Annotated in this window: 53 protein-coding genes and 1 pseudogene (2 of these 54 only partly in view); 18 read left to right on the top strand and 36 right to left on the bottom strand. The window is 42.4% G+C overall.

Annotation, left to right across the window (positions count from 1 at the left end):
- The 8 genes from ACW689_RS06080 to ccoN all read right to left on the bottom strand — a co-directional run.
- On the bottom strand, positions 1 to 659 hold the 5' portion of the coding sequence (locus ACW689_RS06080; RefSeq protein WP_476289356.1) for a sulfite exporter TauE/SafE family protein. The gene continues 13 nt to the left of window position 1, outside the view; the window shows 659 of its 672 coding nt (coding positions 1–659); the start codon lies at positions 657 to 659; its stop codon lies beyond the left edge, outside the window.
- A complete protein-coding gene (ccoS, locus tag ACW689_RS06075) occupies positions 646 to 819 on the bottom strand; it encodes a cbb3-type cytochrome oxidase assembly protein CcoS (protein ID WP_476289354.1) in 174 nt (57 codons plus the stop codon). Before ccoS ends, ACW689_RS06080 begins: the two co-directional genes overlap by 14 nt.
- The gene (locus tag ACW689_RS06070; protein WP_476289352.1) at positions 816 to 3,191 is read right to left on the bottom strand and encodes a heavy metal translocating P-type ATPase; all 2,376 of its coding nucleotides are present in this window, start codon (positions 3,189 to 3,191) and stop codon (positions 816 to 818) included. Before ACW689_RS06070 ends, ccoS begins: the two co-directional genes overlap by 4 nt.
- A 5-nt stretch (positions 3,192 to 3,196) precedes the next feature.
- Entirely contained in the window at positions 3,197 to 3,688 is a 492-nt protein-coding gene (locus ACW689_RS06065; RefSeq protein ID WP_476289350.1) for a FixH family protein, read from the bottom strand.
- A gap of 115 nt (positions 3,689 to 3,803) precedes the next feature.
- Positions 3,804 to 4,769, bottom strand: a complete 966-nt coding sequence (ccoP, locus tag ACW689_RS06060; protein ID WP_476289348.1) for a cytochrome-c oxidase, cbb3-type subunit III — start codon at positions 4,767 to 4,769, stop codon at positions 3,804 to 3,806.
- The gene (locus ACW689_RS06055; protein ID WP_476289346.1) at positions 4,766 to 4,951 is read right to left on the bottom strand and encodes a cbb3-type cytochrome oxidase subunit 3; all 186 of its coding nucleotides are present in this window, start codon (positions 4,949 to 4,951) and stop codon (positions 4,766 to 4,768) included. The genes ccoP and ACW689_RS06055 overlap by 4 nt, the downstream gene beginning before the upstream one ends.
- A 5-nt stretch (positions 4,952 to 4,956) precedes the next feature.
- Positions 4,957 to 5,580: a cytochrome-c oxidase, cbb3-type subunit II gene (ccoO, locus tag ACW689_RS06050; RefSeq protein ID WP_476289344.1), complete on the bottom strand. Its 624-nt coding sequence runs from the start codon at positions 5,578 to 5,580 to the stop codon at positions 4,957 to 4,959.
- 12 nt (positions 5,581 to 5,592) lie between these two features.
- On the bottom strand, positions 5,593 to 7,026 hold the full coding sequence (gene ccoN, locus ACW689_RS06045; protein ID WP_476289342.1) for a cytochrome-c oxidase, cbb3-type subunit I: 1,434 nt from the start codon (positions 7,024 to 7,026) through the stop codon (positions 5,593 to 5,595).
- A 99-nt stretch (positions 7,027 to 7,125) separates the two neighbouring features.
- Here ccoN and ACW689_RS06040 point away from each other — a divergent pair, with 99 nt between their 5' ends.
- The 4 genes from ACW689_RS06040 (at position 7,126) to ACW689_RS06025 (ending at position 9,918) form a co-directional block, all read left to right on the top strand.
- A complete protein-coding gene (locus tag ACW689_RS06040) occupies positions 7,126 to 7,782 on the top strand; it encodes a hypothetical protein (protein WP_476289340.1) in 657 nt (218 codons plus the stop codon).
- 4 nt (positions 7,783 to 7,786) lie between these two features.
- Positions 7,787 to 8,263, top strand: coding sequence for a GreA/GreB family elongation factor (locus ACW689_RS06035; RefSeq protein WP_476289338.1), 477 nt, complete (start codon positions 7,787 to 7,789; stop codon positions 8,261 to 8,263).
- A 541-nt stretch (positions 8,264 to 8,804) separates the two neighbouring features.
- Complete coding sequence (locus ACW689_RS06030) at positions 8,805 to 9,272, top strand: hypothetical protein (RefSeq protein ID WP_476289336.1); 468 nt, start codon at positions 8,805 to 8,807, stop codon at positions 9,270 to 9,272.
- Positions 9,273 to 9,486: 214 nt separating this feature from the next.
- Positions 9,487 to 9,918, top strand: a complete 432-nt coding sequence (locus tag ACW689_RS06025; RefSeq protein WP_476289334.1) for a GNAT family N-acetyltransferase — start codon at positions 9,487 to 9,489, stop codon at positions 9,916 to 9,918.
- Positions 9,919 to 10,406: 488 nt separating this feature from the next.
- Here the strand turns inward: ACW689_RS06025 and ACW689_RS06020 are convergent, their stop codons facing one another.
- A complete protein-coding gene (locus ACW689_RS06020; RefSeq protein WP_476289332.1) occupies positions 10,407 to 10,763 on the bottom strand; it encodes a DUF1428 domain-containing protein in 357 nt (118 codons plus the stop codon).
- 108 nt (positions 10,764 to 10,871) lie between these two features.
- Entirely contained in the window at positions 10,872 to 11,186 is a 315-nt protein-coding gene (locus ACW689_RS06015; RefSeq protein ID WP_476289330.1) for a MarR family winged helix-turn-helix transcriptional regulator, read from the bottom strand.
- Between the two features lie 18 nt (positions 11,187 to 11,204).
- Here ACW689_RS06015 and ACW689_RS06010 point away from each other — a divergent pair, with 18 nt between their 5' ends.
- The 3 genes from ACW689_RS06010 (at position 11,205) to ACW689_RS06000 (ending at position 13,801) form a co-directional block, all read left to right on the top strand.
- Positions 11,205 to 11,408, top strand: a complete 204-nt coding sequence (locus ACW689_RS06010; protein WP_476289328.1) for a DUF2798 domain-containing protein — start codon at positions 11,205 to 11,207, stop codon at positions 11,406 to 11,408.
- Positions 11,409 to 11,667: 259 nt separating this feature from the next.
- Entirely contained in the window at positions 11,668 to 11,907 is a 240-nt protein-coding gene (locus ACW689_RS06005; protein WP_476289326.1) for a hypothetical protein, read from the top strand.
- Between the two features lie 208 nt (positions 11,908 to 12,115).
- Positions 12,116 to 13,801, top strand: coding sequence for a S41 family peptidase (locus ACW689_RS06000; RefSeq protein WP_476289324.1), 1,686 nt, complete (start codon positions 12,116 to 12,118; stop codon positions 13,799 to 13,801).
- Between the two features lie 141 nt (positions 13,802 to 13,942).
- Here the strand turns inward: ACW689_RS06000 and ACW689_RS05995 are convergent, their stop codons facing one another.
- The gene (locus ACW689_RS05995) at positions 13,943 to 15,496 is read right to left on the bottom strand and encodes a collagenase (RefSeq protein ID WP_476289322.1); all 1,554 of its coding nucleotides are present in this window, start codon (positions 15,494 to 15,496) and stop codon (positions 13,943 to 13,945) included.
- Between the two features lie 279 nt (positions 15,497 to 15,775).
- On the opposite strand from ACW689_RS05995, the gene ACW689_RS05990 reads away from it, so the two are divergent.
- On the top strand, positions 15,776 to 17,068 hold the full coding sequence (locus ACW689_RS05990) for an amidohydrolase family protein (RefSeq protein WP_476289320.1): 1,293 nt from the start codon (positions 15,776 to 15,778) through the stop codon (positions 17,066 to 17,068).
- Positions 17,069 to 17,107: 39 nt separating this feature from the next.
- Here the strand turns inward: ACW689_RS05990 and ACW689_RS05985 are convergent, their stop codons facing one another.
- Positions 17,108 to 18,100, bottom strand: a complete 993-nt coding sequence (locus tag ACW689_RS05985; protein ID WP_476289318.1) for a GlxA family transcriptional regulator — start codon at positions 18,098 to 18,100, stop codon at positions 17,108 to 17,110.
- Positions 18,101 to 18,218: 118 nt separating this feature from the next.
- Between ACW689_RS05985 and ACW689_RS05980 the strand changes: the two genes are divergently transcribed.
- Positions 18,219 to 20,117, top strand: a complete 1,899-nt coding sequence (locus ACW689_RS05980; RefSeq protein WP_476289316.1) for a beta-ketoacyl synthase — start codon at positions 18,219 to 18,221, stop codon at positions 20,115 to 20,117.
- 656 nt (positions 20,118 to 20,773) lie between these two features.
- On the top strand, positions 20,774 to 22,354 hold the full coding sequence (locus tag ACW689_RS05975) for a BCCT family transporter (protein ID WP_476289314.1): 1,581 nt from the start codon (positions 20,774 to 20,776) through the stop codon (positions 22,352 to 22,354).
- Between the two features lie 90 nt (positions 22,355 to 22,444).
- Here ACW689_RS05975 and ACW689_RS05970 read toward each other — a convergent pair whose 3' ends face one another.
- From ACW689_RS05970 to ACW689_RS05955, 4 genes are all read right to left on the bottom strand, one after another.
- Positions 22,445 to 23,146 carry a 3'-5' exonuclease gene (locus ACW689_RS05970; protein ID WP_476289312.1) on the bottom strand — a complete coding sequence of 234 codons (702 nt, stop codon included), beginning with the start codon at positions 23,144 to 23,146 and terminating at the stop codon, positions 22,445 to 22,447.
- Positions 23,147 to 23,181: 35 nt separating this feature from the next.
- Entirely contained in the window at positions 23,182 to 25,077 is a 1,896-nt protein-coding gene (locus ACW689_RS05965; RefSeq protein WP_476289310.1) for a DUF294 nucleotidyltransferase-like domain-containing protein, read from the bottom strand.
- A 181-nt stretch (positions 25,078 to 25,258) separates the two neighbouring features.
- Complete coding sequence (gene fghA / locus ACW689_RS05960; RefSeq protein ID WP_476289308.1) at positions 25,259 to 26,098, bottom strand: S-formylglutathione hydrolase; 840 nt, start codon at positions 26,096 to 26,098, stop codon at positions 25,259 to 25,261.
- A gap of 9 nt (positions 26,099 to 26,107) precedes the next feature.
- Complete coding sequence (locus tag ACW689_RS05955) at positions 26,108 to 27,232, bottom strand: S-(hydroxymethyl)glutathione dehydrogenase/class III alcohol dehydrogenase (RefSeq protein ID WP_476289306.1); 1,125 nt, start codon at positions 27,230 to 27,232, stop codon at positions 26,108 to 26,110.
- Between the two features lie 94 nt (positions 27,233 to 27,326).
- Here ACW689_RS05955 and ACW689_RS05950 point away from each other — a divergent pair, with 94 nt between their 5' ends.
- A complete protein-coding gene (locus tag ACW689_RS05950) occupies positions 27,327 to 28,208 on the top strand; it encodes a LysR family transcriptional regulator (protein WP_476289304.1) in 882 nt (293 codons plus the stop codon).
- On the opposite strand, the gene ACW689_RS05945 is transcribed toward ACW689_RS05950, so the two are convergent.
- A complete protein-coding gene (locus ACW689_RS05945; RefSeq protein ID WP_476289302.1) occupies positions 28,147 to 29,841 on the bottom strand; it encodes a SulP family inorganic anion transporter in 1,695 nt (564 codons plus the stop codon). The genes ACW689_RS05950 and ACW689_RS05945 overlap by 62 nt on opposite strands.
- A gap of 157 nt (positions 29,842 to 29,998) precedes the next feature.
- On the opposite strand from ACW689_RS05945, the gene ACW689_RS05940 reads away from it, so the two are divergent.
- The 4 genes from ACW689_RS05940 to ACW689_RS05925 all read left to right on the top strand — a co-directional run bounded on the left by ACW689_RS05940 (position 29,999) and on the right by ACW689_RS05925 (position 33,674).
- Complete coding sequence (locus tag ACW689_RS05940; RefSeq protein WP_476289300.1) at positions 29,999 to 31,210, top strand: lipoprotein-releasing ABC transporter permease subunit; 1,212 nt, start codon at positions 29,999 to 30,001, stop codon at positions 31,208 to 31,210.
- Complete coding sequence (gene lolD, locus ACW689_RS05935; RefSeq protein WP_476289298.1) at positions 31,203 to 31,892, top strand: lipoprotein-releasing ABC transporter ATP-binding protein LolD; 690 nt, start codon at positions 31,203 to 31,205, stop codon at positions 31,890 to 31,892. The genes ACW689_RS05940 and lolD overlap by 8 nt, the downstream gene beginning before the upstream one ends.
- A complete protein-coding gene (locus ACW689_RS05930) occupies positions 31,885 to 33,114 on the top strand; it encodes a lipoprotein-releasing ABC transporter permease subunit (protein WP_476289296.1) in 1,230 nt (409 codons plus the stop codon). The genes lolD and ACW689_RS05930 overlap by 8 nt, the downstream gene beginning before the upstream one ends.
- Before the next feature lie 131 nt (positions 33,115 to 33,245).
- Positions 33,246 to 33,674 (top strand): DUF4826 family protein, encoded by a 429-nt coding sequence (locus tag ACW689_RS05925; protein ID WP_476289294.1) that lies wholly within the window; start codon positions 33,246 to 33,248, stop codon positions 33,672 to 33,674.
- Here ACW689_RS05925 and ACW689_RS05920 read toward each other — a convergent pair.
- The 8 genes and pseudogenes from ACW689_RS05920 to cspD form a co-directional block, all read right to left on the bottom strand.
- Complete coding sequence (locus tag ACW689_RS05920) at positions 33,658 to 34,116, bottom strand: GNAT family N-acetyltransferase (RefSeq protein ID WP_476289292.1); 459 nt, start codon at positions 34,114 to 34,116, stop codon at positions 33,658 to 33,660. The two genes, ACW689_RS05925 and ACW689_RS05920, sit on opposite strands and share 17 nt — an antisense overlap.
- Positions 34,117 to 34,273: 157 nt before the next feature.
- Positions 34,274 to 35,437 carry a JmjC domain-containing protein gene (locus ACW689_RS05915; RefSeq protein ID WP_476289290.1) on the bottom strand — a complete coding sequence of 388 codons (1,164 nt, stop codon included), beginning with the start codon at positions 35,435 to 35,437 and terminating at the stop codon, positions 34,274 to 34,276.
- 64 nt (positions 35,438 to 35,501) lie between these two features.
- Entirely contained in the window at positions 35,502 to 36,872 is a 1,371-nt protein-coding gene (purB, locus tag ACW689_RS05910; RefSeq protein WP_476289288.1) for an adenylosuccinate lyase, read from the bottom strand.
- A gap of 36 nt (positions 36,873 to 36,908) precedes the next feature.
- Positions 36,909 to 37,511 (bottom strand): high frequency lysogenization protein HflD, encoded by a 603-nt coding sequence (hflD, locus tag ACW689_RS05905; RefSeq protein WP_476289286.1) that lies wholly within the window; start codon positions 37,509 to 37,511, stop codon positions 36,909 to 36,911.
- A pseudogene (gene mnmA / locus ACW689_RS05900) lies at positions 37,511 to 38,617 on the bottom strand (tRNA 2-thiouridine(34) synthase MnmA); the annotation flags it as partial. The gene hflD and the pseudogene mnmA, both read right to left, overlap by 1 nt.
- Before the next feature lie 79 nt (positions 38,618 to 38,696).
- Positions 38,697 to 39,323 (bottom strand): pseudouridine synthase, encoded by a 627-nt coding sequence (locus tag ACW689_RS05895; protein WP_476289284.1) that lies wholly within the window; start codon positions 39,321 to 39,323, stop codon positions 38,697 to 38,699.
- Positions 39,324 to 39,426: 103 nt separating this feature from the next.
- Positions 39,427 to 41,649 carry an NADP-dependent isocitrate dehydrogenase gene (locus ACW689_RS05890; protein ID WP_476289282.1) on the bottom strand — a complete coding sequence of 741 codons (2,223 nt, stop codon included), beginning with the start codon at positions 41,647 to 41,649 and terminating at the stop codon, positions 39,427 to 39,429.
- A 280-nt stretch (positions 41,650 to 41,929) separates the two neighbouring features.
- Positions 41,930 to 42,148 (bottom strand): cold shock domain-containing protein CspD, encoded by a 219-nt coding sequence (cspD, locus tag ACW689_RS05885; protein WP_070987032.1) that lies wholly within the window; start codon positions 42,146 to 42,148, stop codon positions 41,930 to 41,932.
- Between the two features lie 207 nt (positions 42,149 to 42,355).
- On the opposite strand from cspD, the gene clpS reads away from it, so the two are divergent.
- Together clpS and clpA are read left to right on the top strand one after the other, a co-directional pair.
- The gene (gene clpS, locus ACW689_RS05880) at positions 42,356 to 42,673 is read left to right on the top strand and encodes an ATP-dependent Clp protease adapter ClpS (protein ID WP_476289280.1); all 318 of its coding nucleotides are present in this window, start codon (positions 42,356 to 42,358) and stop codon (positions 42,671 to 42,673) included.
- A 30-nt stretch (positions 42,674 to 42,703) separates the two neighbouring features.
- Complete coding sequence (clpA, locus tag ACW689_RS05875; protein WP_476289278.1) at positions 42,704 to 44,968, top strand: ATP-dependent Clp protease ATP-binding subunit ClpA; 2,265 nt, start codon at positions 42,704 to 42,706, stop codon at positions 44,966 to 44,968.
- Positions 44,969 to 45,125: 157 nt separating this feature from the next.
- Here the strand turns inward: clpA and infA are convergent, their stop codons facing one another.
- The 4 genes from infA to trxB all read right to left on the bottom strand — a co-directional run bounded on the left by infA (position 45,126) and on the right by trxB (position 47,976).
- Positions 45,126 to 45,344, bottom strand: a complete 219-nt coding sequence (gene infA, locus ACW689_RS05870) for a translation initiation factor IF-1 (RefSeq protein WP_058029687.1) — start codon at positions 45,342 to 45,344, stop codon at positions 45,126 to 45,128.
- Between the two features lie 169 nt (positions 45,345 to 45,513).
- Positions 45,514 to 46,224: an arginyltransferase gene (locus ACW689_RS05865; RefSeq protein ID WP_476289274.1), complete on the bottom strand. Its 711-nt coding sequence runs from the start codon at positions 46,222 to 46,224 to the stop codon at positions 45,514 to 45,516.
- Entirely contained in the window at positions 46,217 to 46,933 is a 717-nt protein-coding gene (aat, locus tag ACW689_RS05860; protein ID WP_476289272.1) for a leucyl/phenylalanyl-tRNA--protein transferase, read from the bottom strand. Before aat ends, ACW689_RS05865 begins: the two co-directional genes overlap by 8 nt.
- Positions 46,934 to 47,025: 92 nt before the next feature.
- Positions 47,026 to 47,976, bottom strand: coding sequence for a thioredoxin-disulfide reductase (gene trxB / locus ACW689_RS05855; protein WP_476289270.1), 951 nt, complete (start codon positions 47,974 to 47,976; stop codon positions 47,026 to 47,028).
- 255 nt (positions 47,977 to 48,231) lie between these two features.
- Here trxB and pssA point away from each other — a divergent pair, with 255 nt between their 5' ends.
- The gene (gene pssA, locus ACW689_RS05850) at positions 48,232 to 49,557 is read left to right on the top strand and encodes a CDP-diacylglycerol--serine O-phosphatidyltransferase (protein ID WP_476289268.1); all 1,326 of its coding nucleotides are present in this window, start codon (positions 48,232 to 48,234) and stop codon (positions 49,555 to 49,557) included.
- A gap of 100 nt (positions 49,558 to 49,657) precedes the next feature.
- On the opposite strand, the gene asnB is transcribed toward pssA, so the two are convergent.
- The 7 genes from asnB to ACW689_RS05815 all read right to left on the bottom strand — a co-directional run.
- Positions 49,658 to 51,319 carry an asparagine synthase B gene (gene asnB, locus ACW689_RS05845; protein WP_476289266.1) on the bottom strand — a complete coding sequence of 554 codons (1,662 nt, stop codon included), beginning with the start codon at positions 51,317 to 51,319 and terminating at the stop codon, positions 49,658 to 49,660.
- A gap of 558 nt (positions 51,320 to 51,877) precedes the next feature.
- A complete protein-coding gene (gene pcp / locus ACW689_RS05840) occupies positions 51,878 to 52,540 on the bottom strand; it encodes a pyroglutamyl-peptidase I (RefSeq protein ID WP_476289264.1) in 663 nt (220 codons plus the stop codon).
- Positions 52,533 to 53,552, bottom strand: a complete 1,020-nt coding sequence (locus ACW689_RS05835; protein ID WP_476289262.1) for a DUF979 domain-containing protein — start codon at positions 53,550 to 53,552, stop codon at positions 52,533 to 52,535. The genes pcp and ACW689_RS05835 overlap by 8 nt, the downstream gene beginning before the upstream one ends.
- Positions 53,549 to 54,277 (bottom strand): DUF969 domain-containing protein, encoded by a 729-nt coding sequence (locus tag ACW689_RS05830; RefSeq protein WP_476289260.1) that lies wholly within the window; start codon positions 54,275 to 54,277, stop codon positions 53,549 to 53,551. Before ACW689_RS05830 ends, ACW689_RS05835 begins: the two co-directional genes overlap by 4 nt.
- A 9-nt stretch (positions 54,278 to 54,286) precedes the next feature.
- On the bottom strand, positions 54,287 to 55,213 hold the full coding sequence (locus tag ACW689_RS05825; protein WP_476289258.1) for a 5-oxoprolinase subunit C family protein: 927 nt from the start codon (positions 55,211 to 55,213) through the stop codon (positions 54,287 to 54,289).
- Positions 55,207 to 55,863 carry a 5-oxoprolinase subunit PxpB gene (gene pxpB, locus ACW689_RS05820; RefSeq protein WP_476289256.1) on the bottom strand — a complete coding sequence of 219 codons (657 nt, stop codon included), beginning with the start codon at positions 55,861 to 55,863 and terminating at the stop codon, positions 55,207 to 55,209. Before pxpB ends, ACW689_RS05825 begins: the two co-directional genes overlap by 7 nt.
- Before the next feature lie 318 nt (positions 55,864 to 56,181).
- Positions 56,182 to 57,671: the 3' portion of a leucyl aminopeptidase gene (locus ACW689_RS05815; RefSeq protein WP_476289254.1), read on the bottom strand. The gene runs 28 nt beyond the window's last position; 1,490 of the gene's 1,518 nt are visible here — the last part of the coding sequence; the start codon falls outside the window, past its right edge; the stop codon is at positions 56,182 to 56,184.

The raw sequence follows: 57,671 nt of genomic DNA, 5'->3' as shown, positions 1-57,671 counted from the left end.
CTATCAGTTGCAATGATTAGTAGATAAACACCGTACCAAATGAAAACACTACCTAAACCTAATCTTACCAGATTGTGATTTAAAAAGCGGCTAAGTTGCTGGGCCGATTGCCCAACGACCAACATCGCTGGCAAAGTCCCTAGCGCAAAAAAAGCCATAATCAATGCGCCCTCAACAGGCGTGTTGGCTTGCAAAGTCCAAGTTAAAGCAGAGTAGACTAAGCCACATGGTAGCCAACCCCACAATAGGCCATAACTCAGTACTTTAGCGTAACTATCAACAGGGACTAAGTACTTGTTTAGTTTTACTATATGTTGCCAAAGAAGCGACTTTGCGCCTGACTCGAGCCATTTTAATGTGCTGGCTAAACGCATAACGTAAATGCCAACCAGCAGCATAAACACGCCACTAAAGAGTCCTAAAATAAGGGAAAATGTTGTATTTTGCTTAGCAAATGCATTACCGAGAGAGGCAACCAATGCCCCTGCACACATGTAACTCAATAAACGACCGATGTTATAAAGCAAACTGACTTTAAGCGGAGCAAGCGATTGGGATGCCAATTGCAAACTCGATGCAATGCCCCCGCACATCACAAGGCAATGGCCGCTGCCCACCAAGCCCATTAAAAACGCGCTAAATAAACTAATCTCGTTCATTGGCGTTTTTATGCTGCTCTTTGTCGTCTTCAAACAAAATGCTATGGCCTTGTTTTTCTAAATCAGAAAACTGCTCGCTTCTGACTGCCCAAAAGAAGATCCCAATAGCAATAATGACAAATAATATTGCGATGGGGATTAATATGTAAATAATACTCATAGTTTTAACAGCCTTAGTGAGTTACCTATCACAATGATAGAACTTGCTGACATACCTATCACTGCCAGCCAAGGAGGCACTAATCCAAGTGCAGCGAGCGGGAGTATTGAGCCATTGTATATCAGTGATATGGCCAAGTTTTGTTTTACTACCTGACGCGTTTTAAGTGCGACGTGCTGTAAGTGCAAAATAGCGTTGAGATCGCTTTTTAATAAAACAACGTCGGCAACATTTTTAGAAATATCTGCACCGGTTTCCATTGCAATAGACAGGTGGGCACTGTTAAATACTGGGCTGTCATTGACGCCATCGCCAATCATTGCGACAACTTCACCTTTTTCAGACCAAGATTCCACAGCCTGTTGTTTGTCTTGTGCAGAGCAGCTGCTTTGTTGTGAGTTTAAGCCTAGTTTGTCGGCTAGCACTTGCCCTGCGTTACTGCTGTCACCCGTAAGCATATGACAACTTAGGCCTGAACTTTGCAGTTGGCTCACGACGCTTTGCGCATTGTCACGCGTTTTGTCGTCAAAGAAAAAGTTCGCGATGATACATTTGTCGATGTACAGCGTGGCCTGTGCTTCGCAGTTTTGAGACTTAAACCAGTTACTTTTACCAATGGCAACATGTTGATTGTTTAATTGACCACTGATACCAATTCCTGGATGAACTTCCACATTGCTAAGCTCATGATGTTTCGTTAAGTGCTCAACGAAAGCCGCTGCGATAGGATGCTCCGAGTATCTTTCTAGACTTGCGGCTAGAGCCAACACGTCTTGTTCACTGTAATTGCTATCACATATCTCAATGTGGGCGATAGAAAACCGACCTTCGGTGAGTGTTCCTGTTTTATCAAAGGCGACACGTGTTAGCTTTGTAAGAGTCTCAAGTACATGACCTTCTTTTATCAAAATTCCTTTTTTTGTTAACGTTGCGACTGCACAGGTCAAAGCGGTTGGTATTGCTAGGCTTAATGCACACGGGCAGGTTGCCACTAACACTGAAATTGTCACCCAGAAAGCTTGTTCTGGTGAAACGGAATACCAGCCAATCGCGGTAAGTGAGGCAAAAACCAGCAAGCAGGCGACAAACCACTGCGCGACTTTATCCGTTATTTCAACTAGCTTGGGGCGTTTACTTAGCGCGTTATGCTGAAGGCGAATAATTTGATTAAGTAGAGTGTTTTGGCCCACTTTATTGATCTCAACGGTGATCACTCCATCATGGTTGACCGTTCCTGCGTAGATCTGGTGGCCTTGATGCTTTTTAACAGGCAAGTGTTCGCCAGTCATCATCGATTCATCGACGCTGGTTGAACCTTCTAAAACGATACCATCGGCAGGAATGGTTTCACCCGGTTTGATGAAAATAATGTCTGCGAGCTTGAGGTTTTTTGCGGCAACGATATGTTCTTTTTTGTCAGAGTCGAGTTTTCTTGCCGTCAAAGGCAGCAGTTTTTGTAGGTTTGCTGTAAATTCGCTGGCTTTTAAACGAGCCCTAAATTCTAAATATTTACCAAGTAACAGTAAGAAGGTGAACATACAAATAGATTCGAAGTAGACTTCACCTACTTCCATCACGGTCGCATAGCAACTCGCACCGTAGGCACCAAAAATGGCCAGCGACACGGGTAGATCCATATTGAGTTGTTTAGCTTTTAAACCTTTTACTGCGTTGGTAAGAAACGGTAGGGCAGAATACAAAATAACGGGGGAGGCGAGAACGAGGCTGATCCAACGAAAGTACTGTTCGAAGTCTTCTTCCATGCCGGAGAACATGCCAAAATACATGGCAAATGCAAACATCATAACCTGCATGGTCATAAGGCCTGCAACGCCTAAGCGGCGAATATACGCTTTGGCTACCGCTTGTTTCTGGCTAGCTTCATCATCAGCTTGAAACGGATACGCTTTGTAGCCAATTTGCATCAATGATTTAATGAGATCACTGAGCAGGGCTTGTTCGGCATTCCAGACAATCATTGCTCGGTGTGTTGATGTATTTACGTCAACACGGGCAACGCCTTTTAGGGCTAAAAGCTGTTTTTCAATGAGCCATGCGCATGCGGCACAGCTAATGCCTTCAACGCTAAGTAAAACTTCGGTTAAATTGCCTTGCTGAGTAACAAAGTCTTGTTGAACATCGGCATTATCGTAGCTTTTTATCAAAGATAGTTGCTCTGGAACCAACTCATCGACCTTGCCCGCCGAAGTCGTTCTGAATTTGTAATAATCACTCATTCCCTGAGAAAGTATGGTTTCGGCAACTGCTTGGCAGCCGATACAACACACTTTTTGAGGCTCATTTAGATAAGTGACCTCACCAGTAAAGCCAGCTGGAATTGGTTCTAAACAGTGAAAACATGTACTGGCCATCGTAATTACTTATACTCAGGCGAGATCTTGATAATGTCTTGTGTGGGGAGCTGTAAGTTTTCTTTTAACTTCCAACTGCCGTCCATCGGCTCCAAAAAGACGGTGTATGCACCTTGTTGGATTGACTCTAATACCGATGTAAATTCGCCGTTGGCATTAGGAAGTAGGGTAGTTGTAAAGTCATACTTTTTAATTGTTCTGTGATAAAAAGCGGCTTTTACAGCTTTAACTTTACTGTGGTCGCCTTTAGTGAATTTAAACTTAATGTAATCGCTATCTACTTGTAAATCGCCGTGCAAATAAAGTGCTTTGGCTTTGTCGAACTTAGTCAATTCTAAGTTGATTGCTTTTCCTTTTTTGTAGTAATCATCAACGACCATATCGGGACCGTTACCGACAGCAACCATTACCAGAACAACACAGGCAACAATCGTTGCAAGCGGGAAAAACATTAAAAACCAAGGCCAGAAATTTTTATACCACGGAGTAGGATTCATAACGACTCTAATGCTTGAAAAGTGTGGCAATATTTTATCTTATTTGCTGCTAAATACCTAAAAAAAAGCCTCCAAAAGGAGGCTTTTTTGATCTTAATTAACTATTAAGTATGTATTACTTATCTTGCGACAAGCTGTATACGTAAGCTGTTAACAAGTGAACTTTATCTTCACCTAAGATATCTTTCCACGCAGGCATTACACCAGCGCGACCATTGTTAAGTGTTTCTTCAACAGCGCGTTGAGAACCACCATACAACCAGATATTGTCAGTTAGGTTTGGCGCACCGAATGGTAGGTTATGAGCTATAGAGCCTTTACCATCCATGCCGTGACACGCCGCACACATGCCAAACTTAGCTTTACCCGCATCAGCGTCTTTTTGGTTAACTTTACGACCAGAAAGGCTCAATACGTAAGCGGTCATCTCTTTAACACCTTGCTCGCCAAGCGCTGCTTTCCAAGGTGGCATTGCAGCAATACGACCGTGAAGTAGCGTTTCTTTGATCTTGTCAGGTGTACCGCCGTATAACCAATCTTTGTCAGTTAGGTTAGGGAAGCCAGTACCACCACGCGCATCCGAACCGTGACACTGTGCACAGTTTTGAGAGAACAAACGCTGACCAATTTCAAGTGCTTTTTCGTCTTTAGCTAGAGTTTCAATATCTTGTTTAGCAAATGCTTTAAAGATTGGACCGAAGCGCTCTTCAGCTGCAATGATTTCTTGGTCCAGTTGAACCTTTTCACCATTTGCTAGCGCTTCTTCAGCCGCTTTTTTAGATTCAGCCAAAGATGTTACACCTTGGTTTGAACTCGTCCATTTTGCTAGACCCTGCCAATTACCAAGACCTGGGTAAGCCGCAAGGTAATATACAGACCAAACGAATGTCGCAAAGAACATATATGTCCACCATTTTGGTAGTGGATTGTTAAGTTCTTCAATACCGTCAAACTCGTGACCACAGCTTTCGCCTTCTTTAACACCTACATAGTTTTTTAGGTTCCAAAGCAGTAAGCCTAAGATCAGAGCAAGACACGCTAGGGTTAATACGATAACCCAAATACTCCAAAAGCTAGTCATTTTTCAGACTCCTTTTCCTCGTTAGAGATTGTTTCTTTATGCTTTTTTTCATCTTCAAAGATGGCATTTGCTGCACTATCGAATCGATTTTTAGTGCGTTTGCTATATGCCCAAGCAACAATCACAATAAATAGTACCAAAATTACCAGAGTCAAAATGCCTCTGTATGTGCCGTAATCCATAATAATTACTTCAAGTGTGTGCCAAGTTGCTGAAGGTAAGCAATAAGGGCTTGCATTTCTGTTTTGCCTTTAACTGCTGCTTCTGCACCTTGAATATCCTCTTCGGTGTATGGCACACCAAAGCCTTTGAATACTTCAAGTTTTTTGGCGGTTAACTTACCGTCTAGTACATTTTCATCTAACCAAGGATAAGCTGGCATGTTTGACTCAGGTACCACTGAACGTGGGTCCATAAGGTGTGCATAATGCCAGTCATCAGAGTAGCGTTGACCTACACGTGCTAAGTCTGGACCAGTACGCTTAGAGCCCCACTGAAATGGGTGATCCCATACTGATTCACCCGCTACAGAGTAGTGACCATAACGCTCAACCTCGTCACGGAAAGGACGGATCATTTGCGAGTGACAGTTATAACAACCTTCACGGACATAGATATCACGGCCTTCCATTTCAAGCGCTGTTAAAGGGCGTAAGCCATCTACAGGTTGAGTCGTATCTTTTTGGAACATCAACGGTGTGATTTCAACAAGTGCACCAAAGCTAATTGCGAATACCGTTAGAATGGCCATTAAGCCAACGTTCTTTTCAACGATTTCGTGTTTGTTATTGGCTGAATTATTATTGCTCATAATCTACACCTCTTAAGCCATTTGCGTATTTGCATCAGTAGCGAGTGAGCCACTTTTTGCAGTAACAGTGCGCAGCACGTTGTATGCCATAACAAGCATACCAACAACAATGAACACACCGCCTAAGAAACGCATGATGTAGAACGGCTTAGACGCTTCTAGAGATTGAACGAAGCTGTACATTAACGTACCGTCTGCGTTCACTGCACGCCACATTAGACCTTGCATTACACCAGAGATCCACATTGCTACGATGTATAGAACAACACCCACAGTGTGAAGCCAGAAGTGCGTGTTAACTAGTTTAACGCTGTACATGTTACCGTGACCGAATAGCGCAGGGATTAGGTGATAAATTGCACCAATTGAAATCATTGCAACCCAACCTAGGGCACCTGAGTGTACGTGACCTACAGTCCAGTCAGTGTAGTGAGAAAGCGCGTTTACTGATTTAATTGCCATCATTGGGCCTTCGAACGTAGACATACCGTAGAAAGACAATGAAACAACTAAGAAACGAAGTACTGGGTCAGTACGTAGTTTGTGCCATGCACCTGAAAGCGTCATGATACCGTTGATCATACCACCCCATGAAGGTACAAATAGGATCACAGACATTACCATACCAAGTGACTGAGTCCAGTCAGGTAGTGCCGTGTAATGTAAGTGGTGAGGACCAGCCCAGATATAAAGAGAAACTAGTGCCCAGAAGTGAACAACCGATAAACGGTATGAATAAACTGGACGACCAGCTTGTTTAGGTACAAAGTAATACATCATACCTAAGAAACCTGCAGTTAATAGGAAACCTACTGCGTTGTGACCGTACCACCATTGAACCATTGCATCTACTGCACCTGCATAGATAGAGTAAGACTTAGTTAATGATACTGGTACTGCCATGCTGTTAACGATGTGAAGAACTGCAACAGTAATAATGAAACCAGCATAGAACCAGTTCGCAACATAGATGTGAGATACTTTGCGCTTGATAAGCGTACCGAAGAAAACCACCGCATAAGTTACCCATACAACCGCGATTGCGATATCGATAGGCCACTCAAGTTCTGCATACTCTTTAGAAGAAGTAATACCTAAAGGTAGAGTGATGGCTGCTGAAACAATAATAGCTTGCCAGCCCCAGAAGGTGAAGGCGGCTAATTTGTCTGAGAAAAGACGCGTTTGACAAGTACGTTGAACAACATAATAAGATGTTGCAAAAAGTGCACTTGTACCAAATGCAAAGATTACTGCGTTCGTGTGTAACGGACGAAGTCGAGAGTAAGTTAACCATGGAGTGTCAAAGTTCAATGCCGGCCAAGCGAGTTGGGCTGCAATAAGAACACCAACGCCCATGCCAACGATGCCCCAAATCACTGTCATGATAGCGAATTGGCGTACAACTTTATAATTGTACTCAGTTTGTGATGCTACTGTTTGGCTCATTTTCTGGATTCCGCTGCAATTAATGCGATTAGAAATGAATTACCTGCGTTAACAGGCCCTGCTTATTATTTCAACAAGCTCGTTTAAAAATAAATCTGATTGAGCAAATCTATTTCAAACCAACTTGAGAAACCCTTATTTTTGCAAGGAAATAATAATTTTTTTGCAAAAGAAAAGATACCTCAAACACCCAAAATTATGACATCAATCAAATTTTGGCCCTATTTTTGCTCAATTATTCACCTTTATGGAATATCTACAAATTCTGCATTACCATGTCGCAGTTTTGTATTCTCTACTTTTGGATTATTAATGAGCAAACCTTGGTTTTACGCACTTGTTGCCACGAGTTTATTGAGCGCATGCTCAGACCCTTCAGACATTATACATGAAAGTTCAGAAAATAGTGAAAGTTCGTTACAAGATGTGAATTGCATTGCTCAAAAGCCCTGTACATCACAAAAAAATGTTCAACTATGGTACGGAAAAACTCACATTATTGGAGAAAGTGAGTTTAAGGTTTTCGCGAAAATACCGCAGGGTTACAAATTGAAATCAGCGATGTTGTCAGGCGAAACCATGAATATGGGGTATATCCCAGTTTTTTTTGGAGAAGGAAAAGACAACATATATTCGGCCACGACAATGGTAGGGCTATGCACCTCTAAAGTGATGCAATGGCGCCTTACACTGACCATGGTTGACGCCCAAGGAGGCACATTCATAAATACCTTTCCTTTATATGTTGTTAGATAGCATCATGAATAAACTCATCGTCATTGAACATATTAAATTTGCATTAGAAGCCAAACTTAATGAAGCGCAGCAAGCAGCACAAAGTGCGCACGAAGATGCGACCCACGAACAAAGTGTTGCTGAAACTCAGTATGATTCGCTTAGCATAGAATCGGGCTATTTAGCGCAAGGTCAGAGTGAGCGGGTCAACGACGTACATAAGTCAATTTCCCTATTTGCACAAAGTTATGATGTGAACCCATTGCCTAAAATAGCCCTTGGCAGCCTAGTGAAGGCCATCGATATCGATGATAACGCACATTGGTTTTATATCGGACCTAGCGAAGGGGGGTTAAAGGTAGCAGTAAAAGGTGAGCAAATACTGGTGATCACTCCGTCTTCTCCCATAGGCAAAGCTATGCATAGTAAGCGAGTAGGTGATGAGTGTGAGTACAATGTAGCAGGGCAAGGTTATAGTTATGAAATAGAGGCCATTTTATAACACCCGCAGATAATTTCGCATTGTTAGGTTTATGGCGCTTATGACCACCAAATATAGAGTAAAGTAGATCGGCATAAGCGAAGCGCCATCCGGCGTTATTAAAGGGTTATGTTTCTTTAATTTGAATTCTTTGCCTATACAGAAATAGATGTCTGATGTGATGCCTGCGTTTACTTCAGGTGGTATTACCTTAAGCCTTATCCAACTGCCCGCTGTGGATTTGTACAAGTGTAATTTAAGGCATCAAATTTCATAGCCAATGGCCCCGTTAATTATTGTTTCTATTGTTCGTCCATAGAACATTAAAATAGGCTATGCCTTTGGTGTTAAAGGTGTTTTTGTTTTTTGATAAGTGATTTAAATTCCCGTTTAAGTAGAATCTCGTTTTGATCTATCCTGTGCAGCTTATTTCAAGTACAAAATAGTAGCTAACATGCTAATATTTGGCGTAATTAAATTTGTTAATTGGTGCGTTGTAGTGATAGTGGGTAAGACATTAACGCGAATTCACGCTAATACACTGTTAGAAAAATGGTGAACCATGCGAAAAATTTTAGTAACAGAGATTCTATTAGCATTCTTACTTGGAGCTGTACCAATGCTGTTGGTTAGTAATCAACCAGAATTTTCAGCAACAAAGAGCCTTGCCAGTTTAAATCCTGGTGACATCGTAGTTAACTACTTTTCGTATTTGCTCTGCATCCATACCTTTGTGTGGTTTGCTAATCGACAAGTTTTAAAAACCAATCATACTCTTTCAGTTTTGTTTCAGGAGCTTCATGAGTTTACGCATAAGCTAGGATTTGCTATCCACGGTATTTATCGAGTATTTGCAGGTGCAGTGCCAATGGCTATGTGGTTTGAGCTTGATAGGCTTGGGTTAGTTCAAGGCTGGCAGGCAATAACGGTATTGAGTATGACATTAGCCTTATCTAGTTTGACTGCCAGTGTGGCGTTGACTAAAGCTACAGAATACACGGCTCCAAGAATGTCACTATTTAGCAAATAATTTTTCTAACAAACAATTTAAGAGTGATTCAGCACGCTTGGCATTTTTGGTTTGGGTTGAGTTCAGTGTTTATGGTGGTCAAATTAAGTGTTGTGGTAGCGTGCTTCACACCTTAATTGGGCGTTATGTGATTGGTGGACACTTCATACCTATTGGGGCTAAAATGCCCGCTCGCGGCTGCACATGAATTTCAGTCAACTTTAGAGAAAATACGATGATTGTAGAAAATGTGCTTCCTGAAAATTACGCAGAAATGCTTAGTGTTTGGGAAAATTCAGTCCGAGCAACTCATAACTTCATAACAGAAGAAGATATTGAGTTTTTTAAACCAATTATCATTGAGCAGGCTTTTCCTGCTGTCACGTTAAGATGTGTGAAAAATGAAAGTGGTTCAATTTTAGGTTTCGTGGGAATGCACGACTCAAAGGTTGAAATGCTGTTCATCTTAAACGAGGCAAGAGGGCAAGGTGTTGGTAAGGTGCTACTGCAATACGCAATAGAGCAGTTAGGCGCAACCAAAGTGGATGTAAACGAACAAAACCCGAAAGCCGTAGGTTTCTACGAGCATATGGGTTTTAAAGTAGTTTCTCGCTCACCGCTTGATGATATGGGAAAACCTTTTCCCATTCTGCATATGACACTTTAAAGCTCGGTTTGTCGTAACCAGTTTGCTAGAAGAAACGCCCAAAGCTAATAACTTTGGGCGTTTCCGTATGCAATGAAAAAATCACATAACAAGGCGCTCAAGCAAGGAATTTTAAAGTTTGGCTCGGCTCGTATCTCGCCAATTTTAGCCAAACTCTAAAGTCCGCTTAGCTTAGCGTTAGTTTTTCACACGGGATTGGTGTCTACTGTTTTAGGGGAAGATCAGATGGTTGCACAGGGCATTTCTGGGAAGAAACTAGACTTGAAAGGACAGTCACTCAAACTGGAAACTTTTGGTGGCTTGTCTAAGCTTTAATTTCTTCAGAAATTATTTCAAATTCTCAGTTCAAGGCGTGAACTATGGGATTAGCAAGGAAGCGGTAAATCAGTTTATCAGATACTCGGAATTATCATTGTGTTTCGTGATGCCCAATCCGTATCATGTTGATGATTGGGCATTTCGCTCGAAACTGTTATGTATCTAAGTGTTTATGACTTTTCGAAAATAACATCAAATCCACCATAAATTAGGCGCTTACCATCAAAAGGCATGGGCATATTTTCAGGGCTCATGCGCGGGTCTTCCATGATCTTTTGCCAGCCTGTATCTCTGACCTCTTTTGAAGGCCAAGTGATCCATGAGAATACCACCGCTTCATTCTCTTGTGCTTTTACAGCCATTGGAAATGACGTGACTTTACCGTCAGGTACATCACTGCCCCAAGTTTCCACAACCTTCAAGGCACCAAACTCGATAAAAATGTCAGCGGCCATTTTGGCGTGCTCTACGTATAGTTGTTTATTTTCTGTTGGCACCGCCGCCACAAACCCATCAACGTACGACATAATCAAACTCCTTTCTATTTAAAGTGCTAACTATAGTTCAAAACAGATTATTGTAGAGTGATAAAAACACAACCCAAAATTAAAAGCGTAAAATGAACACCTTGGGTGTCAGCTATCCCTCTTGCTTAAATTTTCAGTCATGATTGTTGCTACTTCATTAAATACTTTGATTTGTTCAGCACAAAGAGAGCGTAACATTTTCTGGATAAGCTTGGATTCGATCGCAAGCGTTCGTTCTAATACTGTTTTGCCGTTATTTGTTAGGCTGAGTAACTGGCTTCGCGTGTCGTCTGGGTTTGGCGACTTTTGTATGAGTTCTTTGTTAATCATTTCTTTGATCAGTCTTGCAAGCTGGCCTTTGTCTCTTTCCATGTGTTCTGACATGAACGCGGCGGTGAAGTTCTGTGTTTTATTTATGCGCATGAAGTCATAAAAAATGCGGTGATTGGTACTACCATGGCAGTGATTATGGAAGGGGTTATGGCGGCGGTTACAAGCATAAATAATGTATCTTATGTATCAATGGGTAAGTTTGCAGGTGATTGGACGCAGGCATTTATTGTGGCTTTGCCTGTTGGACTATTCATTTCTGTTATTATAGCGCTAATTGTAAAGCCTCGCCTAGAACGTTTTATAGCCAGCTAAAGATTACTCTACTTATAAAATGCAAATATCTCAGCCTTAAGCGCTAATGAAAATAACCCCCACATGGTTGCAAAAAATGAATAAGTACTTAGCGAAGTTATTATCGTTATGATTATTCACGCTACTTACTTTTAATCAATTAGAAGAGCTATTCATTAATATTAGTAACGAGAGAAATGCCGTTCGCATCAGTGATAAATTTGATTAACATTTTATTTTAAAATAGAGTACTTGTGGACTTTACTAAAAGGAAATTCAAATGAAATTAAAGCTACAAAAGCGAAAATTAAAGCACTTACAATCAAGTCATCAATTGCCAGGCAAGCAAACTCCTAAAGTTGCAGGTGGTGTTGAAGGGTATACGGAGTATAGCTGTGCGTGCACAGCTACATGTGGTGCCTGTTTCCCTAATACATATCATGATGGCACCTGTGCGACTCAATCTCCAGAGGTGACAGGGTGTGCGTGCCCAACAACCTCTCCCAATATTTGTTATTAATTAAGTTTATCTGGCCTTTTGTGCAGTAGGGCCACATCTTATTACGTTGTGGGTGGATATGGGGGCGAGAGAGTTCACACCTTGGCCAAGGTAGCGTTACAACACTTTCTCACATAATCGAACAACCCTTGTACAAATGCTAAACGAGTTACACATTTTTTAGACCTACTATATTTCGCAGGATTTAAACATAATTTGCGAGATGATCATGGATAAAAAAATACTCTTAAGCGCTTCGATTCTCGGTGTACTTTCAGGTTGTGGCGGCATTGACTGGCATAAACCGCAGGCAGACGCTGGCGCGGATCAAATCCCTTCCGAATATAATCAAATACGCCTTAATGGCGTGGCAAAAGATAAAGACAACAACATAAAAAGTACGATATGGACGCAAGTATCAGGTCCCCAAACCATTACAATTCATGACGATGAAAAGCCCTATGCTTGGATCGATATGCCAAAAATGGCTGGAGACTATGTTTTCAAGTTTGAGGTAAAAGACAAGTCAAACCAGCATGATAGCGATGAAGTAAAAATCACCATTAACGAAGCACTAGCGAATCAAGCCCATATGATTGGTGCATGGCATATGCCCGGTTATGGCCGATGGGCACATTTTTTGGGCAAGGATGTTATTGAATACATTGCTACCAGTGAGCACTGCATCATGAGACTGAGAACATCGTATAATACCTATTTGAAGCGACTAGGTTTTAACTTAGGTGACGTGCAAACCAATTGGGATGTGCTTGATGAGCAAACGATGAACAATGTCGGTGTGTACAGAGAAGGTAACGTACCCGTGCAGTGCAGCCCAGAAAATGGACCTGGATATTCCAATGACAGTCAGCTCAACTTTGATTTTGTATGGCAAAGCGTAAATGAATTTCAAGGACATCTTGCTAAGCGAGGGGTGGATTGGCAAAAACAGTATGAGTTGTTTGCTTCTCAAATTCATGCGCAAGACAACATGGAAAAAACTTTGCCAATCATCGCGCAAATGCTCAACGCCTTAAATGACTTCCATAGTTTTATCCTATTTGATGAAGTCATTATTGAAACGGGTCGTAAAAAGTCTAAATTGAGAGAATACTTGGATACAAAACATGAAATTACGTTACCTCAATTACGCGAACAAATCGATGTACTCAATCCACTTCATATCGACACTGGCGTTGAAGGGTTTTATAACTCCGCAATTGCAAACTATGCCAATGAAAGCGGACTAAAAAGTTACACAAATGAAACTTCAAGGGCTTCCACAGGTAGAGACTTGCTTAAGTGGGGTAAAACGCCCTCAAATATGGGGTTGTTGGTGATTAATCAAATGGATTTTCTTACGCAAGATGAAATCGATGCACAGCTTGATTTGATATTTGCAGACTTAGCACAAACGGATGGGTTGATACTAGATATCAGAACTAACCCCGGTGGTTCTGATGAGGTTGCGTTGGCGATAGCATCTCGCTTCTTTGATAACACTAAAGTTGCTTATAAAAAGTTTGCGAAAAATAAAGATGGTCAGTCACCAATACAAGAAATAGTCATAGCAGCCGACGAAAACAAAAGTCGTTATCACAAACCCATTTATTTGATCACCAGTGAGGATACGATCAGTGCCGCTGAGATATTCACACTTGCAATGCGCACCTTACCAAATGTCACACATATGGGTGAACCAACACAAGGTGCGCTGTCAGATGTACTACCTGTTTTCATGCCTGCGGGTATTATGTTTGGCGTGTCTAACGAGACCTATTTAGATCTGGATGGGAATGAGTTTGAGGCGACAGGTATTCCACCGAAAGTTGCTGTATCAACATTTAGTTTAGAAGCGATAATGCAAGGGCGCGTTTTGAGCTACGAAGAAGCCCTACGCCTTGCTGGCAAATAATACGATTTCATAGATAGTACCTAGGCTAGCCTCAACCATGAACACGGTTGAGGCTATTTTGCATTATCAACATAACTGAGCTTTTATAGGCTCTAAACAAGCTATCGAATAACAGGGAACATCCTTGTTACAATCTGTTTTTTAAAGCATTTCTACTTTAATTTCTATCCAAGCCGATGCGCTGTTAAGCGTACCACCTTTGCTTACAGGCGTGATCTTAAAACCACCCCAGTGGTCGGTATAGCTTTTGCCAATAACCAGCTCAGAGTCGGTTTGGTCGTCTCCCCACCACCCAGGCGTTTTGGATCCGGGTGTCATATCTAAAAGGTATGATGTTGTTTTCCAAAAACGCTCGTCGGTTTCATTTTCGAAATAACCTTGTAGGTTAATCAAAACGCCATTTTGGGTGTTCGGGTAGCTGTTATTCGTGGTTCTGTACTCTAACCAATAAGTGTATAGGCCATTGCCTGATTTCAAGCGCAGGCCAATGTTGCCATGACTGTTATTGGCATGATCAAAGGCATAAATTCGGTAGGTACCTGATGAGTTAATTACCGGTACGTCTGAGTCAGTTAGCCATCCAAAATAGTGTTTGTATAACAGGTTATACTCTTGCAATGAGTGTGCGCCCATGCCCATCATGCTATAAACATTGCCGTAGTTTAAACTTTCCGAGTCATAGTCACCTACACCAATTACCTTGCCAGGGCCTGCCTCTAACGCTTTGGCATGGCGCAGTCCAAGTGCATGTCCAAGCTCGTGAGCTACCACACCAGCAGTATGGTGGTACAAGGTAATACTTGGCGGCGCAGCACTTGAGTTATAGTTACCAACTTGCGGTGCAACCATCATCACTACATAGCCAGCCCCCGGATTATCTGGGTCAACGCCAAGTTCGGCAATTTTTGACTTCCAAAGTGCTGTCCAACCATGGAAGTCATTGTCGTAAGTACTTTTGGGTTGGTTAATTTTGATGGTGGGTGTAGATATATCATAGCTAACCGTAAATTTACCGTAAGACTGCTCTTGGTAATATTGAACCGTTTTATCTAGCTCTTGTTGCATAGTCGGCCAGTTTAAAGGCGTGTCAGAAAATTCAAATCGATAAACCTTGATATGGGCATAGTTGTATTGATAGCCATCTCCATCTGCCGGTGGAGGAGGTGGTGGGGTGTCGCCAGCGGTTCTACACTGTGTTGCGCCTAATTCAACCACCAAAGACGCATCTTTAGCACCGCCTAATACACTGATATACGTCCAATAACTACTCGGGTTGGTCAAAACGATACATTCGCCATTACCTGCGTTTGTAGATGATGGGTCGCTGCCATCAGTACTTGGCCACCCACCATTTTTGGCATACAGGCTGAGATCACCACTGCCATATCCAGTGCTAATAGCCACACTGCTGTACTGGTTTGCGTTAGCAATGGTCAAGTAACGGCTGCTTGAATCTGGTAAACATACGGTATCACCGTTGGTGATTGTTCTTCCAGTGAAGGGGGATTCACTCGTACAGCTATCAACAAGTTGCGAACTGGTCGAGGCGAGATTGGTGAATTGTGCAACTGCCTGAGATTCAATACTCATAATGTCAGTCAGTTTCGTGTTTGCTAGTTCTGCTTGGGTTGCGAAAGCGCTCGCAAGTACGAAAGCAGAAAAGCAATATTTACATGTTGTATTGTAGGTTTTCATTCCTTTTCCTTACTTTAAAAAAATAGCGATTACCTCAATCGTGAACTTGCAAGTAGTAAGAACGCGTGAGGAAATGTAGTTATAGCATTTTGGGTATAAAATATACAATATATTAAATAAATTTAAATTATGACGGGGTACCTTCTTTCGGCAGCTAAAGCGAGTAGGGGGCTATTGAAGATGAACTAGATAACATTATGCTGATTTTTAAAAAATTTTCGGTTATTTAAACCTTTTTAAAAGGTATTGCGACTAACCAATTTTTAAAGGGAGCGTTTTATGAAAAACGAATTGTTTAAATTTGCCGTATCGAGCTTGATCTTATTGTGTACTCAACCCAATGCTTTTGCGCAGCTGTTGCTAACCAATGGCACACTCATTGACCCCAATAACAAGACTGCAATGAAACAGCATCTATTACTAGATGATAAGGAGGTAGTGGCAAGGTTAGATAAAATACCAGCCAACTTTAATGGGCAAGTAGTTGATATAAAAGGTAAGTATGTGATCCCAGGGTTGATCGATATGCATACCCATGCATTTGGTAATCGAGCGCCAAATACAGCGACGGAAATTATGGGGCCAAGCACCACGGCACAAGTTGTACTGCATGCAGGCGTGACGGGGTTTGTGGACCTTTTCGGCAAAGAAAATCGATTATACGAACATAGACGCATGCAACAAGCGGGTTTATTAGGCGGTGCGAATATTTACACCAGCTTATCGTGCCTTACGGCACCAGGCGGGCATTGTTCTCAATTTGGTAAAACGAGAACGATTGCGAATGAAAAGGAAGCGACTCAACACATCCAAGCATTGGCCGAAAAAAAGGCCGATGTTGTGAAGCTAGTCACTACGTTGGGAGGAAGGCTGCCATCACTTTCCCCTCAATTACTGAAGTTTTCGGTTCAAGAAGCCCATAAATATGGCTTAAAAACAATCGTTCATGTTCATACTTTAGCCGATATTGAAAGTGCGATTGCTGCGAATGTGGATGCGATCACTCATTTACCAGATGACGGGGTTCTTTCAGTTGCATTGGCTGAAAAACTGGCTCAAAACAACACGGTTGTGATACCAACATTAGCCTGTGATACCGATGAATATGAGTTTTTATTTTCAGCAGTGTTAAGCTCGCCACTTGCAAGCAAAGTGGCTTCGCCAAGGATCTTAGAGGCCTATGCTCAAGCCGGCAGCAAAATGACATCAGAGAAAAAGTTAAAATCAAAGCTACGCACCGAAAAATACTACCAATCAATTAAAAACTTAATTGTCGCCAAAGTGCGTTTACTCGCTGGCAGTGACGGGGGGAACTACGGCACGATACAAGGCTTTACCGTACATCGAGAAATTAAAAAATTAGCTGATGCAGGACTGACTAACTGGCAAGCATTGGCCTCAGCCACAAGTGATGCTCGCCGATTTTTAGGCAAGCCCACAGGGCTCAATGTTGGTGCTCAGCCAAGCGTGGTTATTCTGGACAAATCTCCGTTAGAAAATATTGAAAATACGCAAACCATTTACGCAGTATTTCATGCGGGGCAATTGATCAGCGATAACACCGCTTTATAACAAGGGTCGAAGAAGCTGTTTGTATTGTGGTGTGTCCATTTATGAAAACAGCTTCTTTCTCACAACCTTTCTGTATTCTCTGGGTGTTTGGTCTAGTTTTAGTTTAAATGCTCGGGTCAACAATCCTTGCGAATTAAACCCAACCGACAGTGCGATATCTTGTATCGACAAGTTGCTACTGGCTAAAAGCTCTTTTGCACCTTCAACACGTAATGACTGCAAATAGTTATTTGCAGTTTGGCCTGTGGCGTCTTTGAAGCGCCGATTAAAAGTGCGGTAACTTAAATCAAACTGCTGTGCGACATCAGCAAGAGACAACTCATTTGTATAGTTGTTTTTTAGCCAAAATTGAATGGCTGCGATTTGTTCATCCGGATGCTTATCTACTGCGCCTTCAAGATAGCGTTGTTCTTCATACGGACGACGGATCTCATGGGAAAAGTTCTTTTGTACATGATTTGCTGCCGCTTTTCCGTACAACAATGAAATTAAGTGTACAACAACGTCAGCGAGAGCATTCAAGCTGGCAACGGTGTAAATACGCTCCGATTGTGTAATGAAAAAGTCAGGCTTAAGATCAACTTTGGGATAGTTACGCTGAAACTGTTTAGCATAGTGCCAATGTGTCGTGGCTGAGTGATTGTCCAAAACCCCTGATTCAGCTAAAAAACATACCCCCGTGCCAACACCAATAAGTGTCGCGCCGTTTTCCCAACTAGCCTTTAGTTGGGTGGCCAATATTGGCGTCCTTTTTATCACAGGTCGAGGGTTTCGCCAGATGCTTGGTACAATGACATAATCTTGTTCACAAATTTTAGACAAATCTCCAGAGGGAGAAAACTGCATGCCAAAATCGTTAGTGAACGTTTCTTCGGACTGCGCCAACCAAGATATCTGTAATGGCACAAAATCGCTATCCAAATGCCTTCGAGCGTAAGCTTCTCCGGCTCTTAGCATTTCTGCTGGCAGCGTGACGCTGGTCGTGAGCATATGTTTGTATAGGGTAAATGCGATGCGGGTAACTAATTTCATCTGGACAGACCACAGGGTTTTGGCGATAAATAAGTGTTATGTGGCGTATATTGTATTATTTTTTTATTGAGTTCAATTTAAAATCGGTTCTATTAAAGTTTTTATAGATTGAATGAAAATGACAGCATTACCAGTAATTGTTGGTATGGGTGGTATTAACGCAGCAGGACGTACCTCCTTTCACCAAGGCTTCCGTCGTATTGTGTTAGATAAACTAACGCAAAAACAAAGGCAGGAAACATATTTAGGGCTAGCGACCTTAATGAACTTGGTCAAGCATATTAATGGCGAGCTTGTACAACAAGATGGTTCAATCATTCGCGCTGATGAAATTGAAGCTAAACTTGGTGAACAGATAAAAGCGGGTACTCTCATCCGCAAAATTGAAAGCAATCATTTTGATGTGGACGCCACGCATTGGCAGCAAAAGTTAACAATAAAAGCGCAAGACGGCGCGGGTTTGCGGTTTACTTGTAAAGCAAAAGATTTGCCTAACCCTGTGCCATCTAGTTGGACGGTAACAGAAGTGGATAAAAAAACGGTCTCTGTACTGGTGCCGGACCAACTTGAAGTTAAACACGACAGCTATCGTGACAATATAATTAAAGCCGCAGGACAATTCCCAACGGGTTTTGAACCTGCCAGCATGTACAACAGTCGCTATCAATCACGTGGTTTACAGGCAACTATTTTCTCTGCTACTGATGCCGTTAAGTCGACCGGGTTAGATTGGACAAACGTGATGAATAGCGTTCGTCCAGATCAAATTGGCACCTATTCAGCGTCAATCGCAGGACAGATGCAAGATGAGGGTTTTGGTGGTTTGATCCGCGCTCGAATGAAAGGTGAGCGCGTGAGTACTAAACAGCTTGCACTTGGTTTAAATACCATGTCTACCGACTTTATCAATGCTTATGTTACTGGCAGCGTTGGTACAACATTCACGACAACTGGCGCTTGTGCAACGTTTTTGTACAACTTACGAGCGGCAGTCAATGATATTCAAACGGGTCAAACTCGAGTCGCAATTGTAGCCAGCGTTGAATGTGCGCTCACGCCTGAAATTATTGAAGGCTTTGGCACAATGGGGGCGCTGGCAAATGAAGAAGGTCTTAAAAAGCTTGATAATACAGATCAAGTTAACCACCGTCGTACCAGTCGACCGTTTGGTGAAAACTGTGGTTTTACCATAGGTGAAGGTGCGCAAGTGGCCATCTTAATGGATGATGCGCTTGCACTGGAGCTTGGGGCAGACATTATGGGATCTGTTATTGATGTATTTGTTAATGCTGATGGAATAAAAAAATCTATCACAGCCCCTGGCCCTGGTAACTACATCACTATGGCTAAGTCGGTAGCACTTGCCGAGCAAATCGTTGGTAGCGAAGCGTTACAAAAGCGCAGCTTTATCTTAGCGCATGGTTCGAGTACACCTCAAAACCGGGTAACTGAGTCGCTTATTTATCATAAAGTGGCACAAGCATTTTCAATTAATGATTGGAAAATTGCGGCACCAAAAGCGTTTGTGGGTCACACGATTGCCCCTGCAAGTGGCGATCAGCTAGCTATGGCGTTGGGTGTATTTAGCCATAACATTATGCCGGGGATCACAACCATAGACAAAGTTGCAGATGATGTTTATAGCGAGCATTTGGATATTCGTAATTATCACTATGAGTGTGATGATATGGATGTTGCCTTTATTAACTCGAAAGGGTTTGGTGGTAACAACGCGACTGCGACAGTATTTTCACCAAAACAAACCATGCGATTACTCGAAAAGCGTTATGGCACAGAGGTTTTTGCTACTTACGAAGCGAAATTGGCAGCAACAAAAGAGCAGCAGGCAAGTTATCAACAAGCCGCTGATCTTGGCCAGTACGAATTGATTTATCGATTTGGTGATGGCCAGGTTGATGAATCAAAGCTCGTTGTTGAAAAAGATAAATTGACCATCCCAGGGTTTGAGCAAACGATTAGCCTGACAGGCAATAATCAGTATAGCGATCTGAGTTAGAGTCAAAATAGAGAATTGTTAAGCAAAGCAGGGCGCTCAGGAAGAGCGCCTTTTTTGTCTTTTACAATGAGAACATATAACCAAGATGGACCACTAACCAAGATGGATAGCCACCGACTAGTAAAATTAACGATTTTCGTCTGCTCATGCTCGTTTTTTATCCTAAAGGCAACACTTTTAAGACTTAAAACTCTATACCCATTTACTTTTTTCTATGAACCCCTACACTAAAAGGGCTGTAAGTAACGACCTTGAATGTTATGGCGCAGGTCTTCCAAACAACAAAAAGTACGTTGATATGTAAATGATTTGGTTGGTTTATCTTAATTACAATACACAGGCGCAAGGGTGCCGCTGTAACTAACATAAACCCATCTCATATCACATTGTTGTCTATCCGTTTGCTACGGATCTGAAGGTTGCAATGAGCGCATAGAAACAGTTTTTAAACTGCTTCATTTTCATCTGATATCGATGCCATAAAAATGCAACGTATTTGCGTATGGAAAGGTGTGGCATTAGACAGGTTCTCAGTTGACTACTTACTGCTTTTTATCAAGACTTTACCAAAATGAATAGCATAGCTAATTAGTAGCAATATGTGGTTCTAAGATGGCGTATCTTGATCTCGTATAAAGATGAAAAAAGAGGGTATCATGGGTAATCACCACGATAAATATAGTATCGATAATACTGACTATACGGTTGGGCAAGACAATGTTCAAAAATGGGGGTTTGACGTCCACAACCCAGTTTTTGGTGTCAGTGCAGGTTTAATTCTGGCATTTTTAGTCGCAGTGTTATTAGTTGATCCTGAAGTGGCAAAGTCCACCCTAGATGGCATTAAGTGGGATATTATCGGCACTTTTGACGCCTTGTTTATGTGGTCTGGCAACTTATTTGTTGTTTTTTGTATCGCTTTGGTGCTGTCGCCTTTTGGTAAGATCCGTCTTGGCGGTGCAGACGCAAAGCCGAGCTATTCGAGAATGTCATGGTTGGCCATGTTGTTTGCGGCTGGTATGGGGATTGGCTTGATGTTTTGGGGGGTTGCTGAGCCTGTGGCCTATTACACAGGCTGGTATGAAACACCACTCAATGTCACGGCCAATACGCCAGAAGCTGCAAAGCTTGCAATGGGGGCGACTATGTATCATTGGGGTTTGCATCCATGGGCTATATATGCGGTTGTTGCGTTGTCGCTGGCATTTTTTGCATACAACAAAGGCCTTCCATTATCTATACGTTCGATTTTTTACCCAATTTTAGGTGATCGTGCATGGGGCTGGCCTGGTCACATTATTGACATTCTGGCGGTGTTAGCCACGTTGTTTGGTCTTGCAACTTCCCTCGGGTTAGGTGCACAGCAAGCAGGGGCTGGTATTGAACACGTGTTTGGCTTTGAGTCTGGGCTTGCGCTGCAAATTGGTGTCATTGTTGGTGTTACTGCACTTGCGATTATATCGGTTGTGCGCGGCATTGATGGCGGTGTTAAGGTACTGAGTAACGTTAACATGGTTATTGCGTTTATACTTTTACTGTTTGTTTGTATGGTTGGGTTTGCCGTGGCTATGGGTAATATTCCAACAACCTTGATGGCATACGCTGAAAATATTATTCCACTGAGTAACCCACATGGCCGCGATGACGAAGCGTGGTTTCAAGGTTGGACAGTATTCTATTGGGCCTGGTGGATCTCATGGTCACCATTTGTAGGTATGTTTATTGCGCGTGTGTCTGAAGGGCGAACTATTCGTGAGTTTATCGTTGCGGTGCTGCTTATTCCAACACTTGTAACCGTCGTTTGGATGTCAATATACGGTGGTATTGCGATTGATCAAGTACAAAATGGCATTGGTGCTTTGGGTACGGATGGTTTGACAAAAGTGCCGTTAGCCATGTTCCAAATGTTCGAAAACTTGCCAATGGGCAGTATGCTTTCAATGATCGCTGTTGTTCTAATATTGGTATTTTTTATTACGTCTTCAGACTCAGGTTCGTTGGTTATCGATAGCATTACTGCGGGTGGCAAAATTGATGCACCTGTACCGCAACGTATTTTCTGGGCAAGTTTAGAAGGCGCAATCGCTGCCGCGCTACTGTGGATCGGCGGTAAAGAAGCAATCGAAGCGCTACAAGCAGGTGCTATATCGACGGGTTTGCCATTTACTTTTGTACTGTTGTTAATGTGTGTGAGCTTGATACTGGGTCTCAGAACTGAGCCAAAAAGTGGTTATTAACAGAAACTAATTAAAAGAGTGAAAAGGTGAAGCTGAGGCTTCACCTTTTTTTGTGCCAAACTTTTACCGAGATTAATCAAAAGTCGTGTTTTAGGCCCATACATCCTTAATCATCAGTGTTGGTGATAAACAATATTGCGATTGTGCCTGTAGCAATTCTGCAGTGGCGAGTGCGTCGGATAAAGCATGGTGTGGTTGATAGTAGGGGAGTCCGTAACGCTTTCTGCAATCCGCTAAACGGATTGAAGGTATCGGCTTTCTAGTGAATCTATCGAGCCACGTTCTATGTTGGTTGATTGCATCTTTTTCTACACTCATGGTATCGATGACCGGAAATTCGATACCCTCACCTAATCGTGCCATTAAAGCAGCATGAAAAAATGTTTTTTCCACAAACTGATAGTGCACAACGACTACCTTGCCCTTTATCGCATCTAATATATTGTCTAAAACGTCAGTTATGTCAGGAGCTTGTTCAATTTGAGAGTGTGTTATGCGATGTAAGATGACGGACTCTTCTGCCAACATGCAATTGGGTTTGACGAGCCAATGTTTTGCTTGAGCGCAGTATATTCTGTTTAAGCTAAAAGGCACGACTCCAATGCTGACAATATCATCTTTTGATGGATCTAAACCTGTAGTTTCGAAATCAAGTGCAACAAACTCACTTTTTTCAAGTGTGGCAAAAGGGTCGGGTACACCGTATTGGTAAAACTTTTGTAGGCGAGCATCTTTGCTTATCTTTGCCAAGCGTTTGAAACGGCTTTGCCATGATATGATTTGACCCTGCATAATTATCCATACTTCTTCATAATAAGTGACCCAGATTATTTCATTTTTGATTTGTTCTGATATCTAAATTTCAAAAAGCTTTGTGCCTTATCAAGTACGCCAAATGCTTCTTTTAAGTTTCTTTGTTCAAACTCTGAGAGTGTTTCAGGGGGTAAACTATTGTCGGGTTTTTCATTATGCTCAATCTGCCATGATTGGTGCTTTATACGCATGATAGCAATATATTCAAGGGCTGCTTGCAAATCCTGTACTTTACCTTTGGGTAAGATATTTGCTTCGTCAATATCTTCTAGTCTTTCGAATGAATTCTGTTTACGCGAACCAACTGCCAGAGCATGCACCCTGACGAGATCTGATAAAGGGGCTGTACCGCGACGTTTTATGTTCATTGAGCGTTTATGTTCACCATCTTGCTCAAGTACAAAGCCATTGAAAAAACCCAGTGGAGGTGTTCTTCTCAGTGCGTTATGTGCCATAGCAGCAAGGAAACTAGGCGTATTTTGTGCTTTTTTGCTAATAAATGCCGTTAGCTTTTCTGACCATTTTGTCTCTCCCCACACGCCTTCTAAATCAAAGAAGATAGAGCTATTTAATAACGCCTCTGGATTTGGGTTTTCTATCCAATGCGCAAATTGCAGTTGCCATTGATCAAACGTGAGTCGCCAAGCAGGGTTGCTTGCCATAATGCCACCATCGCAATATTTGTAGCCACAGTTAGCAAGCCCATCGCACACGAATTTAGCAAGTTGCTCAAAGTATTGGCCATGTTCACTTGGTTGATAACTGTTATCAAGTATTAACGCATTATCCTGATCGGTCACTATGAGTTGCTCATCTCTGGCCATAGAGCCCAGAGCGATAAAACAGTAGGGAATTGGAGGAGGGCCAAACTTTGTCTCTGCCAATTCTAGTAGCTTGTGTTTAAACGTTTTTCCTATAATAGACATAGCGGAACCAATCATATGTGAATTGGCATCTTCATTAACCATGCGGGTGAAAATATTATTAAGCTGTTTTGAGTAGCTTGCAAGGTCTTCAACACTCTGTTGCTCCATAAGGCCTTGCACAAATAACAGACTACTTTGTGATTCATACCGCAAGATATCAGATAAGGTGAGCATACCGATGGGTTTTCGTTTATGTACAATTGGCAGGTGGTGCACGTTGTCTCTGAGCATGAGCATCATTGCCTCGAAAACGTAGGCGTTAGAATCAATGATCACCACATCGGTTGTCATTATATCTGACACTAAGGTATCGTAGGGGAGTCCTTGTGCAACCACTTTGCTGCGTAAATCTCGGTCGCTAATTAAACCAACGACTTGTGCGTCATCTTCTTCAGGGTCCTCCATCACAGGCTTTGCTGGATCGTAGATCAATAAAGATGATACTTGCTCTTGTGCCATGACTTTCGCTGCTTGTTGCACGGTCGCGCCTCGCTCGACATAAACAACATCTCGCAACATAAGCTTGGTGACCTTGGCGGTAGTCATGTCATTACTATCTTGCTGTTCAGAAACCGTCATTTTCAATCTGGTATTGTCATCGGCTTCAAAATAATCGGCAAAGAATTCGAAGTCATTACAATATTCGTCAAAAGTATCGACAGGAATACAATAAACTAGCGTGTCCTCAAGCGTATTCGCACCAAAGCGCACCTTGCGATTCATTAATAGGCCTCTGTGACCGAAAATACCGCCCATCGAGATACGATGATACAGTTCGCCTGAGCGGCGAAAAAGTTCGACAGCGCCAGATCGGATCACATAAAGGTGTGTGATTTGTTGACCATATTCGAAAATTACGCTGTCAGCACGGTAATAGCTTACCTCAACGCTACTGGCTAGTTTATTCAATGCATCAGCAGGTAGGTCAGAAAATGGTGGATAAGCTTCTAAAAAATTGGCAATTTCCTGATGTTCAACTTCCATTAGAGGCCTTGATTTATAAAGATAATTTACTTTATTGTGGGAGAGTTATAGCCAATTTGCAATGATAAGTGCTTTGAGTGATGGCTATGTGAGCCAAAAATGTGTCACAGCCTACATTTTGACTTGAAAGAGCATGAAACAGGATAAAAACGGCGAGTGCGCTGCGCACTCGCTGTTATGGTTAAAAATGTGCAGCGTGGAAACGTAAGTGATCACCAATGAAGCTACTGATGAAGAAGTAACTATGGTCATAGCCATCACGCATATTCAGTGTAATCGGGTAGTTTTGCTGTTCAGCTGCTTTTTGAAAGTGCCAAGGTTGCAACTGTTCATCTAAGAAATTGTCTGCACTGCCTTGGTCAATCAATATCGGACAAATTTGTTTATATACTTGGTTTAGCATCAGCTTTGTTGCATCGTACTGTTGCCACTGTGCTTGGTCTTTACCAAGATACTGCGTAAATGCTTTTATTCCCCAAGGGCATTGCTCCGGATGAGCAATAGGGCTAAAAGCAGAAATACTAGAATATTGCTCGGTATTTTTCAGTCCAATGGTCAAGGCGCCATGTCCGCCCATCGAGTGACCGCTGATTGCTTTTTGACTTGTGACTGGGAAATGGGTTTGCACGAGTTCAGGCAATTCTTCGACAATGTAATCATACATCTTGTAGTGTTTGTCGAAAGGAGGTTGGCTAGCATTGAGATAAAACCCTGCACCTAGTCCAAAGTCGTACGCACTTTGCTCATCATCTGGGACGTTTTCACCGCGGGGACTGGTATCAGGCGCAACAATGGCAATCCCCAGTTCGTTGGCAACTTTAAAGGCGCCGGCTTTTTGCATGAAGTTTTCATCTGTACAAGTTAAACCCGATAACCAATAAAGAACAGGCACGCTTTTCCCTGAGTTAACCACCTCGGGTAAAAAGATAGCGAAGGTCATATCACAATGTGTTGTACGGCTGGCGTGTTTGTAGCGTTTGTGCCAACCGCCAACAACTTTGTTGCTGGCGATAAGTTCCATAACTAACCCTTATTTGTAATGAACGACGGAACGAATACTCTTGCCTTGATGCATCAAGTCAAATGCCTCATTGATGTCTTCAAGCGCCATAGTATGAGTAATAAAATCATCTAACTTGAATTCACCCGCCATATAACGGTCGACAATTTCAGGCAATTCGGAACGACCTTTAACACCACCAAACGCGCTTCCGCGCCAAACTCGACCTGTGACAAGTTGGAATGGACGCGTTGAGATCTCTTGGCCAGCACCTGCAACACCAATAATCACAGATTCGCCCCAACCTTTATGGCAGCACTCAAGCGCTGAGCGCATTACATCGACGTTGCCGATACATTCAAATGAAAAATCAACGCCTCCATCAGTCATCTCAACAATGACTTCTTGAATAGGCTTGTCGAAATTTTTTGGGTTAATGACATCGGTCGCACCTAGCTTAGTCGCAAGTGAAAACTTATCTTCATTAATATCAATACCGATAATGCGTTTAGCACCTGCCATTGTTGCACCAATGATTGCAGATAACCCTATACCACCGAGTCCAAAAATAGCCACGGTATCGCCTTTTTGCACTTTAGCCGTATTCATAACCGCACCCATTCCGGTCGTGACGCCACAACCAAGCAAACAGATCTCTTCCAAAGGTGCTTCAGGGTTGACTTTAGCTAACGAAATTTCTGGCAATACTGTGTATTCAGAAAAGGTAGAAGTGCCCATATAATGGTAAATCGGTTGACCATCTTTATAAAAACGTGTTGTGCCGTCCGGCATTAAACCTTTGCCTTGAGTCTCACGGATTTTCTGGCATAGATTTGTTTTGCCAGAAGTACAAAATTTACATTCGCCGCATTCTGGCGTGTATAGAGGAATAACATGATCACCGACAGAAACACTGGTAACCCCCTCACCAACAGCTTCAACAATACCAGCGCCTTCATGGCCAAGAATGGCAGGGAAAACGCCTTCAGGATCATCGCCAGACAGTGTGAAAGCATCAGTATGACACACACCTGTTGCAGTGATTTTTACCAGTACTTCACCCGCTTTTGGCATCATTACATCGACTTCTTCGATGCTCAGTGGTTGTCCAGGACCCCATGCGATTGCGGCTTTTGATTTAATAAATTCAGACATAACGATTTCCTTTTAATAAAGTTCCACCAGTATAATTGCATTACTATATTTGATAATATGGCTTTTTATAAAACACTTTTACGTATTTGTAATAATGGATAGATGGACGGGTATCGATGAGTTTGTAGCGGTTGCCACACTTGGCTCATTTACATTGGCAGCAAAGCGGTTGAATACCTCCGTTGCGCAAATCAGTAGGCGCGTCAAAGAACTAGAGAGCCAATTGGATCATCAGCTGCTTACGCGCACAACACGGACACTCACATTGACGCAAGAAGGACAGGTGTTTCTGACGCATGCACAGCATTTACAACATGCGTATGATGATGCCACGCTTGCATTACGACAAAGAGATCAGCAACCCTCTGGGGTATTGAAACTAACTGCCCCCGTCATGTATGGGGAGCACTACATTATGCCCTTAGTAAATGACTTTATGGCATTGTATCCAAAAGTAACCGTTGAAATGTTGCTATCAAACGAGCAACTAGACATTGTATCGATGGGTATTGATGTCGCTATCCGTTTGGGCAATCTCAAAGATTCAACGCTAAAGGCGCGAAGATTAACTTGGCGAAATACGTTGGTTTGCGCTGCACCGTCTTATATTAAAAAATTTGGTCAACCTCATACCTTAGGTGAGTTATCACAGCATAACTGCTTGATTGGTAATAGCAGAGCTTGGCGTTTTAAGTGTGAAGGTATTGAACGTAATATCAGTGTACATGGCAATCTAACGTGTAATAGCGGGTGGGCGCTATTAAATGGTGCCGTAAAAGGGTTAGGTTTAGTACAACTGCCTCATTATTATGTACAAAAAGCGCTAGATGAAGGGCTGTTGATTGAAGTTCTGCCAAAGTTTAGGCCTGAACGAGAAGGGGTCTGGGCGCTTTATCCGCCCAGACAATATGTACCTACGAGTTTACGCCTGCTATTAGACCACTTGGCTTATCAGTTTGATCTGACGGCTGCATAGATTCCAAAGCAAGGTTAAGCGCTTGTTCTCTGCTTTGACAAAAAGCATTGACGCCAAGGCGCTCTTTGATATTAAAACGATGCAGTTGCTCACTGGTCTCTTTGTTTGGTGAATATATAAACACTTCACAGTTTGCATCCAACGCGTCGATAATGGCATTTTCGAGTGCCAAACTCACAGTCACGTCTAACATTGCAACATCGCTTAAATCAAGCACCATTGCTTTATATTTGGCTATGTCTCTATGCTGACGAGCAATAGCTTTAGAGACACTGAATATCATAGGGCCCGATAAATAAAAATATAGAAGCTGGCCTTTTGCCTGTTCAAACAAATGGCGCTCTTCATCGTTCATCGGTACGTCGTCATCACTGTCACTGATAGCCTTGACTTGCTCTGCTTGAACGCGACTTAAACGTTCTATAACGATGATGTTTGAAATGAATACGCCCAGCCCGACCGCGACCATTAAATCAACGAATACCGTAAGTAACATGACACTGTACATAATCGCCATTTGCATTAGGCTAAGCTTGTGCGCGCGTTGAATAAAGCTCCAGTCCAAGATATTAAAACCAACGTATACGGCGATACCCGCAAGCACAGCCATTGGAATTGGCTCGGTTAAGCTGCCCGCTACAAATACTACGGCCATGAGTATGAGTGCTCGAATGATACCCGCCGCAGGCGAACGGGCACCCACTTGGATATTGACCACGGTGCCCATAGTCGCTCCCGCGCCAGGCAACGCACCAAATAAGCCTGAAATAATATTTGCAATACCCTGACCTCTGAGTTCTTTATCAGAATCGTGTTCGGTTCGAGTTAAGCTGTCACCAATAACGGCAGTCAGTAAGGTATCAATACAACCGAGTGTGCCTAGTATTAAGGCGTCAATGACCATCTCAGTAAATACCTCAGCACCGAAAGTGGGCCAAACAATATCAGGCAAGCCACTAGGTATTTCACCTATCCGGCGGATACTGTCGGTATCAAACAACACGATAGAAAGAAGTGTAATGGCGACTAATGCAACAAGCTGTGCTGGCACGTATTGGCGATACTTTTCTGGCAAATAGAACAAAATGCCAAGTGTAAGTATACCCAGGAATAGTTCGGAAAAATGCAAGTTCATGATTAAATCGGGCAGTGCACCGATTGTACCAATTACACCACCTGCTGGTGCCTTGTGTCCAAGAAGAGGCGCAATTTGCAAAATGATTAATATGACGCCGATACCAGACATAAAACCTGAAATCACACTATAAGGCATGAGCGTAACGTACTTGCCAAGCTTCAAAGTACCCAGTAGAACTTGAAAAGCACCTGCCATCATTACAACGGTAAACGCCATTGCCATACCAGTTTCAGGGTATTTTGCCATCATGGTGGTCAAAACTGCGGTCATAATAACCGTCATCGGACCTGTAGGTTCAGAAATCAGAGAAGTAGAGCCGCCAAACAAAGCAGCGAAAAGACCAACGAGAATTGCGCCCCACATGCCAGCTTCGGCACCAGCGCCAGAAGCCACACCAAAGGCTAGGGCAAGAGGAAGAGATATAATCGCAGTGGTTACACCCCCAAACAAATCGCCCCTAAAATTCATGTGCTTAAATCGAGATAAAGACAACATAAAACATCCGTGCTGCGAGATTTGCCGCATTCTACACCAAAATGTAAATTTAACTATTAGATTCTCAATATTTTTTTACAAATTGTGACGTACCCAAGGCAGAGTAATATGTGTTAGTATGCCCAGAATTAGCATTAAGTATGACTAAAAATTTACTATGTTTCAGCCGGTTAGCTTGTATGTGGGCTTGAGGTATGCAAAAGCCGCAAAGGGCAATGCATTTATTTCGTTTATTTCTTTCTTTTCTATCGCGGGTATTGCGCTTGGATTGATGTCGTTGATCACGGTTAGCTCGGTGATGAATGGATTTGAGCAATCATTGAAAACCGCCATGCTTGACCTGATCCCACATGTACAGTTAAAGCATAAAGCGGATTCAAAAGCCAACACGCAAGATGTACTCAAATCCTTGCATGACAATACGCAAATTAAACGGGCTCAGCCTTATTTGACCTCAGATGTGATCTTACAAACGAATAAAGAGTTGGTTGGTGTCCGTTTGCAAGGGGTATTTGACGGATTTACAAGTCCAGTAGAACAACATCTCTATCTTGGAACTACACAAAAATTCGCTCAGGATAAATATCAGTTAATGATTAGCCGTTATCTAGCGAGTAAATTGGGCGTGGGTATTGGTGACAAAATTCGCGTTATCATGCCTGATGTATCAAGTTATACACCGCTTGGCCGTGTACCTGCTCAGCGATTATTTGAGGTGGCAGCTATTTATGATTCAAACAGTGAAGCGGACACAACAATGGCTTTTGCTGATGGCAAAAGCTTAGCACGACTAATGCGCCGTAATAATGTGGATGAGCACGATATTAGCATTACGCTTCATGATGCATTTGCAATCGAAGAGTTTTACGCCCACAACCCAATTTTAATATCTCAGTTTGACGTGGATGATTGGCAATCACAACAAGGGGCGTTGTTTTCTGCCGTTGCAATGGAAAAGCGCATTATGTCTGTGTTGCTCGGTTTAATCGTTATCGTGGCCGTATTCAATATATTATCCGCGCTATCTATGATGGTAAGAGAAAAACAAGGCGAAGTGGCGATATTACAAACCTTGGGTTTTAAACCATCGATGATAGCCAAAGTGTTTATGGTACAGGGGCTCTACAACGGCCTAGTTGGTACCCTCATAGGCGTTTTACTTGGTCTTGTTGTTGCTGACAATATTAATGAAATTTTAGCGATGGTTGGGTTATCTCTTTTAGGTGGCTTACAACTGCCTGTCGTGTTTTCGCAGTTCAGTATTATTATGATGGCAATTGTTAGTATCGTGATGAGTTTTGTTGCGACTCTATATCCAGCCAAAAAAGCTGCTAGTGTTTTACCTGCTGAGGTATTGAGGTATGAGTAATTTAGTAATTGATTGTCGAGATCTTGGTAAGTCTTATCAAGATGGGAAATCTCAAGTTGAGGTATTAAAGGGCGTTAACTTAGCGGTAAAACAAGGTGAAATGCTCGCTATAGTGGGTAGTTCAGGCTCGGGTAAAAGCACATTGCTACATATTTTAGGCACTTTGGATAAAGCATCCAATGGCCTTGTTGAAATAAAAAGTGTTGAAGTGGGCAAGTTATCCCGCGCCAAGCAAGCTGAGTTTAGAAACCAAAATATGGGCTTTATTTATCAATTTCATCATCTGCTTATGGAGTTTACTGCATTAGAAAATGTCGCGATGCCACTTCTGATCAGAGGCCTAAATGCTAAGCAAGCTGAGCCACAAGCCTTGGCTATGCTTGAACGAGTGGGGCTTGCACACAGGGCATCGCACAAGCCATCAGAGTTATCGGGTGGTGAAAGACAAAGAGTGGCGATAGCAAGAGCCTTAGTCACCAAACCGTCACTTGTGCTTGCCGATGAACCGACAGGTAACTTGGATAAGCACAATGCAAACCGCATTTATGACCTGCTAGCAGAACTTAATGAGCAACTGAATACCAGTTTTGTTGTGGTAACACACGATATGGAACTTGCTTCAAAATTAGGTCGCACGGTGATGCTAGATGATGGTGTGATTGCAGAGGCGACTCATGCTTAGTGCCTTTTTAAGTAAGCGCTTTAGGCAAGCAAAAAAACGTACGGGCATCGTTAGTCTGTTGAGCAAAGCTTCAACATTGGGGGTCATGCTTGGGGTAACCGTGTTAATTGTTGCGCTGTCAGTGATTAATGGCTTTGAACAACAGCTTGAAGAGCGTTTGTTGTCGGTTGTGCCTCATGTGAGTTATCAAGCGCCGAATGAGCCTATCAAAAACTGGGGTGAAAAAGTGAAGGTGTTAGAGGCCAATCCTAATATCACTTCAGCTACACCCGAAATAAACTTAACAGCTATGGTGCAGTTTAAAGGCAAATTAAAGGCGACTCAGTTAAAAGGGATTTTGCCTCACTTACATCAAAAAGTGTCGAATGTTGGCCGTTTTATTAACGGTAAAAGTATTACGCAGCTTCAAGAAAATGAAATTGTATTAGGTCGAAAAACAGCCAAAGCGTTAAACGTTAAAGTGGGGGATAAAGTGACGCTACTGATTGCTAATCAACATTCAGAGCGACCTTTGTCTGCACCAAAGCGTTTGTCGTTAGAGCTTGTGGGTATGATTGAGATGGGAGGGCCTGTCGACGAAACGCTCACGCTAACCCATATGAGTGCGCTTCAAGATGCTTTAGGTTTAACACGCTCTGACGTAACAGGTTTGAGAGCCAAGGTAAACGACATCTTTAACGCGCATGCTATTGCGATGAGTGCGGGGCAAACGTTACCAGATTTAGTTTATGTAAGCAGTTGGTTCAGAAGCCAAGGGAGCCTTTATCAAGATATTCAGATGGTTAGAACAATCGTATTTTTAGTGGTTTTTTTAATTATCGCTGTTGCTAGTTTTAACATTGTGTCGTCAATGGTTATGGAAGTAAAAGACAAGCAAGCAAATATCGCAATTTTAAAAACGATGGGCGCCAAAGATAGCACGATTTTTGCAACTTTTGCGCTTCAAGGTATTACCTATGCCGCGATTGGTGCCTTTATAGGCACTTTAGTTGGGGTGCTACTTGCGATCAATTTACCTGATTTATTTAATGCTGTTTTTGCGGAGCGCGGCAACAACCCGTTGGCAGACGTGTATTTTGTAGAGTTTTTACCTTCAAAATTAGTCTGGTCAGATATATTTATAACCTTGATAGTTACGCTTGTATTAGCCGTTTTAGCAAGCGTTTATCCTGCTTGGCAAGCAACGAAAACCGAGCCAGCTCAGGTGCTTGGTAATAATTAGGATGGTAATTCAAACTCTGATGGGGGTCATGGAACCTGATAGAATCATGACCGTTTTATTGCAAAAGGTTGCAAGCGTTTAGGCAAACACTTACATTACAGGGATAACAAGCTTAAATAAGAAGTAAAAGCATGAGTGAAGAAAAGATAACAGAAGAACAAAAAGTAGAATTGGAAAAACAATGGCAACGAGATTGCTTTCAAGCAGCACAAAAACATTTAGCTGAAAAAGGTATTATTCCAGCAAGTGTATTTGACAAAGAAAGTCGTTTTTTAGCCCCATTGTGTGCTGTTTGGAAAATAAAGGCGCAAACAGGTAAAACGTATTGGGTGTTAACAGGGCGCCTTCCAACGGATCATATGGAAACGAGTGCTGCTAAAACGGCACGAGAAGCAATGAAAAGCTTCTCATACCAATGGCAAATGAAAGCGGACAGTATTATGTCTTCTGGTGCAAAAGATGAGACTCAGGTCAAGTTCGCCAATTTACTTGTAAATAGAGCGCATGGCTTGTACGAAATAGCCGATAACGATGAACTATGGGTTAATGAAGCATCGTAAAAGGCTCAGTTTTGAATGAGGTGATAGGGCACCTGAGCTTTTGCCTTGGGATCCCTGCCTCCATAAACACGCATCCATGTTTGCAAAAGCCACTTTCGACAAAGTTGGGAACTTCATCTAAGATGCAGTTTACATAAATGCTATCTAGACCTTTTTCACTGGCAATTGATACCAAGCGGTTTAGAAGCGAGCAATAGGCATCCCTATTTCGGTGAGCCCGAACAACGGCTATCCGGCTAATCGAACCGTCAGGTGTTAAACGACCAGTACCAACCGCTTCATTATCTTCATTGAGAATTATGACGTGCTCAGATAACGAATCTAGAGAGTCAAACTCAACCTCCTTTGGAATATGAAGCTCATAAACAAATACGCGTTCGCGGATCTGTTTTAATTGTGCTTTTCTCTGAAGCCAACTGACCTTGTTAACGTGGTAACTCATGTTTCCTCCACTTAATACATAAAAGTATTTGCGCAGGTTACCAAGTAATTAAGTGCCTATTTTGCATTAATTTATTTGCTGGGCTAAGCTTTCCCAGCATTAAATTAAAACCTAAATAAACTTGGCAACGGTCATTGCTTGAATAGCCTTAAATGTACTACTCAAACTCATCGTCTTCTTGTAAGTAATACGTTCCCTCACTAATAAGTTTAGTGAAGGTTTTCATAAATTCAATACAATTTAATGCAGGTTTAATTTGTTCAATTGTAAAGTTGATGTGGTCAGTCAGTAATGCCACACCATGAATACATTCGTCCGGCAGGTGATAGGTACAGCCATTAACGCTTAACATGATTTGTGCTTCATGTCGCTGATATATCGCTCGGACACCACCAGCTCTTTGTATAATTTCACCCCCTTCTAAATACTCAAACAGCTCTTCTTCATTCAAAGGCGGGTCGAGCGGAGCCAAATCCATATCATGTTTGGCTTCACTGATCATCGTGCCAAACCAGTGTTTGAATATTTTGTCATCGTTAAGAATATTTCTCATTAATTGGCGAACATTATCAATTTCATGAGCACTAAGCTCCCCAACCGATGAAGGGGGTGTTAAACTTGGATCGCTGTACCGCGTATAGCCTTGTTCGTTATCTATCAAGTAGTCAGCAAAGCTGGATATAAGGTCTTTTTGATCAGGCGCGCGAAAGCCAACAGAATAATTAAGCGCATTCTCTAGCGCATAACCTTCATGTGGGCAACCTGGTGGAATATATAAAATGTCGCCTGGTTCCAAAACACTATCAATAATAGCGCTAAATTGCTCGACTTGGAGCAAGCTTTTATTTTGAGCGAACTGCTTTAAAGATGAGTCAGGCATACCGACACGCCAATGACGTTTACCTTGTCCTTGAATAATGAACACATCATACTGATCCAGATGGGGCCCGACCCCGCCCCCCGGTGTTGAATAGCTGATCATCAAATCATCAATTCGCCAGTTTGGGATAAAGCGGAAGGGCTCAATTAATTGCGCTGCTACTGGATGCCAATGGTCGACTGCTTGAACGAGTAGGGTGCTGTTGGTATCAGTTAAGCGAGAAAAATTTTCAAATGGTCCATGGTATGCTTGCCAATCATCTTTATGGTTGGTGATCAAGCGCGACTCTATACTGTCTTCCATGGCTAAACCCGCTAGTTCTTCAGGTTCAATAGGGTCAACAAAGTTTTCGAAGCCCGCTTTGATCAAGAGCGGTTTTTTTTGCCAGTATTCCGATAAAAATTGTTCGGTAGTTAAATCGTTGATGCGTAACTGATACATAAATTTTCCATAAAAAAAGCGAAAGATTTTACCCTTTCGCTTTATAACTTAATATTGTTTGAAGTTATACAAGCTCGTCTATGAAAGCTTCAGCACGGCCAATATAGTTAGCTGGTGTCATGAGCTTCATTTGTGCTTTTACTTCTTCTGGTAGCGCTAAACCATCAATGAAGTCAGCCATAATCACTTGGTTGACGCGCTTACCACGGGTTAGTTCTTTGAGCTTCTCGTATGGTTTTTCGATGCCATACTTGCGCATAACTGTTTGAATTGGTTCTGCAAGTAGTTCCCAGTTTTGGTCTAGCTCTTCGAGTAATTTGTCTTCATTTACTTCAAGCTTGCTCACACCTTTTAAAGTTGCTTGATAGGCAATGAGGGTATAACCCATACCAACACCTAGGTTACGAAGCACAGTTGAGTCTGTGAGGTCTCGCTGCCAGCGAGAAACTGGTAACTTCTGAGCTAGGTGAGCAAACATCGCATTAGCAATACCCAAATTACCTTCTGAATTTTCGAAGTCAATAGGGTTTACTTTGTGTGGCATGGTTGATGAGCCAATTTCACCAGCAATGGTTTTTTGTTTGAAGTGGTTTAGTGCAATGTAACCCCACACATCGCGGTCAAAGTCTAACAAAATCGTGTTGAATCGAGCGATAGCATCAAATAACTCAGCGATGTAATCGTGTGGTTCAATTTGCGTTGTAAATGCGTTCCAAGTTAAACCTAGGCTAGTCACAAATTGCTCTGCATGGGCATGCCAATCATAATCTGGGTAAGCACTTAAGTGCGCATTATAATTACCTACAGCACCATTGATTTTACCAAGTATTGATACGTTAGCGATTTGCTCGCGTTGGCGTTGCAAGCGCACATAAACGTTTGCAAACTCTTTACCCATAGTAGAGGGAGAAGCAGGCTGACCGTGGGTACGGGTCATCATAGCAACAGAGCGGTATTCAATGGCTTTTTCTTTGATAGCAGCAAGCAGTTTGTCGCAGTAAGGTAATAATACTTTGTCTCTTGCTTCTGTTAGCATTAGGCCGTGAGATAGGTTATTAATGTCTTCAGAAGTACATGCAAAGTGAATAAACTCATTGATTGCATTTAGTTCAGCGTTGTCTGCAACCTTTTCTTTTAGAAGGTACTCAACCGCTTTCACATCGTGGTTTGTGGTGCGCTCAATTTCTTTTACGCGCGCAGCATCGGCTTCACTAAAGTTGTCAACGATGCTGTCTAACAATGCATTTGCTTGCTCACTAAATGCAGGCACTTCAGCAATGCCTTGTGCTTTTGCTAGTGCTTGCAACCAACGAACTTCGACAGTCACGCGGTACTTGATCAAGCCAAACTCACTAAAGATGCCACGTAACTCGGTAGTTTTGCTACCGTAGCGACCATCCACTGGAGAGATAGCGGTTAACGCTGAAAGCTCCATAATTACTCCTAAACTAATTGGTTTTGAACGATATCTTTAAACTCTTCTTTGTGCTTCAGCGATGATTCTCTTTTTACCAAAGAAAAACTGGCGGCGTTTCCCGCCCAATTGGCGCCAAAGTACGGCACTGCGAATACCTGCAAGGAGCAGTGCTCTAATTTTTTGTTGAGTTGCGGTTTGTTTTAGCAACTCAGGTTGCCCAAAAACTTGGATCTTCTGACCTAACGGGCTGACTACTTCGCTATAGATATCAGCAAAAGCCGCAATAATAGTGCCGTCGGTAATGTCAAAATGCTGCAATTGACGTTCAACATCTTTTAAGCGTTTCGATAGCTCATCTAATGCTGCTTTATTATTCATTAATGCACGCTCTAATTGCATTAAACTGCCAACATACTTCACCATTTCGACGTCTTTATCGCCTTGTGGTGATAATTGCGCCAGTAAAATACGGTAGCCTGATTTTAATGCGAACGGGTCAGAGTATACATCTTCGGGGTTATCAGGGGTTAAATTAACAATGCTATGTAAAAAGCTTTCTACTTCACGGTCGTTAAATTGACCGTATTTAGCTGTTTTTTGCACTAACTTTGTGATTTGGCACATGGCCGCTAAGGGCATCACATAATTTGCTGACATTACTTAATCACCGAATCAATAATACCGCCGCCTAGACATACCTCATCAGCGTAAAAAACAGCCGATTGACCCGGTGTTACCGCTTTTTGCGGCTCATCGAATAACACGCGCGCCATGCCATCTTCGCCAACCAATAAGGTACAAGGAATGTCAGTTTGGCGATAACGAGTTTTAACAGTACAGCGGGTTGTACCTTTAGGACCTGCTCTGTCAACCCAATGTAACTGGTTTGCATTCAAGCCGTTACTAAATAGACGAGGGTGGTCGCTACCTTGACCAACAATCAGTACATTTCTTTCGATATCTTTATCAACAACGTACCAAGGTTCACCATTACCTTCTTTCATGCCGCCAATAAGTAGACCTTTACGTTGACCAAGCGTGTGATACATCAACCCCTCATGGTCGCCCACCACATGGCCATCGGTGTCTTCAATTTTACCTGGCTGTGCTGGCAAGAACTTTTGCAGAAAGTCTTTAAATTTACGCTCGCCAATAAAACAAATACCAGTACTGTCTTTCTTGTCATGGGTAATTAAGTTTTGTTCTTCAGCGATGCGTCTAACTTCAGGTTTTGCTATATCCCCAACTGGGAAAAGAGTTTGTGCAATGTGCTCATGACTTAAGGTGTACAAAAAGTAACTTTGATCTTTGTTATCATCAAGGCCACGGCACATAACGAATTTTCCATCACGCTCTTCGCGACGAACATAGTGGCCAGTGGCAATGTAATCAGCGCCCAATGCTTGTGCTGCAAACTCTAAGAAAGCTTTGAACTTGATCTCTTTGTTACACATAATGTCTGGGTTAGGTGTACGTCCTGCTTTGTATTCAGCAAGAAAATACTCGAATACGTTGTCCCAATATTCAGCTGCAAAGTTAACAGTGTGCAGTTCAATGCCTAATTTATCACACACGGCCTGTGCGTCTTTTAGGTCTTCAGCTGCAGCGCAATATTCATCATTATCGTCTTCTTCCCAGTTCTTCATAAACAAGCCTTCAACTTGATAGCCCTGCTCTTTTAAAAGGTATGCTGAAACTGAAGAATCTACACCGCCGGACATGCCAACGATGACTTTAATGTGACTATTATCGCTCATAATGTTTGCTGTAAATTTACCTGATTTGGAAAGGCCGTGATTATAGCACGCAAAAGCCCTATGCTAAAAGTCGAGAACGCGCTCATTACATGCTAACTACTTTATATTCGCCGTTTTTTAAATCTGCCAAAGAATATTTGCCAATTTGAGCGCGTATTAGTCTCAATGTTGGGTGTCCAACATGGGCAGTCATTCTCCTAACTTGGCGGTTTTTTCCTTCGCTAATACTGACACTCAACCAAGTTGTCGGAATATTTGCTCGTTCACGAATAGGCGGGGTGCGAGGCCAAATGTTCGGTTCTGGTATAATTTTCACTTTTGCAGGGCGAGTAAGACCGTCTTTTAACTCAACGCCATCACATAAGGCTTGGATGGCTTTGTCAGAAGGAATACCTTCAACTTGAACCCAATAAGTTTTAACCGTTTTTTTATTTGGGTCGGTCAACTTATGTTGTAGCTTGCCACAATTAGTAAGTAGTAAGAGCCCTTCACTGTCTCTATCGAGCCTTCCTGCAGCATAAACGCCTTTTTCTTTTACGAAATCAGCGAGTGTTTTACGGTTTTGGTCATCGGTAAACTGACACAACACATCGTACGGTTTATTAAAAAGGACAATTTTTACATTTTGAGGTGCAATAGCTGGCTTACGTGGCTTGGTTGCTTTGTTGCGGGAAAAATTTTTCTGGCTTTTATGTGCTCGTCGTTGAACCATAGTGACAACTTAAATGATATTAATGGGCTTATTTTATCATTTGTGCCATCAAACAAACATAAAAAAGGGCAGCAAATGCTGCCCTTGATTATTTTCTATATGATTATACTAGCTTAGCCAAAATGTCATTGAATGCTTTGCTTGGACGCATAGCCGCGAAAGCTAGCTCGTCACTTGGCTGATAATAACCACCAACATTCATTGCCTGACCTTGAGCACCATTCAACTCGCTTACAATTGTCTGTTCTTGCGCTTCAAGTTCACGCGCAATTTCAGTGAACTGTGCTTGTAGTTGAGCATCGCTAGTTTGTGCTGCTAGTGCTTGTGCCCAGTAAAGAGATAGATAGAAGTGGCTTCCACGGTTATCTAATTCATTTACTTTACGAGATGGCGATTTGTTCTCATCTAAGAACTTACCCGTTGCTTGATCAAGCGTGTCTGCCAGCACCTGTGCTTTTGTATTACCCGTCGCTTGGCTTAGGTGTTCAAGCGACGCAGCGAGTGCAAGGAATTCACCTAAAGAATCCCAACGTAGGTGGTTTTCTTTTTCGAACTGTTGTACGTGCTTAGGTGCAGAACCACCTGCGCCTGTTTCGAATAAACCACCACCGTTCATAAGTGGTACAATTGAAAGCATTTTAGCACTTGTACCAAGCTCAAGAATTGGGAACAAGTCAGTTAGGTAGTCACGTAATACGTTACCAGTTACTGAAATTGTGTCTTGCCCTGCTTTCATACGTTCTAACGAGTAAAGCGTTGCTTCTACTGGTGCTTTGATTAGAATTTCAAGACCATCAGTGTCATGCTCTGGTAAATATGCATTTACTTTTTTGATAAGTTCAGCATCGTGTGCTCGCGCTTCATTTAACCAGAAAACAGCGGGAACCCCAGTTGCACGAGCGCGGTTTACAGCAAGTTTAACCCAGTCTTTAATCGGCGCATCTTTAACCTGACACATACGCCAGATATCGCCGTGCTCAACATCGTGAGAAAGTAACACGTTATCGTTAGCATCAACTACGCGGATAGTACCCGCCGCAGGTGCTTCAAATGTTTTGTCGTGTGAGCCATATTCTTCAGCTTTTTGAGCCATCAAACCGACGTTTGGAATAGTACCCATCGTACGAGGGTCAAAAGCACCGTGCTCTTTACAGAAATCGATAGTCGCTTGATAAACACCAGAGTAACAACGGTCTGGGATCACAAAGCTTGTATCTTGTTGCTTGCCTTCAGCATTCCACATTTGACCACTTGTACGAATAGCTGCTGGCATTGAAGCATCAATGATAACGTCACTAGGTACGTGTAGATTGGTAATGCCACGGTCAGAATCAACCATCGCAATTGCAGGGCTAGATGCGTAGACAGCAGCGATATCCGCTTCAATTTCTTGACGTTTAGCATCATCTAGCTGTTGGATTTTAGCGTATACATCACCCAAACCATTGTTTACATCTACGCCTAGTTGGGCGAACAAGTCAGCATGCTTTGCAAACACATCTTTATAGAATACTTTTACTGCGTGACCGAAGATGATTGGATCTGAAACTTTCATCATGGTTGCTTTCATATGAAGCGAGAAAAGTACGCCTTTGTCTTTAGCTGAAGCAATTTCAGCCGCAAGGAAGGCTTGTAATGCAGACACACTCATACAAGAAGCATCGATGATTTCACCTGCAAGAAGCGGCGTGCTTGCTTTTAAAACGGTTACGTCGCCATTTTGTGCAACGTGTTCAATGCGTACATCTGTCGCTTGCTCTACAGTTGTTGATTTTTCTGAACCGAAGAAATCGCCTTCGCTCATGCTAGCAACATATGATTGTGAATCAGCAGACCATGCACCCATTGAGTGAGGGTTTTTGCGTGCATACGCTTTTACAGATGCTGGTGCGCGACGGTCTGAGTTACCTTCACGAAGCACTGGGTTTACGGCACTGCCTTTTATTTTGTCATAAGTTGCTTTAATCGCAGCTTCTTTTTCGTCTTTTGGTTCTGCAGGGTAATCAGGTAGAGCATAGCCTTTAGCTTGTAACTCTTTAATAGTCGCTTGCAACTGAGGAATAGATGCACTGATATTTGGTAGTTTGATGATGTTTGCTTCAGGTGTTTTTGCAAGTTCACCTAACTCTGCCAGTGCATCGCCAATACGTTGCTCTTCAGTTAAAAATTCAGGGAAGTTTGCGATAATACGGCCAGCAAGAGAGATATCACGAGTCTCAACTTCTACGCCAGCGGCATTGGTGTAAGCTTGAATGATCGGCAGCAATGAATAGGTAGCCAGTGCTGGAGCTTCATCGGTTTTTGTATAAATAATTTTTGATGTCATCATCATTCCTAGATTTTGTGGCTATTTAAGCCATTCAACAATGCAAAGGGAATGCTATGTTGCCTTAATGCAACGGGTTATAGCAAGTTTGTTAGATATTTTTACTCTAAGGGTAAATAAAAATATCTAACCCACCTAACGACAACGCGCCGTATTGTAACAAGCAATATAGATAAGGGCTAATTAGTTTTTTTAAAGGGAAGGGACGAAAAAATTATAAGATGTGGAGATATGAAGCGAGCAGTAAATACAACCCGCTTCCAGTTAGCCAAAAACTACTTTAAGCCAATTCTTCATCACGAGGCGCGATGTTAGTGGCGTGAAGTCCTTTAGGACCTTCTTGTAGCTCGAATGTTACATCTTGACCAGCTTTAAGCGTTTTGTATCCATCCATTACAATCGTTGAGTAATGGGCGAAGATATCTTCCTCACTGCCGTCTTCTACGATGAAACCAAACCCTTTGGCGTTATTAAACCATTTGACTTTTCCGCAAGCCATACTTCTACATCCTTCTAATAAGTTGACTAATTTAGTTAATCTAAACTTTATAATTTGATAGACTGCCCATAGATTAAGCATGAGACAATCTATAAAGGACTGTAGTTTAAATGAGCAGTCAGTCAAGTTTTTTAACGGATTTTTTAACATTTTATTTATTTTTTAATTCAAGTTTGCTTGAGTTCCAAAGACAAGACTATATTTAATATGAGTGGGATCAAAGAATCAGGTGTGATAGACACGGTACGCGAAAGTGCGAAGCAAAAGCTAAGCCCTCCGCGTAAGTACAAGGTCATTTTAAATAACGACGACTACACCCCAATGGAGTTTGTAATCGAAGTTTTAATGACTTTTTTTAATATGGATAGCGATAGAGCAACTGAGGTGATGCTTCAAGTGCATCATGAGGGAAAAGCTGTATGTGGTATATATCCTGCAGATATTGCCCACACAAAGGCTGAGCAGGTAAATCGTTACGCTCGCGACCATGAGCATCCTTTGCTTTGTAGTTGTGAGCAAGAATAACCTTTTTAATTCTCGTTTTGGGGGTTGCCAATGCTAAATAAAGACTTAGAAATTACCTTAAACGCCGCTTTTCGTGAAGCGCGCACGCGTCGTCATGAATTTATGACAGTTGAGCATTTGTTATTGGCGCTAATTGATAACCCGTCAGCAGGAGAGGCGTTAGGCGCCTGCGGCGTAGACATCGAAAATCTTAAACGTGAGCTGTCAGAATTCATTGATGAGACAACTCCCGTTATTCCTGATTTAGAAGAGGACAGAGAAACACAACCAACCTTAGGTTTTCAACGTGTATTACAGCGAGCTGTATTTCATGTGCAATCGTCCGGTCGAAGCGAGGTTACAGGCGTTAATGTACTCGTAGCGATTTTTTCAGAGCAAGAAAGTCAAGCGGTATATCTTCTCAAGAAAAGTGACATCAGCCGCCTTGATATCGTTAACTTTATTTCTCACGGCATTTCAAAAGTCGATGAGGATTCAGACCATGATGATCATGAAGACATGCATGAAGAGTCAAACGATGTACAAAGTGAGGAAAAAACAAAACTTGAGAACTTTACAACTAATTTAAATGCGTTAGCGCAGGCTGGTCAAGTGGACCCGCTTGTTGGTCGTGATGATGAGGTTGAAAGAACGGTTCAAGTGCTTTGTCGGCGTAAGAAAAATAACCCACTTCTGGTTGGCGAGGCAGGTGTCGGTAAAACGGCTATTGCAGAAGGCTTAGCTCATCGCATCGTCAATAAACAAGTGCCGGAAGTAATCGAAGATGCAGTTGTTTATTCTTTAGATATGGGCGCATTGCTTGCCGGGACCAAATATCGAGGTGACTTTGAAAAACGTTTCAAAGCATTACTAAAAGAGCTGCAAGCAAAGCCTCAAGCAATTTTGTTTATTGATGAAATTCATACCATTATAGGCGCGGGTGCTGCTTCTGGTGGCGTAATGGATGCATCTAACTTAATTAAGCCACTATTATCTAGCGGACAGCTGCGTTGTATGGGGTCTACGACTTATACTGAATTCAAAAACATTTTTGAAAAAGACCGTGCATTGGTTCGCCGCTTTCAAAAAATTGACGTTGTTGAGCCAAGTGTGGCTGATACCACAAAGATTTTATATGGCTTAAAAGAGCGTTATGAAGAGCATCATGGTATTCGATACACGCAAAAGGCCCTTCGTGCTGCTGCAGAGCTAAGTGCGAAGTATATTAATGAGCGTCACTTGCCGGACAAGGCAATAGACGTGATTGACGAAGCTGGCGCAAATCAACGTTTGTTACCAGCGTCAAAACGCAAGAAAACCATTGGTGTTTCTGATATCGAAATGATTGTTTCTAAGATCGCGCGCATTCCACAGCAAAGTGTGTCAAATAGTGATAAAGAAACACTGAAAAATCTTGATAGAAATCTAAAAATGTTGGTATTCGGTCAAGATCAATCTATTGATGCACTAACGTCAGCTATTCGCTTATCACGTTCGGGACTTGCGAATGAAGACAAACCGATAGGCTCTTTCTTGTTTGCAGGCCCAACAGGGGTTGGTAAGACAGAAGTGACTAAGCAGCTCGCTAAGTGTATGGGTGTTGAGTTTATTCGCTTCGATATGTCTGAATACTCTGAGCGTCATGCGGTGAGTCGTTTAATTGGTGCACCTCCTGGTTATGTTGGCTTTGAGCAAGGCGGTCTTTTGACGGATGCGGTTATAAAACATCCTCATGCGGTTGTCTTGCTAGACGAAATAGAGAAAGCGCATTCGGATATTTATAATATTCTGCTTCAAGTTATGGACCATGGTACTTTGACCGACAACAATGGCCGTAAAGCGGACTTTAGAAATGTTGTGGTGGTGATGACGACTAATGCTGGTGTGCAAGAAACAGTTCGTCAATCAATTGGTTTCCAAGAGCAAGATCATTCGCATGATGCGATGGTTGAAATCAACAAAGTGTTTACGCCAGAGTTTAGAAATAGGTTAGATAACATTATTTGGTTTAACCACCTTGAAAAAGAAGTGATCATGCAAGTGGTTGACAAGTTTGTTGTCGAGCTGCAAGCGCAGCTAGATAAAAAGTCAGTTAACTTGGAGCTGACCTCCGCGGCCAGAGAGTGGTTGGCCGATCTTGGCTATGACAAAGCAATGGGTGCAAGACCTATGGCAAGAGTTATTCAAGACAAGCTTAAGAAACCACTTGCAAACGAGATCTTATTTGGTCGCTTGAGTGATGGTGGCAACGTTAAAGTCGGTGTTAAAGCGGGTGAATTAGACTTTAGGTATGAATCTAGCTTAGTATCAGCATGAGGCTACTAATATAAAGACGTCAAAAAGCCCAGCGCAAGCTGGGCTTTTTGTTTATATGCCTGATAATAATCAGGCATCTGTAAGCCAATCATGAATAGCGATGATTGCGCTTAGCGAATACAACTTAACTGAAGCTGTAGTTATCTACACGATTCGATTAACGAGCGCGGAAGACAATGCGTCCTTTGGTTAAGTCATACGGAGTCATTTCTACCGTTACTTTGTCACCAGTAAGAATACGGATGTAGTTTTTGCGCATTTTTCCTGAAATATGAGCAACGACTACGTGGCCATTCTCTAGCTCAACGCGGAACATTGTATTTGGTAAAGTATCAAGGACCGTGCCTTGCATTTCAATTACGTCTTCTTTCGCCATGTGTAGCGTAACACCTCTTTGAATAATTAAACGCAGCAGATTTTGCCCAAAAGAAGCCAATAAGTAAAGGTAAGGGCAAAAATTTTGTGATTTTATTAGTCAAAGTGCCATTCTTTTGATTATAAATACCGAGTGGAGGTAATATTGAACGCTTAGATGAGAACTAATTTTATTTGGGTTGCTCGACCCAAACATCATTCACAAAGCGTTGAGCTGGAGCGTATTGGGACTTGTATCTCATCTTTTTACAGCTGTCTATTTGATAGCCAAGATACACATACTTTTTAGCAAGCTTCTTTGCATGCTCTATTTGCGCCATGATCATCACATTCCCTAGGCTATAACTTTCATATTCAGGGTCGAAAAAAGTGTATATCGCTGATAGCGTATTGGGCATGGTATCAGTAACAGCCACTGCGATGAGTTTATCTTTATGCCACAACTCAACAAATGTAATGGGTAACCATTGGCAAAACAAAAAGCTTTCGTACTGTAAACGATTTGGGGGATACATAGTCCCATCACTGTGCCTGAGCGTGATATATTTTTCATACAATGGGTAATATTCGTCTCGCTCTTTATGCGAAATTGAGAATGAAAAAGAATCGTCAAGCTTTTTAAATTTGCGTTTTTGAGATTTAGAAGGTACATATCTTTGTGCTGGAATGCGAATAGATTGACATGCGCTGCACCTTGGGCAATGGGGACGATAAATTTGATCACCACTGCGTCTAAAACCGAGCTCTAATAACGCCTCAAAGCGCGCAGGTGTGTAGCAAGTAGGGTCCAAAATAACCAAAAGTTGCTCTTGCTGTTCAGGTAAATAACTACAACTAAATTGCTGACTTAAACCAATTTTGGAAGGGAAATGTTCAGTCATAAATACCTTCTAATGTTTGCGGTTGCCACATCGCGTTGGGAACTGAAAATTCAGCTGCCTTGTTAAGTTTAGCCAAAAATTCCCTTCGCGATATAACTTTTGCACCCAAACTAACCAGATAAGGATTTTCTAGCTGACAATCTATAAAATGGGCATGGTGTTTTCTTAACCAGTTGACGAGCGCCCACATCGCCAATTTAGAAGCGTTTGGTTGCTTGAAAAACATCGATTCACCACAGAATACGCCACAGAGCATGATCCCATAAAGTCCACCGACTAATTCGCCGTTGCTCCATATTTCTAGACTATGTGCAAAACCCTGAGCATGAGCCTCTTGGTAAGCTCTCAACATGTCAGTATTGATCCAAGTGCCTTCAGCATTAACTCTTTGCTCTCGGCATGCGTGGATCACTTCAGGAAAGGCCATATTTACCGTGACAGTTGGGTTTATTTGACGTCTAGCTTTACGTAAGCTCCGATTAACATGGAAGGCATCCAGCTCTATAATGCCTCGCTCACTTGGCGCCCACCACATAATTGGCTCACGTTCGTTAAACCATGGGAATATGCCTGATGAATACGCTGCTTTTAATCTTGCTGGTGATAAGCAGCCGCCAATCGCTAGTAATCCGTCTGGGTCTTTTAATGCGTAGTCACAGGGTGGGAAGAGGTAATTGTCTAAGCTTAAGTGAAAGAGTTGTTGCGTCATGCCAATACGTCTGTGCGGTAGATATGCGTAAAATAACGTAAAAAGGCAATAAAGAAAATGGGAGTGAGACTCCCATTTTGCAAAAGTTAGGCTTACAGATTATCTAAATAACGCTCTGCATCAAGGGCCGCCATACAGCCAGTACCGGCAGAGGTGATTGCTTGACGGTAAATATGGTCTGATACATCACCTGCTGCAAATACACCCTCAACACTTGTTTGAGTTGCGTTACCATTAAGACCAGATTGAACAACTAGGTAGCCGTCTTTCATTTCAAGCTGTCCTTCAAACATATCAGTGTTTGGTTTGTGGCCGATCGCAATGAATACACCGGCAAGGTCTAGCTGTTCTGTGTTGTCGGAATCCGTTTCTTTGATGCGAATGCCAGTAACGCCCATCTCATCGCCAAGGACTTCGTCTAACGTGCGGTTGAGGTGTAAAACAACGTTACCATTCTTTGCTTTTTCCATCAGTCTATCTGATAAGATCTTTTCGCTTCGGAATGAATCACGACGGTGAACTACGTGCACTTCTTCAGCAATGTTAGATAGATACAGCGCTTCTTCAACTGCTGTGTTACCACCACCAACGACCGCTACTTTTTGACCACGATAGAAGAAACCGTCGCAGGTTGCACATGCAGAAACACCACGACCTTGGAAAGCTGTTTCAGATTCTAAGCCTAAATACTTAGCTGACGCGCCTGTAGCAATAATTAATGCATCACACGTGTAAGTGCCTTGGTCGCCAGTTAATGTAAATGGACGTTTAGTGACATCTACTTTATTGATGTGGTCAAAAATAATCTCTGTTTCAAAGCGCTCTGCGTGCTCTTTCATACGGTCCATCAGTGCAGGGCCTGTTAAACCATGAGCATCGCCTGGCCAGTTTTCAACTTCTGTGGTCGTTGTTAATTGTCCACCTTGTTGCATACCAGTGATCAATACTGGGTTTAAATTCGCTCGCGCAGCATAGACCGCTGCTGTATAACCTGCTGGGCCTGAGCCTAAAATAAGCAGTTTGCAATGTTTCGCGTCACTCATGAATAATTCCTAAAATAAATTTACTTCTAACTGAATGAGGATGATTCTATGGAAATCAACCTAGATGTAAAATAAAACGCTCATTTCGTTTTTTAATAAATCGCAAAGGTGTCAAAAATACTGTACTTGATGAATATTTAAGCCTTCAGTTGCAAAAGCAACGCTAACCCATGACCAAATTGATTTTTTTTGGTATGTTCTTAGTAATTTTGTTTCGTTATTCTTCATAGAGTAACCCCTAACGAATAGGTATTTATGGCATTTTGGCAGGATACACCTGGATTTGCATTGAATGCGCAGAGCGTACAGGTTCTGACTGACGCGAAGCAGTATCATCAGACACTGCTTCGCTTGATACGCAGTGCAAAGCGTAGGATCTATATAACAGCTTTGTATTTACAAGATGACGAGGCCGGAAGAGAAATTTTAAGTGCTTTACATGAAGTCTCACTTACAGATCCAAAAATAGAAATTAACGTGTTAGTTGATTATCACCGCGCTCAGCGAGGGTTAATTGGCGAGGCGAAATCGGAAGGGAATGCTCGGCTTTATTGTGACGAATTGGAAGCTTCACAAAGTAATGTGAAAGTTTTTGGTGTGCCAGTCAAAGCAAAAGAGCTATTTGGTGTCTTACACCTTAAAGGGTTCGTGATTGATGATACAGTGCTTTACAGCGGGGCGAGTCTTAACAATGTATATTTGCATCAAGGCGACAAATACCGCCTCGACAGGTATTTTGTTATTGAGCAGGCAGGTCTTGCGCAAAGCTTTTGTGATTTTACTGATAAATATTTGCTTAGCTCTGAGGCAGTGCCAAGGTTAGATAAACGCCCATTACCTAAATTTATAGATATCAAGATTGCGCAAAAGCAACTTATGCGCGATCTAAAAAAAGCGAAATACGGTTTTGATGAAGCGGACTGTTTTAATAGTCTTAACGTGAGACCATTCCTTGGCTTTGGACGTCGTACAAATAAGCTTAACCGATTGATCAAAGCCTTGTTTGACACAACGGAACAAGAGCTGGTGCTCTACACGCCTTATTTTAATTTTCCAGCGCCGTTGCTTCGCTCATTGCGACGTTTGCTTAAACTCGGTCGACAAGTGACAATTGTGGTCGGCGATAAAACCGCCAACGATTTTTATATTTGTCCAGAGCAGCCATTTAGTAAGATCGGTGCGTTGCCGTATCTGTATGAAACGATTTTAAGGAAATTTTTAAAGTCTCAACATCGTTTTATTAAGTCCGGTCACCTGAAAGTTTATCTGTGGAAAGATGGCGGTAACTCGTTTCATTTAAAAGGGATCTGCAAAGATAGTCACACGCATTTATTGAGTGGCCACAATTTGAACCCTCGTGCTTGGGGATTAGATATTGAAAATGGTATTTTGATTGAAGATCCTAATCAGTTTATTTTGGCCGACATTCAGCGCGAAAAACAGGCTATTTTAGCAAATTGTCGCTTGCTATCAGGTCCTGAAGATGTGGAAACGATAGAAGACTACCCTTTGCCAGTTAAAAAACTATTAGGTCAGGCTAAGCGCGTTAAAGTAGACTTTATAATCAAGCGCTTTATTTAAAACTGAAGGCTAAAACAAAAAAACCGCGTTAGAATACGCGGTTTTTTTGCTTAACTTAACGCCACACACTTACATGTAGCGCTCAGTAATTATTGCTTGTTTAGTAAGCATCGTTGTGCACTTTAGCTGCGCGGCCTGATGGATCGGCATTGTTTTGGAATGATTCATCCCATGCAAGCGCTTGTGGTGTAGAGCAAGCAACTGACTTGCCATGCGGAACGCATTGAGCAGCGGCATCACCAGGGAAATGTTCCGTAAATATTTGGCGATAGAAGTAGGCTTCTTTACTATCAGGTGTATTAATAGGGAAGCGGTACTGTGCATTTGCAAGATCTTGATCAGACACTTGTTCTTCAACGTAGGCTTTTAAAGAGTCAATCCAGCTGTATCCAACCCCATCTGAAAATTGCTCTTTTTGACGCCATAACACTTCTTCTGGCAGATAACCGTCAAAAGCTTCACGAAGAATATGTTTCTCAATACGACCATTTTTACACATTTTGTATTCAGGGTTGGTACGCATGGCAACATCCACGAACTCTTTATCTAAAAATGGCACTCGCGCTTCTACGCCCCATGCTGCCATTGATTTATTGGCTCGCAAACAGTCAAACATGTGTAGTTTAGAAACTTTACGATTAAGCTCTTCATGAAACTCTTGTGCATTTGGCGCTTTGTGGAAATATAGATAACCACCAAATAGCTCATCGGCCCCTTCACCCGAGAGTACCATTTTGATACCCATTGCTTTGATTTGACGAGACATAAGGTACATAGGTGTTGATGCACGTACCGTTGTTACGTCATAGGTCTCTAGGTGATAAATGACTTCTTTAAGTGCATCAATACCTTGTTGAACCGTGAAATGAATAGGGTGGTGAACTGTACCAATAGCATCTGCCACTTTTTGAGCTGCCGCAAGATCGGGCGAGCCTTCTAAGCCAATTGAGAAAGAATGCAGCTTTGGCCACCAAGCATCCGATGCATCGTTGTCTTCAATACGTTTTGCGGCAAACTTCTGCGTGATAGCTGAAATGACCGACGAGTCTAAACCGCCAGACAACAACACACCATAAGGTACGTCACACATTAATTGACGTTTCACTGCGGCTTCTAACGCGTCTTTTACTTCACTTGGTTCAGCCGCGTTCTCTTTTACCGCATCAAACGTTTGCCAATCTCGGTGGTAGTAGGGGCGTAAACTGCCTTCTTTAGAATACAAATAATGACCAGGAGGAAATTCTTCAATTTGCGTACAAATAGGCGTTAACGCTTTCATCTCACTTGCAACGTAGAAGTTGCCATGCTGGTCGCGACCCGTGTAAAGCGGGATGATCCCGATATGGTCTCGGCCGATTAAATAGGCATCTTGCTCTTCATCATACAAACAGAATGCAAAAATACCGTTCAGATCATCTAAAAATTCAGGACCTTTTTGTTTATAAAGCGCCAAAATCACTTCACAGTCAGATTCTGTTTGAAAGTCAAAATCGACTTCTAAATTTTTAGCTAACTCTTTATGGTTATAAATCTCGCCGTTAACGGCCAAAATATGCGTTTTCTCTGGGTTATAAAGGGGTTGGGCACCGCTAGAAACCCCTACAATTGCCAAACGCTCGTGTACCAATATGGCTTTATCGGACGCGTAAACACCAGACCAATCAGGTCCTCTGTGACGCAGTAGTTTAGACATTTCAATCGCTTGAGAGCGAAGCTGTGTGGGATCGGACTTAAGTTCCAATACGCCAAAAATTGAACACATAAAATACCTCATTCCTGTGTTGATGATTTATTGTTTTGCTTGCCAATACATTCCGCTTTTTTAAAGATACAAAGTATTAACTTAGAGATAGATTTATCAGAATTAATCTCATAAGTCACATACAAAAGCGCATTTTAGGTTAAAGCATTCAGTGATTTTACGGTGCAAGTTTGGTATAAAATTGCACCAACGAGGTGCAATATGGTGTGTGTTTATGTGAGTCTTCGCACTTTGGCTTAAAAGACTCGAGCTAAACTGTTCAAAAACAGAGTCGTTTCGCACTGTATTGGTGCATTAGGGGCAGATACTCAAATGAAAAATTACAGTATAAAAACTGTAAAAGCAGCTAGATGCTGCTTTTGTTCGTGATACTTTCTTTTGACTTGTGAGCTTTTATTATTCAGGCCTAACTTCTTTTGGAAATTGATCACCACCGCTACCACCATTGATTTGCTTTAAAAGACTCGGCGAAGTGATTACTTTTTTAGTTGCAGGTGTTGTCTGTGTCATTCTATTTTTCCTTAATGAGATTTGAACAATTAAACATTTTATATAAATTCAATGGGTTGTACCAGCGGCAACCTTTATATCTTGTTTTTCTTGAAGTGCGCTCGTGATTAAAACTTTTAATCCACTCACCATAGTTTCTAGGCTCATACTCGGTGCGCTTGCATGATTAACAGCTTGTGATGGCAGATAAGGGATATGAACAAATCCCCCTTTAATGTGTGTATCATGTTGGTTAATTAAGTGCATTAAGCCATACATCACATGGTTGCATACGTAAGTACCTGCGGTGTTTGAAATAGCAGCCGGGATTTGCGCCTGATGTAGTGCAACTAACAGTCTTTTTATCGGCAAATTTGTGAAATAGGCAGCTGGAGCACCCGCGATCACCGGCGTGTCAATTGGCTGCTTGCCCGCATTGTCTTCAATTCTCGCATCATTAATATTGATAGCAACACGTTCAATAGAAAGCTCGGAGCGGCCCCCCGCTTGACCAATACATAAAACAAGCTGCGGTGCATATTTATCAATCGCGAGATGAAGTTCGCGCAGTGAGGTATTAAATTCGCATGGCAGCTCTTTGGTATGTACCACACAGCCGCCGATATATTCGCCCTCCAATTGCGACACAGCTTGCCAAGAAGGATTGATTTGCTCGCCACCAAATGGGGCAAAGCCAGTGAGTAAAATGCTGGGTTTTTGCGCTTTAGTCATTAAAGACAACTCCGTACATAAGCAGAATATTGATTGCCAACAAGGTCAATGCTGTCGGTATTTGTACTTTTATCACTTGGTATTTATCTTTTAAATCAAGCAACGCTGCTGGAACAATATTAAAGTTTGCAGCCATCGGGGTCATAAGCGTACCGCAGTAGCCCGAATACATGCCAATGGCGACCAGTGGTGCAGGGGACGCGCCATGCCCTTGAATAAGAAACGGGACAGCAACACCTGCGGTCATGACTGGAAACGCGGCAAAAGCATTCCCCATAACCATAGTAAACAGCGCCATACCTGTACAATATAGTACCACCAACATAAATCGGTTATCGGGTGAGATAAATATAGTAACAAGGTCTTGAATTGCAGTCCCAGTTTGCGCCACGATAAACACACCACCTAGCATAGCGAGCATTTGCGGTAAAATGGCCGCCCAACCGATAGAATCAACTAAGCGGCGCGACTCACCTAGCGCAAGTAAAGGGTTGCCAGTGGTGATTTTCCAACCGACCAAAAGGGCCGTTGCGCACGCAAGCGTTAACGATGCCAAGGTGATATAAGATTGGTCGAATAGATACACGCTACCAATATGAATATCTTTAAGAATAATGGCACATACAACGGTGACAATGGGGATGAGCACGGCGGGTACAAACAGCTTGTTACCAAACTTTTTCGCGTTTTGCTCTAGCTCTTCTAATGACGGCTTATGATAACTACCCATGGATACTTTGCCCAAGCCCGCGAGTAAGGCAATCAGCAACACGCTGCAACCAACCCATCGGTATGTCAAAGACTCTCCGACTAGCTTTATAGATAAATCGCCAAACAAAAACACATTCCCAAATAGGAACCAAAATAGAGCTGTAGTCCATTTTTTTGGATGGTCGGGATCTTGAATGGTTTTTACGACTAAAAACATCACAATAAACCCGAGAATAAGGTAAATGTTATTGATTGATATAATCGATGTTGACTCAACAGAGGTGTTTACTGGTGTGCTCATGATACTTCCTCACTCGCATGTGCTCGCTCAAATACTTTAGCTTTGTCGATTGCTCGAGTGATTTTAGCTTCTAACCGGGCCAGCCTGAATAAGTGGACGATTAAAGCCGCAATGGCAGTTGGAATAGCCCATAGGCCAATATAAAGGGGTTCAATACCTGCGATGCCATTTTCTCGCAAGAATGCGTCCATGAGTAGCACGGCGCCAAAAGCGATGAAAATGTCTTCACCAAAGAACACCGCAATGTTGTCACAAGCAGCGGCATGGGCGCTGATCATATCTTGAACATGCTTGGGTAATTCACCGTGCTTGTTACTCGCAGCGCCCAGTGCCATAGGAGCGAGGAGTGGTCTAACCGTTTGCGGCTGACCCGCTAGATTGATCAATCCAAGGGCCGCAGAGCACTCCCTAACAACAAAGTACACAGCGAGTATTCTTGCTGTAGTGGCTGATTTTATTGTCGCAACCCACGCAGTCGCGCGCTGTTGAAGACCAAAGCGCTCTAATAATGCGATGACCGGTAAAATGAGTAAAAAGCTTGCAAGTTGGCGTGAGTTCATAAATTTCTCACCAAAAGTTTCCAACAATGCCAGTAGCTCGATATCGACTGCCCATCCAGTCACCAGTCCTGCAACACACACAACCAATAACGGGTTAAAGCGTAAGGCAAAACCAAATACCACAATGACAATACCTATCAGTGGCAGTAGGTTGAGTTCATTCATGTTATTACTCTAATTATTATTATTTTTGGCTAAGTTAAACTGAGCTAAATGAGCACTTAATTTATCACTGGCTTTATGAGCTTGCTCAAGCGTACATTCAACAAAGTTACATTGTTGATTTGCACCAAGCTGGCTAAACATACGTAGATCTGCGTCAATTACGGTCGCGATAATGGGGTAACCTCCCGTAGTTTGGCAGTCATTGAGTAATACGATTGGCTCACCATTGGGTGGCAATTGTATAACGCCCGGGTGTACCGCTTGCGTTGGTATACTGACTTGATGCGCAAGTTCGTTATTACCTAAAAGTCGGGCACCCATTCTATTACTCGCGTCGCTTATAACCCAAGTTTGAGTAATAAAGCGCTCAAATACGTCTGAAGCTAGCTTATCACAATGTGGTCCTTTAAGTACTCGTACCTGTTTCGTGTATTTCGGTTGCATTACACCAAGGTGAGCGAGCGCTTTGGCGCTAGTTGTATAATTTACACAGTCGCCATTTTTTAATGCGTGACCATGAAGGCCACCAAAATTGGCTTGGAGATCGGTTGAACATGAGGCCAGTGTTGGCTCGAGGCTGAAGCCCCCTTGAACGGTAAAATATGCTCGCTGAGCATGCGCACTGCTGGCGAAAGTGAGCTTATCTCCAGCGCATGCGTGATAACGCCAGCCGGGGTAAATGGCTTTGCCAGCCAACTTTGCTTTAAGGTCACCACCGGTTAAGGCAAAGTTACATGGCTGCGTAAATTCAAACTCTGCCATCCCGATGGTGACTTCAATGACTGCATTATGTGTTTTATTGTCGAGTAAAAAGTTTGCTAAGCAGACAGCAAAAGGGTCTAAGGCACCGCTGCGACCAACACCAAAATGACGGTAGCCAAATCGACCAATGTCTTGAATACTGCACATAACACCGCTTTTGATAACTTTTAACATATCCCCTCCTTAGTTGGGATAAATTTAATTTCATCGCCCGGCGCAAACAAGCTTGGAGGATTTTTCGTTGCATCAAATAAGGGAGTTGAGCAATGCGCGATTAAGTGCCAGCCACCAGGTGAACAACTTGGGTAAATCGCACTAAGGTCTTCGGCGATCGCCACCGAACCTTTGGGTACCTGCTTACGCGGCGTAGATTTTCTCGGTAACTGTAGAGCTTGTGGTAGTGTGCCTAGATAAGCAAACCCAGGTAAAAATCCCAAAAATTCAACTTGATAAGTACAATCACTGTGTAGCTCAACAACTTGTTTTGATGTTATTCCTAATTTAAGAGCAACATCCTCTAAATCAGGTCCAAATTTGCCACCATAGGTGACATCGATAGCATGCCTGGTTTGACTTAATGCAACCTCAGCAGCTTCTTCCCACAGCAGCATTGCTTTTTTAAGCCAGTATCGATATTGATTAGGATCTGCTAAATACGCAGTCACAGAAGATTTTGCAGGCACAACATCTATGAAAGCCCTAGTATGTTGCAAACTGACTGTTAGAGCGAATAGCCGGCGTTGTTCACTAGGAGAGGGGTTGTCGGTTTGCAAAGCCACGACAATGGCTGTCTCACCTAACAGGTAACTGTATGCATCCATCATAACGATTTTCTTTTTTATTATCTTGCACCTAGTATAGCTAATCAATGAGGGGGGAATGCAAGAGATATAAAAAAGCCACGCTAAGCATGGCTAAATTATTAGGGGGTATTGATCTTTTGCTATGCGTTTTTGCAGCGATCATTCGGGTATTTGTGTCAGGCAGAGCCTGCACCGCATAGTCAATGACCGAATGGCGCTGCGCAAAGGTTTTCATTTTGGCGTCATACGCTACTTACATAGGTCACTAAGGTCATAGCACGCTGTATTACATAAAGCCTTTGATTTGAACAAAAACCACACCTCAAAGATTTACACGCCTTAGTTTTTATCCAACAACCACTCGCTTAATAAACGCACACCATAACCTGTGCCTCCTGTAGCAAGTTCTCCTTTTGGTAACTCGTTCAAGGCATTACCGGCAATATCAATGTGTACCCAACGAGTGTCACCCGCAAAATGTTGTAAAAATGCAGCCGCAGTTGTTGCGCCAGGGCCCTCGTATGCCACATTGGTAATGTCAGCGATATTCGACTTCAGTAGGTCTTTATAGCCAAGTGGTAAACGCCATACCTGCTCGTTGACTTGTTTACCAGCAAGTGTCAACTCTTTGATTAGATGTTCATCGTCAGAGAAAATGGCGCTGTATCGATTCCCAACTGCGCGTATTTTTGAACCAGTGAGAGTTGCAACGTCAATCATAACCTCAGGTTTGAAGTGCTCTCTTGCATACCACATCGCATCACTAAGTACTAAGCGGCCCTCTGCATCGGTATTAAGTACCTCAACACTGATGCCTTCTGCTGTACGCAGAACATCACCGGGCGCAATAGCATTTTCAGATACCATATTAGCAGCCATCCCCATGACAGCAACAACGTTGACATCAGCTTTGCTTAGCGCCATAGCCTTAACCGTCCCAAGTACAGCAGCGGCACCAGCCATATCTGACTTCATACGTGCAATTGATTTACCTGTTTTAATGCTGTAGCCACCTGAATCGAATGTGATCCCTTTACCCACTAGAGCGATTGGTGTGTCGTTGTTACCTTCATAATGTGCAACGACTAAGCGAGCGCCTTCTTTACTACCACGACCAACGCCTTCAAGCGCGCCCATACCCAGTGCTTTGATTTGCTCCGGCTCTAGTATTGTAACTTTCACACCATATTGCTCAAGCGATTTTGCGGCTTTGGCAAAATCGACAGGCGTCATTTCCGTGGCCACTTCCGATGTTAAATCTCGTGCTAGAAATACGCCCTGTTGAATATGTTCCAGCGTTTTGTATGTTTTACTTGTACTTTGCGCACTCGCAACTTTAACTGAATAATTCAGCTCGGTTGAGCTCGATTCTTGTTTTTTATAAACGTCAAATTCATGGTCACGTAGGTTAGCGCCATGAGCAAACTGTGCTGCAAGTTCACTGTTATCGATCTGACCTTGAACGTTTTCAAATGCGATTGTAACTTGGCTTGCTTTAATACTTTCTAAGTGAGCATGAATATTACCGCCTAGTTCAGCCATTTTGGCTGAGTTTAATTCATCTTTATCACCTAAGCCGACAACAACAATACGCTCGTAATCGCTGTCTACAGGCGCAAGTAGTTCGACATGCGTGCCATACTTAGCATCAAACTGAGCACTCTTAAGGGCTTTACTTAATTGCTTACGCGTATCTCTATCTAGGAACTTAAATTGCTCATTACTCTTTTGTGCTTTAAAGAGCAATAGAGTGTCACCTTGAACTAATTTTGATGTGAATTGAAACTCAGCGGCGTTTACGCTCGTTGCACTTAGAGCTACAAATGAAA

The sequence above is a fragment of the Pseudoalteromonas sp. ABE4_541 genome (genome assembly GCF_056312285.1).
This window is presented reverse-complemented; position numbering and strand designations above follow the sequence as displayed.

Excerpts from the sequence above, each read along its gene's own strand:
- ccoS (WP_476289354.1), bottom strand. The coding sequence starts at position 819 with ATGAGTATTATTTACATATTAATCCCCATCGCAATATTATTTGTCATT.
- ACW689_RS06070 (WP_476289352.1), bottom strand. The coding sequence starts at position 3,191 with ATGGCCAGTACATGTTTTCACTGTTTAGAACCAATTCCAGCTGGCTTT.
- ACW689_RS06065 (WP_476289350.1), bottom strand. The coding sequence starts at position 3,688 with ATGAATCCTACTCCGTGGTATAAAAATTTCTGGCCTTGGTTTTTAATG.
- ccoP (WP_476289348.1), bottom strand. The coding sequence starts at position 4,769 with ATGACTAGCTTTTGGAGTATTTGGGTTATCGTATTAACCCTAGCGTGT.
- ACW689_RS06055 (WP_476289346.1), bottom strand. The coding sequence starts at position 4,951 with ATGGATTACGGCACATACAGAGGCATTTTGACTCTGGTAATTTTGGTA.
- ccoO (WP_476289344.1), bottom strand. The coding sequence starts at position 5,580 with ATGAGCAATAATAATTCAGCCAATAACAAACACGAAATCGTTGAAAAG.
- ccoN (WP_476289342.1), bottom strand. The coding sequence starts at position 7,026 with ATGAGCCAAACAGTAGCATCACAAACTGAGTACAATTATAAAGTTGTA.
- ACW689_RS06035 (WP_476289338.1), top strand. The coding sequence starts at position 7,787 with ATGAATAAACTCATCGTCATTGAACATATTAAATTTGCATTAGAAGCC.
- ACW689_RS06030 (WP_476289336.1), top strand. The coding sequence starts at position 8,805 with ATGCGAAAAATTTTAGTAACAGAGATTCTATTAGCATTCTTACTTGGA.
- ACW689_RS06025 (WP_476289334.1), top strand. The coding sequence starts at position 9,487 with ATGATTGTAGAAAATGTGCTTCCTGAAAATTACGCAGAAATGCTTAGT.
- ACW689_RS06020 (WP_476289332.1), bottom strand. The coding sequence starts at position 10,763 with ATGTCGTACGTTGATGGGTTTGTGGCGGCGGTGCCAACAGAAAATAAA.
- ACW689_RS06015 (WP_476289330.1), bottom strand. The coding sequence starts at position 11,186 with ATGCGCATAAATAAAACACAGAACTTCACCGCCGCGTTCATGTCAGAA.
- ACW689_RS06005 (WP_476289326.1), top strand. The coding sequence starts at position 11,668 with ATGAAATTAAAGCTACAAAAGCGAAAATTAAAGCACTTACAATCAAGT.
- ACW689_RS06000 (WP_476289324.1), top strand. The coding sequence starts at position 12,116 with ATGGATAAAAAAATACTCTTAAGCGCTTCGATTCTCGGTGTACTTTCA.
- ACW689_RS05995 (WP_476289322.1), bottom strand. The coding sequence starts at position 15,496 with ATGAAAACCTACAATACAACATGTAAATATTGCTTTTCTGCTTTCGTA.
- ACW689_RS05990 (WP_476289320.1), top strand. The coding sequence starts at position 15,776 with ATGAAAAACGAATTGTTTAAATTTGCCGTATCGAGCTTGATCTTATTG.
- ACW689_RS05985 (WP_476289318.1), bottom strand. The coding sequence starts at position 18,100 with ATGAAATTAGTTACCCGCATCGCATTTACCCTATACAAACATATGCTC.
- ACW689_RS05980 (WP_476289316.1), top strand. The coding sequence starts at position 18,219 with ATGACAGCATTACCAGTAATTGTTGGTATGGGTGGTATTAACGCAGCA.
- ACW689_RS05975 (WP_476289314.1), top strand. The coding sequence starts at position 20,774 with ATGGGTAATCACCACGATAAATATAGTATCGATAATACTGACTATACG.
- ACW689_RS05970 (WP_476289312.1), bottom strand. The coding sequence starts at position 23,146 with ATGCAGGGTCAAATCATATCATGGCAAAGCCGTTTCAAACGCTTGGCA.
- ACW689_RS05965 (WP_476289310.1), bottom strand. The coding sequence starts at position 25,077 with ATGGAAGTTGAACATCAGGAAATTGCCAATTTTTTAGAAGCTTATCCA.
- fghA (WP_476289308.1), bottom strand. The coding sequence starts at position 26,098 with ATGGAACTTATCGCCAGCAACAAAGTTGTTGGCGGTTGGCACAAACGC.
- ACW689_RS05955 (WP_476289306.1), bottom strand. The coding sequence starts at position 27,232 with ATGTCTGAATTTATTAAATCAAAAGCCGCAATCGCATGGGGTCCTGGA.
- ACW689_RS05950 (WP_476289304.1), top strand. The coding sequence starts at position 27,327 with ATGGATAGATGGACGGGTATCGATGAGTTTGTAGCGGTTGCCACACTT.
- ACW689_RS05945 (WP_476289302.1), bottom strand. The coding sequence starts at position 29,841 with ATGTTGTCTTTATCTCGATTTAAGCACATGAATTTTAGGGGCGATTTG.
- ACW689_RS05940 (WP_476289300.1), top strand. The coding sequence starts at position 29,999 with ATGTTTCAGCCGGTTAGCTTGTATGTGGGCTTGAGGTATGCAAAAGCC.
- lolD (WP_476289298.1), top strand. The coding sequence starts at position 31,203 with ATGAGTAATTTAGTAATTGATTGTCGAGATCTTGGTAAGTCTTATCAA.
- ACW689_RS05930 (WP_476289296.1), top strand. The coding sequence starts at position 31,885 with ATGCTTAGTGCCTTTTTAAGTAAGCGCTTTAGGCAAGCAAAAAAACGT.
- ACW689_RS05925 (WP_476289294.1), top strand. The coding sequence starts at position 33,246 with ATGAGTGAAGAAAAGATAACAGAAGAACAAAAAGTAGAATTGGAAAAA.
- ACW689_RS05920 (WP_476289292.1), bottom strand. The coding sequence starts at position 34,116 with ATGAGTTACCACGTTAACAAGGTCAGTTGGCTTCAGAGAAAAGCACAA.
- ACW689_RS05915 (WP_476289290.1), bottom strand. The coding sequence starts at position 35,437 with ATGTATCAGTTACGCATCAACGATTTAACTACCGAACAATTTTTATCG.
- purB (WP_476289288.1), bottom strand. The coding sequence starts at position 36,872 with ATGGAGCTTTCAGCGTTAACCGCTATCTCTCCAGTGGATGGTCGCTAC.
- hflD (WP_476289286.1), bottom strand. The coding sequence starts at position 37,511 with ATGTCAGCAAATTATGTGATGCCCTTAGCGGCCATGTGCCAAATCACA.
- ACW689_RS05895 (WP_476289284.1), bottom strand. The coding sequence starts at position 39,323 with ATGGTTCAACGACGAGCACATAAAAGCCAGAAAAATTTTTCCCGCAAC.
- ACW689_RS05890 (WP_476289282.1), bottom strand. The coding sequence starts at position 41,649 with ATGACATCAAAAATTATTTATACAAAAACCGATGAAGCTCCAGCACTG.
- cspD (WP_070987032.1), bottom strand. The coding sequence starts at position 42,148 with ATGGCTTGCGGAAAAGTCAAATGGTTTAATAACGCCAAAGGGTTTGGT.
- clpS (WP_476289280.1), top strand. The coding sequence starts at position 42,356 with ATGAGTGGGATCAAAGAATCAGGTGTGATAGACACGGTACGCGAAAGT.
- clpA (WP_476289278.1), top strand. The coding sequence starts at position 42,704 with ATGCTAAATAAAGACTTAGAAATTACCTTAAACGCCGCTTTTCGTGAA.
- infA (WP_058029687.1), bottom strand. The coding sequence starts at position 45,344 with ATGGCGAAAGAAGACGTAATTGAAATGCAAGGCACGGTCCTTGATACT.
- ACW689_RS05865 (WP_476289274.1), bottom strand. The coding sequence starts at position 46,224 with ATGACTGAACATTTCCCTTCCAAAATTGGTTTAAGTCAGCAATTTAGT.
- aat (WP_476289272.1), bottom strand. The coding sequence starts at position 46,933 with ATGACGCAACAACTCTTTCACTTAAGCTTAGACAATTACCTCTTCCCA.
- trxB (WP_476289270.1), bottom strand. The coding sequence starts at position 47,976 with ATGAGTGACGCGAAACATTGCAAACTGCTTATTTTAGGCTCAGGCCCA.
- pssA (WP_476289268.1), top strand. The coding sequence starts at position 48,232 with ATGGCATTTTGGCAGGATACACCTGGATTTGCATTGAATGCGCAGAGC.
- asnB (WP_476289266.1), bottom strand. The coding sequence starts at position 51,319 with ATGTGTTCAATTTTTGGCGTATTGGAACTTAAGTCCGATCCCACACAG.
- pcp (WP_476289264.1), bottom strand. The coding sequence starts at position 52,540 with ATGACTAAAGCGCAAAAACCCAGCATTTTACTCACTGGCTTTGCCCCA.
- ACW689_RS05835 (WP_476289262.1), bottom strand. The coding sequence starts at position 53,552 with ATGAGCACACCAGTAAACACCTCTGTTGAGTCAACATCGATTATATCA.
- ACW689_RS05830 (WP_476289260.1), bottom strand. The coding sequence starts at position 54,277 with ATGAATGAACTCAACCTACTGCCACTGATAGGTATTGTCATTGTGGTA.
- ACW689_RS05825 (WP_476289258.1), bottom strand. The coding sequence starts at position 55,213 with ATGTTAAAAGTTATCAAAAGCGGTGTTATGTGCAGTATTCAAGACATT.
- pxpB (WP_476289256.1), bottom strand. The coding sequence starts at position 55,863 with ATGATGGATGCATACAGTTACCTGTTAGGTGAGACAGCCATTGTCGTG.